Consider the following 49,199-nt stretch of genomic DNA (forward strand, 5'->3'; position numbering starts at 1 on the left):
CACCGCCGGCATGGAACCCAGCGGCGAGAGCCCGAACCAGGAGCGCGGCATCGCGCTGCATGCGGCACAGGGCAAGGTGAGTGCGCGTGCGCACAAGAACCAGGCGATCGTGGCGGCCAAGACGCAGGTACGCATCGCCAGTACCGAAGCGGACGTGCAGCTGTCGGCGCCGAGCAAGCATCTGCTGGCGACGGCGGCCGGCGCCTACCTGCGGATCGAGGGCGACAACATCGAACTGGGCGCGCCGGGCAAGGTGGAGTTCAAGGCGAGCCAGAGGGAATGGCTGGGGCCGGCGAGTGTGCCCGGTGAGGCGACGAAGAACGAAGGGAAGCTTGCCCTGTGCCCGACCAAGGCGGCAAACGCCGAGCGCACGGGTGCGGCTGTCGTGGGAGTGGGCTGATGCCATGAGCTTTTCGCATAGGCACTTTCTTGAACACCCCATTGCGATCATCAGTGAATCCACACTTGGCCTGATCCCACTCCTGGCCCGGTTCCAGTGCCACAGCCTGGAACCGTCGGGACTCGCATTGCCTGCCGGTATCTGCCCGCATCTGGTCGTGCTCGATGAGGTGGATGCAGCACTGCGCCTTGCTCTGCTGGACGAGCTGGAACATCTGCATGTGGAGGGAGAGCTGCGTGGGTTGCTGGCATTGCTTGGGAGCAGTGAGTCAGGAGAACGGGTAGCGGCGCACCTGCGCTCGGTAATGCTGAGACGCAAGCCCGGCGGTACGCGCTATTGGCTACGGCTCCACGATCCGCGTGTATTCATGCATTTTCCCCGCATCCTTGATTCCCTCCAGCTGCGTGATTTGATGGGACCCATCAGCGTATGGTGGTGGCGCGATCCCGACCTCAATCGTTGGGGAAGCATCGACCGCCCAGCGGAAGCAGGACAGCCTGGCCAGGGCTGGACAGAGCGTCAGTGGGATGCAGTCTTCAGGATAGAACTGGTGAACCGTGTTGCGCTCGATGTGGTGCGCGCCGCCCCGCAGATGGCGGCCCATCCAGATCTCCACGAGCGCGCCGACGTGGCCTTGCGAAGAGCGATCGAACTGGAAGCGCTTGTAGTGCCGGAGGACCAGCAGGCATTCGCCGTGGACCATGTGATCCATGGAGAGGCGCTGTTCGCACACCCGGAAATGCAACGCTGCCTGCGCGACGTTCGCGAGAATGGCGCGACCTACGTCGGCGGTACCGTCGATCTGGACCTGTTCGCGCTCGCACGCGCCACGAATCCAGCAGCCCAGGCCGAACGCCCCTCCGGGCGGCGCTGGTCGGAAAATGAAATCAAAGGAGTGAGAGATGTCTGACTTCAAGCCAGGTTGGTATATCGTCTCCGAACCGGATGCCGAGGGACGGACCACGCTCAAGTACTTCGCCGAGCGAGGTCTGGTCACCTGTGAGTGCTACAGCACGAGTGATGGCCGACAGATCTATCTCTGGGGTAACCGTGAGCGCCCGGCGGGACGAAAGGAGTCCTGGAAATCCACCTACAGGTTCGTCGCGACGGATCCCAATGGGCATTGGGACAACGAGAAGGTTGCTGCCAAGACCAACAAGGGTGCAGGCCAGGGGAAGGCGAAGGCGCTTTCCCCCTGTGAAGACCTGACCAAGCACTGCCCCGCCTGTGACCGAAAAGGCCTGCTGCTCATGCCATTGCGTTATGCGGTCGCGAGGGCGGACGTCAATGGCTGGGCGCAGGCCCCGAAGCTCGCTGGAAGTTTCGCCAGTGGTGGAAGCGCGGTGCCGCTGCCTGGAGCGCTTGCGCAATACACCCTGAGAACAATGCGCGAGGGCTACCTGTATGTGTTCAACGAGCGACTGGGTGCCAAGGGGTGGAAGGGCTACCTGGTAGATGCCAAGGGCTATCTTTCCGAGTTCGACGTGCACGCGTCGCAGCCTCCGACCCTGGAAGCACTGGACAATGCGCCATGCGGTCGTCGAGCGACATCCGAGATGGCGCGCTGCATACCCATTCCTGATGCGCACCTGCCTGGCAAGGTTGGCAACATCTGGATGGCGTTCTGCGATACGCCCTGGACCCCTGCCGTGCTGAAGGAGCACATGGACAAGCCTGCAGTGAGGCAGGCGAACATGCGTGTGTTCGATGGTGCCGCGTGGTGCGAGTCCAAAGGCGCAGCAGCGCAGTCACATGCCGCGACCCTCGCCGCGAATCATTCCAGCGTTGCGGAGTTCAAGGTGGGCGGGGATCTGTTCGAGCGGATGATGCAGCCGATCAGCTTTGCCTGGCCGCTCGGGCTCAACGCCGTGCAACAGAACACGTCACCAGCGTTCGCCGACTCATTGAGTCCCTTCATCAGTGCGGTGGGGAAAGTTCCCCAGCTGCTTGAGGCCGCCAGGCAGGCCGGAAAGGATATTCCGGTCGCAATGGTTGCGCTTGAGGATCCAATAGGCATTGCGATGGACTTGAATGCCCAGATCATCCGACGGACCCATGCATGGACCAACGAACCGCTGCGCCGCTGGAAGCGGGAAAGCGCGCAGGCGATTGATGCGCTCGCCATGGCGGTGCGGCACAACGTTGTCCAGCGCACGAGCGAGACACGCTCGGCCGTGGCGGGAATTTTCGGAACATGGTTCCCCGCGCACTCCAGCGCGGTGTACCGCGGACGGAACCCGGGCGAGAAAATGGAGTACGCGGGCTACATTACCGAGGAAGAAGCTGATCGTCTCGGCACGGAAGCTTGGAATAGCGACCATATCGAACTGTTCGACAATGCCAAGAAGAAGAACTACATCGAGGTTGAGTACCCCGCAGAGCTCTCCGCATTCGAGAAGGCAACCATCGAGCCGCTCGATGCTGCGTATCTCTCGTGGATGAAGTCGGATCTTTACAGAAATCACTTCATCTACAACTTCGACAGGCGGAACATCGACAGCGGCGTGGCCTATGTCCACAAGGTGATGCTGGTCATCACCGATGCCACGGCACGCGCCAGCGTTACCCGGTTCCTGATGGATCGCCTTGGTGATGACCCTGAGAAGCCAGGCTCCGTCGAGGTGCGTGCCCTGGCAGCCAATCAGGAGGAGATCATCAAGGGGTGGGCAGCGGCTACCAAGGAGGGGGCCATGAAGAAGGATGGCGTCAGCTGGGCGGATGCGTCCGAGAAGATCTGGGGCGTGTTCAATTCCGTGCTGACCAGTGATGGCTACAAGGCGGCGATGGCTGGTGGCCCTGCGCCGGTTGGCGGAAAGTGGATGGAGGTGGCGATGAATGCCATCGCCAAGTACGCGTTCCAGATCAGCGGCCCGGTGGTCTCGAGACTGAATGGATTCGGCAACGGTGCGGTGGGCTGGGTGGCGGCAAAACTGCCCGAGCGACGCATCATCTCTCTGCTGGGGGCACTCGCCAAGACGGAGGATCCGAACCGGCGATTGAGGTTGATCGACCTGCGCACGGAGGCGACCCGCAAGCAGGCGACCCGAATGGTGGCCTCCGCGCTGGCAAGCATTTCCGGCGGAAACGAACAGCAGTACCGCAGCGCCGTGCGCGCATCGCTTGATGGAATCCAGGATGCGCAGGGGCGGCGCTATCCGTATCAGGCCCTCATGTTCGTTGACGAGGGCGAAGCACAGCGCCTGACCCAGTTGCGGGGTGCACAGCTCGATGCGCACATTTCCCAGTCGGTGATCGTGCGGCACGAGGAGTTCGATGCGCTGCTGCAACGGAATGTCAGGCGGGTTTTCGATCTTGATTTCAAGGCCGGCGTCGTCTCGAACATCTTTACCGCCTTCAGCCTCGGACGGGCGTGGGATGAGATGAAGAAGGCGAAGCAGGAAGAGAAGGACGTCAAGATCGTCAACTTCGCAGGTGGCGTCGCGGGATTGACTGGCGGCCTGATGGAGCTGAGCGCAGGCGTGGCGAAGAAGCATCCCTGGTGGGTTGGCACCCACGGCATCAGGTTGCGGGCACTTTCCGGACAGCTGAGCACAAGGGCGGGACTGCTGGGAGGGCTTGGAAAGTTCCTTGGCGCCGCGGCAGGATTCATTGGCGGCACGCTGAACATCATCGACGGCTATCAGGACATCGGTCTTTCGCGAGGTTATGGCATCTGCATGATTGGCCTGGGTCTGGCCAGCATCATCGCCGCCATCCTGCTGTTCACTACCTTCGCCTTCGTCGGCTTGATCATCGGCCTGGTGGTCGCGATCATCACGTTGATTGTCGGCTACTTCAAGCCGACGAAGATACAGAAGTGGCTTGATGCCTGCTATTTCGGAAAGCACAAGAGCAAGAAATTCGAGGGTCTCCAGCAGGAGACGGAAGGCTTGAAGGCATTGAGTGAGGCGGATTGATGTACAGCGGCTGGATGCGCAGTTTCCCGACGGATCGCTTTCTCTCGGCGCAGGAGAGCGCCTCGCGTTTCGATCCTCGGATCGCCGAGGAGGTTGCACCTGACGAACGTGCGTCGTTGGTTCATTTCAACTCGACCTACATCGATCTGATCGACCGAAGGTTCCGCCTGCGCGGAATGGTCTCGACCACCATGGTCCTGCTGGGGACGCTGGCCCTGTTCCTGTTCGGTTTCTTTCTGCTTTTCACGCTGGTGATCCCGAACCTGGAAGGCGACTTCTGGGACTGGGTGATGTACGCCATGGTCGGCGTGTGCGTGGTCGGTGCCCCGGTGCTGTTCTGGCACACGACGCTGCGCTACGAGTTCTTCACCTATGTCTGGTATCCGACACGGTTCAACCGGCGCAACCGGACGGTCTATTTCTTCACGGGTGGGGAAGAGGGCGCTGTATCCGTCCCATGGGATGAGGCCGTGTTCTACATCGGGCAGGGGACCAGCCAGGCGTTCCTACGCGACCTCCGCTGCAGCATCCTCGAGGATCGGGTGATCAAGCGCACCTTCGCAGTGGGCCATTACTTCGACGACGAGCAGAAGATCCGCGGCATCTGGGAGTTCATTCGCCGCTACATGGAGCAGGGGCCGGCAGAGGTGGTCGATACCATCGAGGGTCGCCAGATGAACCTGTCCGTGACGCCGTCATGGCGCAACTGCTACCTGTTCGTGGTGGCCAGTCTCGGTCCCAGCCTGCTGGGCGCACGCTTCATCCTGATGCCCTTGCTGCTGCCCCTGGTGTTGTGCCGATGGCTGGTCCTTCTATCCTGCCGCGCGCCCGTGTGGCCACAGTGGGTGGAAGACGAGTGCGCAATCGATGCCAACGATCCTCTTCGGCTCGTGGAACCCGAGGTGATGGCGCAGTTCGAGCCGGATCGGCGTCCGCTCTGAGCGGGCCTCTGCGGCAGCTCCCTGCCTGCGTCAGCAGGCAGGGCTCGGGATCACATCGCCGGGCAGGCCGGATCCTTGCCGCTCACCGCCGCACAGATCCTGCGCCGGCAGTCCACGCCTTTCAGTGACGGGGCTGGGCCATCTACATCGTTTGTTGTTTGACTGAACGTCCGCTTGGTTGACTGCTGTGCTGTACCGGCGTGGCATGACCTTAATTTGATCGGGTCCGAGGTCCTGATGAGTCAATTTGCAGGTTGGCTTGCCCAGAGGTATCGCAACAATCGTCCCCTTACTGAGTACGAAAAGGCTGCCGATGTGCGCCGTTTCGACTCATCCACGTTTGTGCCAATCGATAAGGGAATCATCGCCATTGATGATGACTGCATTGAGTATGTTGATCGTCACTTCCTATATCGCGGTTGGGCATTGATGGGGGCGAGTGTATTCATTGCGCTGGGATTGCTATTTGTCGTGGCGATCCTGCATGCAACTTCCTCTCTGGTTGACCGAGCTGGGCCGCTCGAGTCAGGTGACACGTATGCGATCGGAGGCTTGATCGCTCTCGCTCTTGCATTTCTGGCGTTCATTTTCTGCAAACTGCTCTTGCGGGATGTTCTACGCTATCAGTACTACCCAGTTCGGTTTGATCGAGTCGCACAACAGGTACATGTGTTTACGGGTAAGCGTGAGAGGGTGGTCTCGGTTCCATGGCGGGATGTTAGGTTTGTTATTGGTAGGGACAAGCCTGCGGGCCCCGATGAGGGATGTACTTACGATCTTCGGGGGCTTGTGATGGATGGGGAGCAGGTCGTCTATACGTTTGCTGTTGGATCTGACAGCGGTCCCAACCCAGCGATCACGCTCGCACATTGGGAGATGATCCGCCGCTTCATGGAGGAAGGGCGTTCAGCACTTCCGTTTCCTCCGCTTCAGCTTTACACATCGGTGGCGCCGACGTTGCGAAATGCCTTCATCATCCATGTGTCTTCCGCTGGCGCGGGACTGATGTGGATGGCGCTGCCCATTACATTGCCTTGGGCGCTATTCCGTTTCCTGACAATGAAATTGTGCCGCAAGCCCGTCTGGCCGGCCGCTGTGGTCCGTCGCGGAGCATCTGGGTCCTCCAGTGTGCCGCCGCTCCGCGCGCCGGCAGTGTACGGGCGAGTCGATCATTCAGCAGGGCGCGCAGATGAGATGGAGCGCTTCTGGAAAGAGTCGATAGCCGCAGCGATGGCTCGCAATGATGGGGTGCGGCAGCTGTTGAACGAAAGTGGGGGCAAGGCACGGTGACCGCTATGGCTGGATTCCAGGTGCTTCCAGAGCGGAATGGCTACTGGGGACATTTCCTGACGAACGCGGGTCTGCCGGGATGCGCGCGTGTGGGCCCTGGTCGCGCGGTTCAGTGGAACGATAAGAACTGCCTGGTGTTTTCGGCCTGGAGGCGGTCCTCACATCGGGGTTTTCTATTCGTCCTGTCACTGATGGCGCTGCTACCGCTGTTCAGCATGGCGATGAATGTGCTGCTGGCGATCAAAAGCGAGACGCAAGGCTGGCCGCATTTGATGGTGCTGGCAGCGCTGTTTATTGCCGGCATGATTGGCTGCCTGGCGTTGGCCCGTCATCTGTATCGCAAACCTGCGGAGCCGCCGGTGGTGCTCAGTCGTCGGCTTGGAAAGTTCTACGCTTGGTTGGACGCAAGCAGGGGTTGGAAAAGTCTGGACTACGATACCGTGGTACCCATCAGCAGATGGGATTCGGTCCGCGGCAAGCATGTGTCCACGCCAGTTCAGGTGCTTGCCGTCGTAACGCTGGTGCCAGGCAGTCGCCAGATCGACACATTCCTGCCCCTGTCGGAGCCCGCGCTCAACGACGCCGGTCCCGAAGAGCTATGGGAATTTCTTCGGCACTACATGAACGGCGACATGAGCACACTTCCTGTGAGCGCGGCCCCTCCACGATTGGTCGGGGTCCGGGCCGACCTGGTGCAGTTGGAGCGGCTGGTGTTCGATCCTTGGATTGATCGTGATCATCGCGTCAGAGGGCTTTCCGGATGGCTTCATATCCTGCTTCTCGGCAGCTTTATGTTCTGGTTCGAACTGACGGGATTCTGGCTGCTGCGTCGTGCCCCGCGTGTTGCCTGGCCCGATGCGTTGGCCGACGAGCTGGATTCCCTGGCGATGAAGGCATCGCCCAGCCCAGGCGCGCACCCGCAGCAGTGGGCAGGCGGCGCGCTATGGGTTCGCTGGTTGCTGCCGGCACTACTCAATGCAGTGATCGTGCTTACGCCGATGGTTCTGCTGGCGCTTATGCCGTGGACCACTGGCAGCTCCTGAAGCCCAATCGGTGGGAACTGGGGCGTGCGCTCACCCAGCTGATGCGTCGTGACGTGGTGCACGGTAAAGACGAGCAGCGCCATGGAGCCCAGTGGCGGGCTGATGGCGAACCAGCGCCAGGCCTTCGACTGCCAGCGTGAAAAGCGTGTGGTACATCGAGTGCGAGGTGAGGCAAAACAGGCCAAGCACCAGCGCAATGTAGACACGTCTGATCGGTTCGATCTTCACGGGCATCCATCCCCGCAGCGTCGAGCATGGCTCGACTCTCCATAAGCAGATCACATCGCCGGGCAGGCCGGATCCTTGCCGCTCACCGCCGCACAGATCCTGCGCCGGCAGTCCACGCCTTTCAGTGAGGTGGGGCTGGGGCAGCTGCGCAGCTGCGCCTGGATGTTGGATTCGGTCGAGGCGGACTTCTTGCTGGCCACGCGCTCAAACGCGGCGCGCTCGTCTTCGGCGCGTTTGCGCTGGTCTGCTTCGATCTGGGCGATCAGATCATCCATGCTCTGAGGCTGGGCCTTGGCTTTTGCCTTGGCCTTGTCCTCTTCCTTGATGATGCCGAGCAGGGTGCCGAGCAGATTTTCATCGCCCTTGCCTGCGGTACCGGCGGCGCGACTGCTGCGTTCACCCGGCTGGGTGCCCCGTGCCCGCGTCGTTGCAGCGGTGCCGGTGGTTGCGGCAGCGCCCGCAGCAGCGGTTGCCGCGTCAGCGGCAGGCGCGGGTGGGCTCCCGGCGGTGGCCGGCAGCGCCGGCTCAGTCGGAGAAGCGGGTGCATCGACGATCATCGCGGCACCTTCACCCGGTGCCACGGACGGGGCGTCCGGGTGCCCGGTCACATGGCCGGTGTCGGGTGTCAGTGAATACTCGGACGGGTCGCTGTAGTCATTACTACCGGACAGACCCCAGGCGGTCAGCCCGGCGATGACGACCACGGCACTGGCCAATGCCAGCCACAGGACCGTACGGCGTTTGCCGCTGGACGGCGCGCGTGCGGCACGTGGCGACGCGGTTGCCTGCCGGCCCTCCATGTCTGCCAGAATACGGCCCGAATTCGGGGCCTGGCCCTTTGCCTGCGCTCCCCCTGAGAGCAGACTTGGCCGATTGATTCCGCCATTATTCAAGTGCATCCAGCCCTTGGTTTGAGTCGGCAACTGCCGAAGCGAATTTGCGCATTCTTAGTGAAAGCGGTTGGGGCGTCAACCAGATCGCGTGTCAGGGAGGACCGGTGTTGCCAATCGTGGTTGCTGCCATTGCCGTCGTACTGTTGGTGGCTGGCGTGTGCTGGGTACTGTTGTTCCCCGAGACGGTCGAATCGCTGCGTCAGGCGATCGCGAAGCGTCTGGGCGGATTCCGTCGTCGGGCGGGGCAGGTCGGTGACCGGGTCGGCCACGGCGCCACCCGCGTGCGCAGTGGGGTTCGTGAAGAGGTCGGAGCCGTGCACGGCGCACTGCGGCGTCACTGGCTCATTCTGGTTGTCGCCGCAGCGTTGCTGCTGATTCCTCCAACTGTGATATTCGTCACGCGGCAGACCGTGGTGCTGGAGGATTTCAGGGGCGATGATCTGGCGGAATCGAGTTCGATGGTCGCTCAGCTGCTACGCGGGGAGCGGCTGACGCCGCCGCCGCCGCCGCCGCCGGAGGTGTTCACCACTGCCGAAGTGCGTCGTCTGCGGCCCGAAATCGTCACGGCTGATCGCAAATGGGATCAGATCGATCCCGATCTGCAGCAGCGCGTGCTGGCCATCTATGAGGTCATGCGACGCCAGTACGGTTACGAAATGGTGCTGATCGAAGGCTATCGCAGTCCGCAGCGGCAGGCCGAACTGATGGCGGGTGGCAAGGCGACCCGGGCCGGTGCCTGGCAGAGCTGCCACCAGTATGGGCTGGGCGTGGACAGCGCACCCATCCGCGATGGCAAGCTGCAATGGGACATGGAAGATCCGTGGACCCGGCGTGGGTACTTCCTGTACGGCGAGCTGGCTGAACAGGCGGGCCTGGACTGGGGCGGAAACTGGCGGAGCATCAAGGACTATGTTCACGTGGAAATGACGGACCGCTGCCGCGCCGCCCGGGTAGCAAAGCGCGAGGAACTGTCCCGTCAAGGGTGATAACCGCACGGCGGTACTGGTATGGTTACGCCGATGGCCTGCGTCGTCGGGGGAACCGGGGGGCGATGGAACGCCGGGTCACACATGGATCAAGGAGCATGATGGATGGCACGACCGTTTATCGTCGTCGGTGACCCGCTCAGCCACGGAGGGACCGTGGTGGCGGGCACCGGACAGACCGACATCAATGGCAGGCCGGTGGCGCGCGTCGGTGATCGTGCGTTGTGCGCCGTGCATGGCGCGACCACGATTGTCAGTGGCGACGCGACAGTGCTCATCGACGGTCAGCCGGTGGCGCGCGACGGCGACCGCACCGCGTGTGGAGCGACGCTGGTCGCTTCGCAGGCCATGACCGGTCTGCGTTGACCTGCGCGGTCGACAGGAGCAGCGCATGGAGCAGGGCAACTGATGGCAGGATGGCTGGGCAAAGCAGCTTCGGTGGTGATGATCTTCGTCGCCACCTGGGGCGCGACGATTCTCTACTGGCGCAACAGCGGCACGGTACCGACCGGCATGCAGATGCTGGCCTACCTGGGCCTGCTGCCCGTCGGCCTGAGCGGTGCCGGCTTCATGCTGCGTGGCGCCGCGCGCCGTGGCGTCGATGCGGCGCTGGACAAGGCTGCGGCCAACGATGGGGAGCCGACCAAGGGCAAAGGCGAAGCCGTCGCGACGAAGGTGATGGTGCCGCCATCGGTGGCGTTGATTGCCGGTGGCCTCAGGCTGGGTGTGGATCTGGATGCCCAATCATGGCTGGCTGCTGCCGCTGCGCCGCCGCGTCCGACGCTCGATGGCCGCTTCCGCGACAACTACAACCTGCCGGTGCGCATGAGCGCGGCGCAGGACCTCGATGAGTTCCTGGTGCTGCAGGCCCGTCAGGACGGCATCGACACCGCAGCCCACGAACGGCGTGCGCTTGCCCTGCTGCAGCCGGTGCTGGAGGAACTGCTGGAGGCAGCATCCGCGGCGCTGCCGGAAATCATGGCTTCCGAGGAAGTGGTGGTGGCCGGTCTGCGGCGTCGCGACGAACAGCGCGTGGAGAACGTACTGAGCGTCGAGCTGCTGGTGCCGGGCAGCTGGTCCGATGCGCTGCGCCCCTGGGTGCAGACATGGCTGCTGGAACAGGCGCGGATGGCAGGCATCGATGCGCGCCGCTTCGATGTCCGGGTCACCTCGCTGGACGGCGCACGCGAGGTGTGGCCGCACCTGCAACGGGTGATCGACGCACTGGATCAGGGCGAGCCACGCTGGCACCTGCTGGTGTCCGCGTCTTCTTCGATCGATGCCGGCATCGTTTCCTCATGGCAGTCCTCCGGTGTGCTGGCAACCGCACAGAATCCGGATGGCCGCATACCGGGCGAGGGTGCCGCCGGCGTCCTGCTGGCGAGCCGGGGCGTTGCCCATGAAGGCGACGCGCGGCTGTGGCGCCCGCAACTGGTACGCGCCGAGCAGATCGAGGCGACCCGGCCGGCCGAACAGCGCCGTCAGCTGGCGACGCTCGCTGCGCAGTGGCAGCAGATGCTGGGCCTGGAGGGAGCACAGGCCCAGTTCGTGCTGCATGATGCCGATCACCGGGGCGATCTGATGGTCGATGCCGCCGCCATCACGGCGTCGCTGGCTCCCGACCTGGACTTCAGTCCGCAGAGCCTGGCGCTGGCGATCAGCGCAGGCGAACTGGGCCCGGTGCTGCCGTTGGCGCAGCTGGCACTGGCCCGCGCACAGCTTGACCGCCAGGCCGAGCCGGTGCTGTTGCTCGGCGTGGCCGACAACCAGCAGCGACTGTTCGGCCTGGTCGACCCTCTTCCTTCCCCGACGCAGGCGGCCGATGCGCCGTCGGCCCCCTGACTTCCTGGATCCCTGCATGAGTTTGAGCAATTTCAGCTACTACCTGCGCGACTACCGTCTCTGGATGGTGCTCGGCCTGGTCGGTGCCGCTGCGCTGGCCCACTACGGTGAGGCCGAAGCACGGCAGATCGGCATCTGGGTGGCCATCGTGCTGGCCGGCCTGCTGGTGCTGGCGCTGCTGGTCTGGATCGTGAAGCGGATCCTGGCCCGTCGCGCGGCCAAGCGCGTGGAGGCGATGGTCAAGGATGAGGCGGACAAGGCGGTAGCCACCGCTCAACCCGCCCAACGTGCCGATACCGAGGCGCTGCGCACGCGCATGATGGACGCGGTCAAGCAGATCAAGTCCTCGCGGATGGGCGTGCTGAAGGGCAACGCCGCGCTGTACGAGCTGCCGTGGTACGTGATCATCGGCAATCCGGCTGCGGGCAAGAGTACGGCCATCCTCAATTCCGGCCTGCAGTTCCCGTTCGAGGACAACCGCGGCAACGTGGTGCAGGGCATCGGTGGTACCCGCAACTGCGACTGGTACTTCACCACCAACGGTATTGTGCTCGACACCGCTGGCCGCTACTCGGTCAGCGTCGAGGACCGCATGGAGTGGCTGACCTTCCTCGGCCTGCTGAAGAAGAACCGCCCGCGCGCACCGATCAACGGCGTGATCATCGCCGCCAGCCTGGCCGAGCTGTCCGGCAGCAAGCCGGAGTTCGCGATCGAGCTGGCCAAGAACCTGCGCCAGCGCGTGCAGGAAATCACCGAGCGGCTGGAAGTGTTCGCGCCGGTGTACGTGCTGTTCACCAAGGCCGACCTCATCGCCGGTTTCAGCGAGTTCTTCCGCAACCTCGATCCCGGCGAGCGCGAGCATGTGTGGGGTGCGACTCTGCCGTTCGACGTGCATCAGCAGGGCGACGCGCTGGCGGCATTCGACAGCCATTTCGACGAGCTGGCCGAAGGCATCAAGGAAATGAGCCTGACCCACATGGCGATGCAGCGTGGCCGTGAAGTCTCGCCTGGGCTGCTGTCGTTGCCGCTGGAGTTCGTCGGCATCAAGCCGGCGCTGCGCACCTTCATCGCTACGCTGTTCGAGGACAACCCCTACCAGTTCAAGCCGGTGTTCCGTGGCTTCTACTTCTCCAGCGCACTGCAGGAAGGGCGTTCGGTGCATCACGCGTCCGAACGCGTCGGCCGCCAGTTCAACCTGGAGCGCGGGTCCAATGTCGATGAGGCGCCGACCGGCCATACGGCGTTCTTCCTCAAGGACCTGTTCCGCAAGGTGATCTTCGCCGACAAGGAACTGGTCCGGCAGTATTCCAGCCCGCACCAGAACCGGCTGCGCTATGGCGTGTTCCTGGGCGCGGTGGGTGTGCTGGCGCTCGCGCTGGGCCTGTGGACCTGGTCGTACACCACCAATGCCCAGCTGGTGGCCAATGCCACCAAGGATCTGGATCAGGCCGTGCGCGTGCAGAAGGACCGCATGGATCTGAAGTCGCGTATCGATGCCTTGCTTCTGCTGCAGGATCGCATGGAGCAGCTGGACCGTTATGGCAAGGAAGGCGGCGTCACCACCCATCTGGGCCTGTACCAGGGCACCGCGATCCGCGAGAAGCTGCTGCGTGAGTACAACCACGGCATGCAGCAGGTGATGCTGGCGCCGACCGTCTCCAATCTGGAGAACTATCTCGGCCAGGTGGTCGCCGAGCGCGACAAGCTCGGCCAGGGCGGCAGCGCTGCCGCCGAGAGCGAGGTGCTGTATCAGAACGCATCGCCGACCAGCACCAACGATGCGTACAACGCACTGAAGACCTACCTGATGCTGGGTAACCCGAAGTACGTCGAAGGTGCTCACCTGTCGCAGCAGCTGACCCTGTTCTGGCGCACCTGGCTGGAGGCCAACCGCGGCCAGATGAGCCGTGAGGAGATGGTGCGCGCGGCCGAGAAGCTGATGACCTTCTACGTAGCGCAGGCGGGCCAGCCCAGCTGGCCGCAGATACAGAACAAGGTCACGCTGGTGTCCGACACGCGTCAGGCGCTGGGGCAGGTGATGAAGGGGCAGCCGGCGATGGAGCGCGTGTACGCGCAGATCAAGGCACGTGCCGGCGCCCGCTTTGGAACCACCACCGTCGACAGCCTGGTGGGTGTGGAGCGCAACGGGCGCCTGATCAACGGCAGCTATGCGATTTCCGGTGCGTTCTCGCGCAAGGCGTGGGAAGAGTACGTAAAGGATGCGATCAAGGAAGCAGCCAATACCCAGCTGAGCACCACCGACTGGGTGCTGGGTACCACCGAGCAGAGCGATCTGTCGCTGGCCGGCAGCCCCGAGCATGTCTCGCGCGAGCTGGTGACCCTGTACAAGAACGACTACGCGCGCGAGTGGAGCAAGTTCGTGCAGGGCCTGAGCGTGGCCGAGTTCAGTACGTTCGACGAGGCGGTGGCCCGCATCAACAAGCTGGGTGATCCTGGCAACTCGCCGCTCCGTGTTCTGCTGGAGCGCATCAACGAGGAGACGGTATGGGACAACCCGCCGGCGCAGGCGCGTTCGAGCAAGGCGCGCAAGGGCTTCGTGGCCTGGTTCCAGCGCACCATCCTGCGCAAGGACCCGGCAGCGACGGCCGCCGCGCAGCCGGTGGGTCCGATCGGCAAGGCGTTCGAAGGCATCGCGCGGCTCACCAGTGAGCGCGGCGATCAGCCGGCAGTGATCACGGCCTACTTCGAGACCCTGGGCAAACTGCGTGCGCGCCTGAATGCCATCAAGAGCCAGGGCGAAATCGGCGTGGGCACCCGCAAGCTGATGCAGGACACCTTCAGCAATGAAGGCTCCGAACTGAGCGCGGGCCTGGCGCTGGTCGACGAGCAGGTACTGACCGGGCTGGACGAGAAGCAGCGTGAAGCCCTGCGCCCGCTGCTGCTGCGCCCGTTGACCCAGACCTTCAGCGCCCTGATCCCGCCGACCGAAGATGAGGTCAACAAGACCTGGAAGGCGCAGGTCTACGACCCGTTCAAGGCACGCATCGGGCAGCAGTACCCGTTCAACCTCAACTCGGATGTGGATGCCGCACCGAGCGACATCGCCGGCATCTTCGGTGCCAGTGGCAGCATTGCCGCCTTCAACAAGGACGCGCTCGGCACGCTGGTGATCCAGCGCGGTCCGCTGCTGGAGACCCGCCGCTGGGCAGGGCAGGGTGTGAACCTGTCGGCTGAGCTGGTTGCCAACTATGGCAACTGGGTGAGCGGCTCTGCCGCCGGCGCGGCGCAGGACACCACGATCTTCGAGATCCTGCCGTCGCCGGCTGCCGGCGCGCTGGAGTACAGCATCGAGATCGATGGCCAGGTGCTTCGTTATCGCAATACCCCGCCGCAGTGGACCACCATGCAGTACCCGAACGCGGGGCAGGTGCCGGGCGTGAAGATCACGGCGGTGACCGGCGACGGTCGTACCGTGGAGGTGTTCAGTGCACCGGGCGCGAACGGCTTCAACCGCCTGATGGCCGAAGGCGAATACGAGCGCCTGGATGATTCCAGCCGTATCACCTGGAACGGCAATGGTGTGGCCGTGACGGTGGAAATGCGCATCGTCCGCCGGGCCGGCAGCGGCAGCGAGGGCGGCGGTGACTGGCAGCGCGGCCTGCAGCTTCCCGAGCGGGTGGCCGGTGGTACCCCTGCCGCGCCCGCGCCGGCGGCCACCGCGCCTGCTGCGGCGCAGACCACGGGAGGTGCGCAATGAGCCGCGTCGTCAGTGCCGGAGTTTCCTACTTCGGCAAGGTGCCATCGCGCGGTGATTTCGTCCGTGCGGCCGACAATCACCAGCTGCTGGGCTGGCTGGACCGGTGGGCGGGCGAGAGCCTGGAACTGCTGAGCCAGAGCCCGGACTGGAAGCAGCGCTACGACGAGGCACCGGAGATCCACTACGCGTTCCTGGGTTCTCGCAGCAAGATGGTGCTGTGCGGGCACTTCCTGGCCAGCCGCGATTCCTCCGAACGCCGCTTCCCGCTGCTGTCCGCGCTGCGCCTGGATGCGCCGGAACCGTTGCCGTTCATCGGCCGCAGCCCGCTGGCGATGTCCAACGCCTGGTCCGGACTGGCCCGCCTGGCACGCCAGGCCTACCAGGAAAGCGACGCGGCGCAGGCGCTGGCGCAGCTGGCGGACGCACGTTTCAGCATCAGCACCGATCCCGGTGACTACAACGGCAGCTTCCAGGACTTCCTGGAGAGCACCTCGGTGGCAGACCTCGAGTCGCGCCTGCGCGATTCCGGTCACGGCGAGGTGGCGCTGCGACAGGTGCTGCCGGCACTGGGCCTGCTGCTGCAGCCGGTGCTCAGCGGGGGCGATGTCAACATCGACAAGGCGCTGGTGTTTCCGCTGGTCCGTGACCCGGCCTATCGCCCACTGGTGGCGGCATTCTGGCTGGATCTGCTGTCCAGCTTCGTCTCCCGCGGCGATTTCGAACTGGCGGTGCTGATCCGCAACGACGCTGCGCCGAGCATGATCGTCGGTTTCAACGGCGCCGACCGCCAGGTGCTGCGTGCGGTGCTGGCCCCGGCGGAAGCCGGCGACTTCCTGATCCGGATCCAGCATTCGGAATGGGTGGACGACTATCTGCGCGGCGATTACAACCTCAACCGCTTCGGCAGCTTCCTCGACCGTGACGATCTGGCCCTGGCCACCGCACGCAAGCTGTTCGGCGAGACTTTCCTGGGAACCTGATGATGCGCTTGTGCAACCCTCTCTCCCTTGCGTTGCCGCTGCTGCTCGCAGCCGTGCCGCTGGCCGCGCAGAACGCGCCTGCTGCGGCACAGGCTGCCACCGAACGACCGGTGGTGATCGAAGGCGTGGTGCCTGACCAGGCGACCAAGGCCAAGCTGCTGAACAATCTGCGTGCCGTGTATGGCGCCGAGCGCGTGGTCGACCGCATCCAGGTCGAGACGATCGCGACCCCACCGAACTGGGGCGATTACGTGGCGGGCATGATCAATCCCGGCTTGAAGCGGGTGTCGCCCGGCAAGCTGGAAGTGAACGGACAGGCAGTGCGGATCACCGGTGAGGTCGGCAACGAAGCGCTGCGGCAGCAGGTGGCCAGCGACCTGAGTCTGGCCAGCAATACCAGTTACACCGTGACCAACGCGCTGAAGGTCGGCTCGCAGCAGAACGTGCTGGACCAGACGCTGGCCAACCGCATCATCGAATTCCAGAGTGGCAGTGCGCGTCTGACCCCGTTCGGCATGAGCATCCTCGACGAGATGGTCGCCAAGATGGCGCAGATGCCGGACAGCCGTTTCCTGATCATCGGCCATACCGACAATGTCGGGCAGCGCGAATCGAACCTGGCGCTCAGCCACGCGCGTGCGCTGTCGGTGAAGAACTACATGGTGTCCAAGGGCATTCCGGGCAGCCACATGGATGTCGTCGGCAAGGGACCGGACGAGCCGGTGGCGGACAACACCAGCAACGATGGCCGCGCACGCAATCGGCGCATCGAGTTCAAGATCCAGTAAACATGACGGGGATCGGGCCAGACCCGGTCCCCGCACGAGCGTGATCCGCAGGCAGATCAGTCATCTGGATTGACGTCCAGCATCTCTTCCATCTGTTCCAGCGTGCCGTGGTCCTTGATGACGCGCTTGAGCCAGACATGCAGCGGCATCTCGCCCCAGCGTGCGGCCTTCTCGGCGAGATAGGCCACGGGGCTGTGCGGTTCGGTCCGACGGAAGAACTCAGCGACCTGGCGCAGCTGCTGCAGCGCTTCCTTGCGCGAGCCGGGTGCACCCGCAGGGCCACGCGGTGCTGTCACCGGGGCCGCTTCGGACGCCGGCGCCTCATGGCCGAACGATGCATCTTCAAAATCGTCGGAGGAGGCTTCGGTTTCACCATCGAGCAACACCCCGGCTTCGCGTGCGAAGCGCAGCACGGTGCGCTGCAGGTGTTCAAGCTGCTCACGCACCGCGCTGAAGCTTGGGCCATCCAGCCCCAGGCGGTTGTCGACCGCGGCCTGCAGTTCGGCCAGGGCCTGGCTGCAGTCGGGCAGGTCGTCGGCCAGCTGCCGGTAGAACCCGTGCTGGGTATCGCGGCGGGCGGCAGTGAGAATGTCCAGGCCAGGGCGGCCGTCATCCTCTTCGCCGCTGTTGGCACGGGCATGGGCATGCTCGAAGTCGGCGAGGCTGAAACGCCCCTGCGGCGCGACGGCAATCGGCACGGAGCGCAGCCATTGCAGCGAGTTGGTCAGCAACCAGCTCAGGTTGCCGATGCGCTCTTCAAAATCGCCGTCAGGTGCCTGCGGATGCACGTCATCCCAGTAGCGGTCGCACAGGCCGGCGGTGAGCCGGTAGCCAGCGGCGAGGCCCTTGAATCCTTCCAGCTGGGTGGCGGCTTCGCTGAGCCAGCCTGCCAGCCGCAGGTCCTTGGTCCGGGTCTGCAGCAGGTCGGTGGCATCGCGCAGCACGCTGCTCCAGTCAGCGTACTTGATGTCGGTCTGCCACGCCCCCTGGTCCAGGGTCGGGTCGTCGGCACGACGGTTTTCGATGATCCGATCGAATTCAGCCGAGAACGACAGGTCTTCACCGGTCGGGGCGTGTTCCGAAATCGGGGCCAGCAGGGCTTCCTGATCCAGCATGGCGGGTCTCGTTGGGGACTGTGGGCGATTCTAGCCCGCCGATGTGAACGCGGTCGCGGGATTGGTCCGTCCAGGCATGCCTGAATACGGAATGCCGTCAGTTATGTGACGAACAACGCACTTCTGCGGCGGTCGAGGCGTCGTGATTTTGACGAACACCGCAATCTGGTAGATTTGATGGCTGGAATCCGACGCCGCCGGGTAGGTGCAGGCGTCTTCACACTGGAATTGGCATGGATCAGCTGAACTACGTGATGACCCAGGTTGCCGGGCTCGGTGACGCGCAACGCCTGTATCGACTGCGGTCCGATGCACTGGAAGGGTGCACGGTGGAGCGGTGGCGTGGCGGTGATGCGCTCGGCCAACATGCCTGGACCGATGTCGATGTACTCGCCACGCGCGCTGATATCGCGCTGGACGCCCTGCCGGGCACGCGTGCGACACTGGTCGCGCAGATGGCCGATGGTGGTCAATGGCAGCGCAGCGGCCTGATTGCGGACGCTTCCTGCCTGGGCGGCGACGGTGGCCTGGTGCGCTACCGGCTGCAGCTGGTGTCGTGGACGTGGTGGCTGCAGCATGCGCGGCACAGCCGCGTGTTCCAGGAACAGAGCGTGCGTGCGATCGTCGATGCCGTACTGGCAGGGCACGCTGGCATCGCTCGCTGGCGCTGGGCCGAGGGCGTCGACGCCTTCCTTGGCCAGCGCGTGCGCAGCTACTGCGTGCAGTACCGCGAGAGTGACCTGGATTTCCTGCAGCGCGTGCTCGCCGAAGAAGGCCTGGGCTGGCGTCTGTACGCCGATGAGGAAGCGCCATGCGGCAATGGCATGGAGATCTTCGCCGACAGCGTCGCGCTGCCGGAAGATGCCACCAGCGCGGCTGCAGGCGTGCGGTTCCATCGCAGTGACGCCACCGAATCCAGTGACAGCGTGCAGGCCATCGGCCTGCGTCGGCGCCTGGCCAGTACCTCGATCAGCCTGCAGAGCGATGATTACCGCCAGGTACGCGCACTGGTGGCACAGTCGCCGATGGAGGGCGGAGGTGGCCAATCGTCGCGCGAAGACTACGATGCGGTAGGTGCCTACGCCTTCAGCGACAGTACCGCCGGTGCGCGCCAGGCCCGCCTGCAGGCGCAGGCGCGCGAATCCCACAGCCGTGGTTGGCAGGGGTCGGGTACGGTTCGCGGCTTCCAGTCCGGACAATGGCTGCGGCTGCAGCAGGCCCCCGGTGCGACACCGCCTGAGCTGCTGCTGGTGGCCGTCGAACATGCCGGCATCAACAATCTCCCTACCGATCTGCGACGAAGCCTCGATGACGCGCTGGGCGTGGCGCCGATCGATCCGGCCGACGCTGCGCTCTGGCAGCAGGCCGAAGCAACCGGGTATGGCAACCGTTTCGGCGCGGTGGATCGCACCCTGCCGTGGCGCCCGCTGCTGCAGGACGGTAGTGGCGCACGGCTGAATCCGCGCCCGACCGTGCCGGGTTACCAGACCGCTGTCGTGGTTGCCGGCGACGGAGGCGCCAGCAAGGACCTGCACGCAGACAGCCATGGCCGCGTGCGCGTGCGTTTCCACTTCCAGGAAGGCGAGGGCGGCGGAGCCAACGACAGCGCATGGTTGCGCGTGGCACAGCGCTATGCCGGACCCGGCGTGGGCAGCCAGTTCCTGCCGCGCATCGGCCAGGAAGTGCTGGTGGGCTTCCTCGACGGCGATATCGATCGGCCACTGGTGCTGGGCACCCTGTACAACGGACGTGGCGAGGCGGGCGTGGCACCGACGCCAGCCGGCGGAAGCGGCCAGAGCGACGTGTCGCTGTATGGCCAGGCTGCAGACATGCGCGGCAGCGCGCAGGCCAACCTCAGTGGCGGCCAGGCGCCGGCCTGGCATGCTGCCGGCATGGGGGACCAGGCGCATCGGCAGGGCGGTGCGCTGTGGGGTATCCGCTCGCGCGAGTGGGAAGGCGGGCAGGGCGCCAACCATCTGCTGTTCGATGACTCGAACCAGCAACTGCGCGCGCAGCTGGCCAGCAGCCAGCAGGTGTCACAACTGACCCTGGGGCACCTGCGTCACCAGGCAGACAATTATGTCGGCAGCCTGCGTGGCACCGGTTTTGAACTGCGCAGCGACGCGTGGGGCGCGGTGCGCGCCACGGCCGGTGCCTGGTTCTCGGCCTATGGCCGCCATCCGACCGCGCCTGCGGGTGAGGCGGTGCAGCCTTCCGCGCTGCTTGCGCAGCTGCAGACGCTGGGCGAGCGCTTCACCCAGGCCGCGCGTACGCACCTGACCAGCCCGTTGGCGATGCAGGAGGGGGCGGGGGCGAAGCAGCGGTCGGTCCTGGTGAGCGACCAGTCGCCGCTGCCTGGCATCCTCAAGAGCGTGCGCACCACCTTGACCGGGGAAGGCTTCGATCCGGCAACCGAGCAGGCCCGCAAGCGCAACGCTTCGCCCGGTGACAAACGCGTGCCGCACAGCGGGGATCCCTTGCTGGGCGTGGCCGCTCCCGACGGCGTGGTGCACGTTGCTGGACAATCGCTGCAGTGGTCCAGTGGTGAGGGCGTGCTGCTGTCCAGTGGCAGCCACAGCGATCTGGCCGTGATGGGGCAGGCGCGGCTTCATGCATCGCAGGCGCTGGGCATGCTGGCCGCGGCCAGTTCTGGCGCGGGTGCAGCGAGTACCACGCTGGTTGCAGTGGCAGGCAACGGCATGGTGGACGTGCAGGCGCAGGCCGATGCCATCCATGTGCAGGCCCGGCAATCGCTGCGCGCCAGCAGCGCGCAGGGCGTGGTTGAAGTCGAGGCGGGGAAGGTTGTGCACATCGCCACCAGCGGAGGTGCCATCATTACCCTTGAGGGCGGCAACATCACGTTCGCGTGCCCGGGTGTCATCACCGTCCATGCAGGGACCAAGTCGTTCCTGGGCCCGGCCCAGTTCAAGACCGAGCTGCCGAACTGGAGCCAGAGCGACACATCCAGCTGGAGACTGACCGGATTCTCGGGGTGATGGAAGGCATGCCCCGATATCACTGCTGGAACTCTTCGAAAAGGCACCGAACCATGAATCAGAGCAAGCCACGCAAGCCGGTCAACCGTCACCTGCCCGTCGCGTTGCCCGAACTGCTGCTGGCTACGTTGTTGCTGCCACTGGTGGCCTGCGGAAACGGGGCACCGCAAGGGGACGCGCAGGAGGACGCCACGCGTTCGGCGCAGGCCGCGGTCGAGGCGCAGATCGCGGCCGATGCACATGCCGCAGAGGGTGAGGCGCCTCTGCCGGGTGACCCGGACAGCACCGAAACGCTCTTCGACGGGTTGCTTGATTGCCAGCCGAAGGGTTGGTACCTCAGCGCTGAATCAGGTCGGCCCGCCAACCCTTACCTGGCCCGGCACGCGCCCGAACCCTGCGAACGCGATGAGGAGTTCGGGATGGCGTACTTCTGTGTCAAGGCGGATTTCCATGGCTTGCCGGTCGACAGGGTAGTTGCCCATCTGGGAACCGCGCCCACCCCGATCGGCGTCCTGATCGACCTGCCGCTGGAGCAGGCGCGCGCGCGCGCGCGCAAGTCGTTGGGGTCGGATTTTCCCGATGATGAGCGCAGCCAACGCGGCGAAAGGCCGAAGCTGGGCCCCCAGGGTGACAACACGCAGAAGTCGCAGTTGATGTGCACGCCCGATTGGGCTTGATCAAGGATAGAGAAAAGCACGATGCCGACGTACAACCCAGGCCCGCCATTTCGCGTAAGCAGTGACTGGTCGAAGGCCCGCAAGCACCCGACACAGGGTACGGTGAAGCGCCACGAAGGGCAGGACTGGGCCGCACCGGCAGGTACCCCCATTCCCGCTGCAGCAGACGGGCATGTGATCTATACCGGATGGATGAACGGCTACGGCAACACGATCGCCGTCGAGCACATGATCCGTGGGCAGGTGGTGCATACGATGTATGCACACATGTCGGCTGCGTCGCCGCTGAAGGTCAAGGACAAGGTCAAGAAGGGCGATCCGCTCGGGCCGGTCGGGATGACGGGCGGGGTGAGTTCGGGCAATCACCTGCATTTCGAGGTGCATCCGTTCGCCGAGTCCGGGAAGCTGGTGCTGCACAAGACGGTGGATCCGGCGACCTTCGATTTCCCGGACGGAGAGGCCGTGTCCGGCGCGTTCGGGTACCCATTCCTGCTGAAGGATGGCGAGCCGGCGAGCAGCGTGGCGGCGTACATGCATGCCATGCGCGGTGCGGAAGACGGGTTCTATCCGGTCGGCGGCAACAGCCTCTGGCATGGCGGCATCCACTTCGGCGATGGGACCGCGAACGAGCTGGCGCAGGGCCCGACACAGCTGGGCGAGAAGAGTGGCGTGCGCTGCATCGCGGATGGCGAGGTGGTGGCCTACAAGCTTGATTCGACCTATCCGGCGGTTCAGTTCCGCGAAAACCAGCTCAAGGCGCTGTACTCCACCGGCTTCACACTGGTGCGGCACACCCTGGTGCTGCCTGAAAGCACCCAGCTGAAAGCCTGCCAGCCTGAAAGCGAGGCGGCTGACCTTGAGGAGCAGACCCGCACCGCGCAGATGCGCTCGGCGATCGCGGTGAAGATGCAGACCGAGGACAAGAAGGCGGCTGCGGACGCCAAGGAGGCGCAGAAGGCGGCGGCCGCCGAGGCGGCCAAGGACAAGAAGAAGGGCATAAAAACCGACGTGCCCAAGGTCGCCGCCACGCCGGAGCGGACGGAAAGCAAGCCTGAAACCCTGGTGCTGTTCAGTCTCTACATGCACCTGATGGATTGGCGTGGCTATCGGCAGGATGACAAGATTCCGCGTGCGAAGTACTGGAAGGGCGACAGCACCTACCGGGTAACCGCCTCTGCCGCCGAAGACACGCAGAAGGTGCCGCCGCCCCCGCCGCCTCCGCAGGAAGCGCCGGCGGCCGATCCGTTCGCGTTGCCGCGCTCTCCGTTTTCCGTCGACCGCGGCTTTGGCCTGGGCCAGTCGCCGCTGGGCGGTGACTGGGGCCAGGCGCCGGTAGGTGACCAGGCCGGCATCGGGCAGCGTGGTTTCGGGCTGGAGGCGGCTGCGGAGCATGCGACGCCACAGCGGGTGCCGTACGGCAGCTTACCGACACAGGGGGCCACGGCTGCAACGACGGCCCCTGCAGCTGCCAGCGCGACGGCGGCGAGCGCACCAGTGGCACCCGCCATCAAGGGGCGCAAGGGTCTGAACATCCGGTCCGAACCGAATGGAAAGCTGCTGGGTATGCTGGCGCAGGGCGCTCGCGTGCGCTTCACTGAAACCAAGGCAGTGGGCAAGGGCGTATGGGGCCACATCGGTGAGCTGCTGGAAGGCGAGATCATTGCCGCTGAAGCTGTCGATGGGCAGGTCAAGCCTGGAGCAGAAACGGGTTGGGTTTATCTGTCGCGCATGGAAGCGGTGTTTGACAAGCCCGATCCGGTGGATCAGGTGGTGGTGCTGGACAAGCCGTTCCCGGTGAAGGCTGGCGACATCATCGGCCAGATCGGCGAATACCAGACCTTTGGTGTGGCGCGCGCATCGCCTTCGCCGGGTATGCGCAGCATGCTGCATCTGGAGGTGTTCAGCGGCGGTGATGTGCCCGGTTTCATCGGGCGCAGCCGTGCGTATGCGGCCACGCGGCCCGAGAACGAGCGCAACATGCTGGTGCTTGACGTCGGCGTCAAGCTGGTCACGCCCATCGCCAGCGACACCGTCCTGGCTGCAGGTTCGATCGTGGCGGTCGCTGCCGACAGTCCAAAGGGGGCCTGGGTAAAGTTGCACAAGTCCGTGGCCGAGCAGGCGCCGAGAAAGGCGCTTGGAAAGTACAATGAGAAAACCAAGCGCTACGCCGATGGCCGCATGTTCACCGGATGGTACGTCAGCAACACAGGTGAACGGACGCAGTCGGAGAAGGTGGGGGGGAAGTGGCCGGACCGTGAAGTGCTCACCGAGCTCGACGACGTGTTCTGGGCAGAAGCAGCGCGGGTTTCCACTGTTGCAGCTGGTAAGCCTCTCGATGCTGACTTGCCGGCGTGGACCCGGTATCCACTGCAGCTGAGCAACCAGACGACGCCTGCTGGAAAGCTGCCGCGCGTGATGGCACGCGTCGAGTTGGACGCGCTTGGGAAAGAGTCCGTCGCGATTGACGATAAGGGTAATCGCTGGTGGTGGGTGGCCACGGATCAGGTGCAAGGATGGGTTTGCCAGAAGGACCATCCACTGACACGTTGGGAATCCCCGTGGGCGTGGCCGTGCTTCGAGCACGTGGAAGAAGGTCAGCTGACACCACTGGATCTGATGGCCTGGAAGGTTTTCCAGATGGCCAAGTCGCGGCCCGAGGAGAAGGCGGAGCACAAGATGCGGGCCGATCGCGTCCGTGGCAGCTCGCTTCATCGCAAGATCTATCAGTTGATTGACGTCAACAACGATGGCGATCTGAGCCCGGCAGAGTTGAAACACGCGCAGCAGAATCCACTGCTGGCCCGCTACCTGCAAAGGTTGATTGCTCGCTACGAGAGCGAGTGGGGCGGCGGCATGCAGAAATGGGACGAACTTGATTCCATGATGATGCGAGCGCAAGGCAACGAATGGGCGGGCGAGAAGGTGCGGATCCGCAAGCTGCAATGGTGGGAAGCCGTGCAGGGGGTGAAGGATTTCCCTGCGAGCCTGGACGTGTTTCATTTCCATCCGCTGGCCATGATCTCCAATTTCATGGGCTTGGGGACGAAGATCATCGACGGTGACCTGGTGCGGCGCCTCGGTGACCTGATCGCGCATGGCGAAGGCGGATACGATTCGTATAATTCGGGCACCAAGAATGTTCCCGAGGGCAGGGTCGGTTTCAGTTTCCGCAATCCTCCGGCCGGTACAGTGACCGGGAAGACCATCGACGAAATCCTGGCAACCGAGCCTTTGGACGGTACCAACCGCAACCGGATGTTCGCAACCGGAAAATACCAGACCATCTTTGGAACCCTTAAGGCCGCCAAGGCCAAGCTGGGCCTCACCGGTAGCGAGAAGTACGATGCGGAACTACAGGAGCGGGTGTTCCGCGAGTACCTGCTGTACAAGGCAGGTGATGGCGCACTGGGGCGCCTGGTGATCGAAGGCAAGGGCACCGTGGATGATGCCCAGATGGCGGCGGCCCAGGAATGGGCATCGATCGCAGCGCCCAAGGGCCGCAAGATCGCCTCGGGAGTGATATCGGACGGCACCATGTCCTACCATCAATCGCTGGCGAACAAGGCCAACGTGGAGTCCACGCCGGCGGTTCGCGCGCTGCTTGTCGAAATCCTGGAAAGCAAAAAATGATGAAGATAGACACCAGCGCCTGGCGGGGACTACAGCCTGTGCTGTTGCTCGGCCTTCTTCTTTCGGCCGCCGCTTGCACGGGGAAGCCGAATTCATCGGAGAACCCAGCCGCAGTTGTGCCGCCGACTGGGGCGGCCACCTCGACCAAGGAAGCGCCCGCATCTACAGCAGGCAACGCACGATATGCTGGCGTCAAGATGCTCTCCCCTCATTCCGGGTGCGCTTTCCTGAGCAGTCCGCTCAACTTCTGTGATGATCGTCATCGTGCCCAGATCGACAAGGTGATCGCCGAGCAGCGGCCGAACTTCAACGGGCACTACATCGTGGCGGAGCTGGAGGAATGGCCTGAGTACTTCCAGCGCTCCGTCGTAGTCATCAACGCCCGGAGCGGGGTGGTGTATCCGTTGCCGATCGACGCATTGTCCGGCCCTTTGTCCAGCAAAGGAGAGCCCACCACATATGGGAAGGTGGAAACATCCGTGGATGCGCAGCAGTTCTGCCTGGTCGGAGCGATACTGGCCTACCGTTCGATCAACGACGGGCGTTTCTGCTTCGGATTCGACGGTGTTCGCTTTACCGGACACCAGACTGCATACATGGCGTCCGAAGCACAGTGAACGGATTTCAATGGGGCCGGCTTTTCCGCGCGCAGCGCTGGTGGCGCCGTAACGATATCGATTGGTGCACGCGGCCTGGTGGCGCGTGTGCAGCCACGACGGTTGGCCGAATCAGCATGCTGGTCGTGGCTGGGTTGATGGCAACGGCCTGCCATGCACAGCCTCCCGAAGTGGGCGGCTGGCGCAGAGTCTCCGACAGCGATCTGGAGCGACAGTACCATTTCTCCATGCTGCCGCACGCTGCAGCAGCGGGAAGTCGATGGGCCGCCTACGACGCCAAGGCGGGCAAGGTGGTGTGTTGCCTGTCGGTGGACGGTGCCGAGGTGGGCGAAAGTGAGCTCCAGGATCGCTTTGACATTCCGGGGCCGTGGATCACCGATCTGACCAATGGCTGGAATCTCGATGCCGCACCCTATCGCCCGCATGTGCAGCTGCTGAAGGTGCAGGGTGCGTTGAGCAGCTACACCTTCAAGGAAGAACGTGAAGCGGCTGGTGGTCTGCTGCTGCCACCCGACGCGCGGGCGGTGACGGCCGACACCCTGGAGATCGACGGCGAGCGTTATACGGTCCAGCGCCGTGAGACCTCGCTGGCCGATGGTGACGGTGGCGTTCATACCTACACCTTGAAACCGGCCAAGGGCGGTGCGGCATTGAAGGTCGAAGTGCCCTTCGGAACCTGTTAGTCGCCGCCATTGAATCGACGCGCAGGCATGTACGGAACACATGCGGACCTGGGGCTACTGCGGGATGTGCATGTCGAACCTGATGGAGGACTGCGTGCGGCGCAACAGGACTTCGGACAGCTGCTGCGGTTTCCAGCAAGTGCTGCTGCTGATCCTGCTTGTCTTGATTGCCGCGTGCGCCGGCAAGCCGGATCCATCGAGAGGTTCGGCCGCGGCCAGCCAAGGACCGGCATCGACGCCCCACAACGCGCCCTACGCAGGCGTTGTGATGAGCTATCCACACTCCGGCTGCGCGTACGAATACAGCCCGGTGGACTTCTGTGACGCGCAGCATCGCGCGCAGATCGACCAGGCCATCCTTACCCAGGTGCCGAACTTCAACCGGCATTACATCCTGACCCAGCTGGATGAGCGCAAGGAGTACTTCCAGCGCTCCATCGTGCTGATCGACAGCCGCGACGGCACCGTGTATCCGTTGCCCATCGATGCGTTCTCGGGCCCGTTGGTGGGCAAGGATGGCGCGCGTACCTATGGCACAGTGGAGACATCCGTTGAGAGCGACACGTTCTGCGTGAGCGGCGCACTGCTCGTATACCGGGCATTCGAAGAGGGCCGCTTCTGCTTCGGATTCGATGGTGTCAGATTCACCGGCCACACCACGCAGTACATGCAGTAGCGGCCGCGTTCCCCCGCGATCGCCGGGCCCGGCTGAACGAGCCGGGCTGCCCGACGTGGCGGACGCCTCACCTTCATGGCATCCTCACGCAACTGATTGGCCGCCGGCCATCGACGGATGAACGACATGCAGAACTGGATCGGCCGCGTGACCGGTGGACTTGCGGTGGCACTGTGCCTGGTGGCACCGCCGGCGCTGGCAGCCGAACCCGTTTTCGGTGGCTGGCGCAACCTCGATTCGCGTGATGGCGCCGAACCGGCGCTGCGTGACGTGCCGTTCGCCCTGCTGCCGGTGGCGGTCGCACGCGATGCACGCTTCAGCATCTATGACCGGGAGAGCAAGCGGCTGGTCTGCTGCCTGCAGGTGGCCAGTGCCGAGCTCGATGATGGCGCACTGCGCAAGGTCTACCAGCTGCCGGAACAATGGGTGGCCGATCTGCGCAACAGCCACAGCGGCCAGCGCCCGTGGCCGACCCGGGTGTACGAAATGCGTCGCACGGACGAGCTGGTGGACTATGGCTTCAACGAAGCGCCGGAGGCCTACAGCGATCTTGGAGGATTGCTGCTGCCGGCCGACGCACGGTTGATGCCCGACGGCAGCGTGCAGGCCGGTGCATCTTCCTATCGCCTGCAGTTCCGCAGCACGCAGCTGGGCGACGACAGCAGCGCACTGGACCGGTTCACCCTGCAGCCACTGCAGGACGGGGGCAAGCCGGTGGTGGTGGAAGTCTCCTACGGAACCTATTGATCCGTAAAGTTAATCTGGTGTGATGGCGCGGGCGTGCGCCGCGCTTTTCCATCTGCTAACGTCGGCCTACAGGGGAAGGACGTGCCATCCGGTCGCCGGTTGGCAGCAACGGTGGGAACGCCATGGAAGCGATTCGCAACCTCATGGTGCAGGCAGCGGGCCTCGACGCTGGAAGCCGCCTGTACCGGTTGGATCTGCCAGGCACGCCCGAGGTCGTCGTCGACCGCTGGCGTGGACATGATGCGCTGTCGCAGGGCAGGCAGCTGCAGATCGATCTGCTCGCGATGGATGCTGCATTGCCGCTCGCTGAGTGGCCGGGGCAACCCGCCTGCCTGCATGTGCGGCAGGCCAATGGCGAGGATTGGCTACGCCATGGTGTGATCGCCGCGGCCGAGTGCCTGCAGTCGGACGGTGGGCTGGCGCGCTACCGCGTGACCCTGCGCGACTGGACGTGGTGGCTCGACCAGGCCCGCTGCAGCCGGGTGTTCCAGGAACAGAGCGTGCGCGAGATCGTGGACGCGGTGTTCCAGATGCACCCGCAACATGCGCATTGGCGCTGGAGCGATGAGGTCGACGGGATGCTGGCCGCATCCCGGCCGCGCAGCTATTGCGTGCAGTACCGCGAGACCGACCTGGCCTTCGTGCAGCGTTTGCTGGCCGAAGAAGGGCTGGGCTGGTGCGTGCAGGATACCGGGGAGGCGACGGCGGGCCACGGCGTGCTGCTGTTCGCCGATTCGACCCTACTGCCGGAAGCCGCTGCGTCGCAGTCGGCGGGAGGGATCCGCTTCCATCGCGCCGATGGCACCGAGCAGAGTGATGGCGTGCAGCAGCTTGGCCTGCAACGGCGGCTGCATAGCACGCACGTGCAGCTGCACAGCAGCGACTACCGCAGTGCGCGCTCGCTGGCCGGCCAGTTGCCGGTGCAGGGCGGCGGGCAGGCGCGGCGCGAGGACTATGACCCGGTTGGCGCGCATGCCTTTGCCGACGCGGCCGAGCTGCAGCACCACGCTCGTCTGGTCGCCGAGGCACTGGAAGCGCAGGCACTGCAATGGCACGGCCGTGGCAGTGTGCGCAGCGCTGATGCCGGCCAGGTCTGGTCATTGAGCGGAACGCCGGGGTCGGTGCCGACCGAACTGTTGCTGGTGGACGTCGAGCACGCCGGGGTCAACAACCTGCCGGTGGATCTGCGCCAGGCGCTGGCAACGATGGACGATGCCGCCGCCACCGCGGACACGCTGCAGGTGGCTGCCCAGACGCAGGGCTACGCACAGACATTCGTCGCTCTGCCCCGCGACCGGCGTTGGCGTCCGACGCTATGGGACGGCACGGGTGCGCGACGCAATCCGCGGCCGCTGGCGCCCGGTTACCAGACAGCGGTCGTGGTGGCTGCGCAGGGCGCCGATGGCGCCGAGCTGCACGCCGATGCACTGGGACGGATCCGCGTGCGGTTCCACTTCCAGCAGGAAGAGGGCAGCACGGACAGCGCGTGGCTGCGCGTCGCGCAGCGCTATGCGGGGCCGGGCGTGGGCAGCCAGTTCCTGCCCCGTATCGGCCAGGAAGTCCTGGTGGGCTTCCTCGAGGGCGACATCGACCGGCCGCTGGTGCTGGGCGCGCTGTACAACGGGCGCGGCGAAGGCGGCGTCGCGCCGACCCCGGCGGGCGCCAGCGCGGAGGCCGATACGTCCATGTACGCACAGGCGAGGGATGGCACCGGCAGTGCGCAGGCCAACCTCGGGGGCGGCCAGGCGCCTGCGTGGCACGCGGCGGCGACCGGAGAGCAGGCACACCGCAACGCCGGTGCGCTGTGGGGCGTGCAATCACGGGAGTGGCAGGGGGCCGGCTGGAACCGTCTGCTGTTCGACGACAGCGACCAGCAGCTGCGGGCCCAGCTGGCCAGCAGCCAGCAGGCTTCGGCATTGACGCTGGGACATCTGCGCCATCAGGCGGACAACCATCGAGGCAGCTTCCGCGGCAGTGGATTCGAGTTGCGCAGCGACGCCTGGGGCAGCGTGCGCGGACAAGGCGGGCTCTGGTTGACTGCCTATGCCCGCCGCAGCGCCGAACCGGCAGGTGCGGCGGCACAGCCTGCTGCGCTGCTGCAGCAGCTGGCCACGCTGGCCCGCAGCCATGCGGCGGCGGCGGGTACGCATCTGACAGCGCGGCCGGCCGCGCATGTCGGCGTGCAATCGCCGCAGCGCTCGCGTTTGGACGGTTCGCAGTCACCGCTGCCGGTGCTGTTGGCCAGCGTACGCAGCACGGTGCCCGGTAACGCGTTGCAGGAAGCGGCCGGGTCGGCGCCGGAACGCAGCGGTGATGCCGGCGAGGGCCGCGTTCCGCATACCGGCGATGCCCTGCTGGGCCTGGCTGCACCTGATGGTGCGCTGATGGTGGCCGGACAGGGGCTGCTTTGGGCGCCGGGCGAGACACTGGCACTGGGCAGCGGCCAGCACGGCGAGGCCGTGGTGATGGGGCAGGCGCGCTGGCATGGACGGCAGGCCATCGGCGTACTGGCCGCAACACTGGAGGGGGCTGATCCGGGCGAGCCGGCGCTGACCCTGGCCAGCGGCGAACAGGTGCTGGACGTCAAGGCGCAACAGGACGAGGTGCGCGTGCAGTCGCGGCAGTCGCTGCGGGGCACGAGCGCACAGGGTGCCGTGGAGGTGGCTGCGGGCCGGACGGTGCAGGTGGCCACCGCAGGCGGGGCCAGCATCACCCTCAGCGGCGGCAACATCGTGTTCAACGCACCCGGGAGGATCGCCGTGCACGCCGGACGCAAGTCGTTCCTGCCCGGCGATCGCGGCCGTTACCCGTTGCCGGTCTTCCCGCAGTCGGTCTGCAAGGAATGCCTGCTGCTGGCCGCACAGCGTGCAGCCCCGCTGACACCGAAGGGAGGCTGAGCGTGGCCAACGACTGGCAGTTCCCACCGTTCTCGCCACCGCCGCTGGATGAGGGCACCCAGCGTTACGTTCTGCTTGATGGCGCGCAGTGCGAGCAGCCCCTGCAACTGCTGCGCGCGCTGCCCTGGGCGCCGCTGCCCCTGTTTGACGGCCTGCTGGCCGATGGCACGGATGACGCCAGCGTGTTCCTCGCGCGCCTGCCGCGTGGCCTGGAGCTTGACGGTTTCCTGCAGCGTGCGGCGTCGTACGCGCGTTCTCCGGGCCTGCTCAGCCTGATCGACACGGCATTGCCTGCGGAAGAGCTGCAGCAGCGGCTGCAGAGACGGCTGGACGCCAGCTACCCGAACGGCAAGCTGTTCCTGGCCCGCTTCTTCGACGCGCGGGTGCTGCCATGGTGGGTGCAGGTGCTGGACGCGGCGCAGTGCCGGGCCTTCCTGGCGCTGGGAGAGCGCTGGTGGTACCTGCGCCACGATCTGAAATGGGCGCACCTGGAATTGCAGGACAGCGTGCAGGATCCGCACGATCCTCCCTGGGTGCTGGAGGCGGCGCAGCGGCACGCCCTGATCGATGCCAGCTACCCCTACACGCTGATCGATCACTTCCAGCTCTCCGATCCGGAGCTGCTGGCGCGGCTTCCCCGTGCGCGCTGGTATACCTTCTTCCGACGGGTGGTGGCCACGGCCGCGGACGTCGGCATCGAGGACAGCCGACGGCTGGTGATGGTGTCGACCTGGGCGCTGCTGGCCGGCGTCGATCTTGGCGAGGATCCCGCATGGCGGCTTCGCCTGCAGGACTTCGCGGCGGGGCGGCGCAGCGCTGCCGATATCGGTGACGAAGTGTGGCCGCTTGAAGAAAGCTGGGACTGAACGGAGCGCGATCGGAATGATGGGCAACAAGTACCTGTGGTGGAGCGCGCTGGCGGTGATCGCACTGCTGCTGATGGGCGTCGGCTGCAGCCGGGCGATGGCACGCGGTAAGACGCCGATCATGTCGTTGTTCGCCTTCAACTACAGTCCGAACTACCTCGCTGACGTGCGTGTCGACGGGCAGTATCTCGGAGGGCTGGACGGGTACACCAACGGTGGTTCCGGCATGGGCCCCCGCGCGCCACGAGGCAAGGGGCCGCACAGCGTGCGCGTGCGCTGGATCGAGGCCAACCGATACGATCTGGCCACCAACCGCTATCTGGATGAAGGGCACCGCGTGCCGCGTGAAGCCGTGGTACCGCTGAAGACGCCCTATCCACCCAACCCGGCCACCTTGCTGCTGCACTTCTATGCGGACGGCCATGTCGAGGCCGAGCTGCTGGCCAAGGGCGTGAACAAGTGGGACGTACGGCGCATGCCAGTGCCGAAGGAGCACAAGGACCATGACCAGTATTGATCCGACCGCGATTCCCGGGCAGGTGGATCTTGAACCGGGCACCCCGGATCCGGTCGCCCAGGCTGAGGGCACGGCACGCACTGCGCGACTGGCCCGCGGCACACGTCCGCTGAGCGATGCCGAGCGCCGCCGTCGCCAGGAGGCGATGTGTGGCACCGTGCCCGACAAGGAAGCGGCCACTACGGGATGCACGCAGAGCCTGCACCTGGCCGTATTCTTCGATGGCACCGGCAACAATCGCGATGAGGAGCTGAACAAGGCCCAGAATGAGCGCGCATTGTCGAACATCGCCCGCTTGTTCATCGCGCACAGGGACGACACACGGAACATAAAACGGCAGTACCTGTCCGGCGTAGGAACACCGTGCCCGGAGGTCGGTGATAAGGGGGGGCTGCTGGGGCTGTCCATCGGCAAGGGCGGGCGCGAGCGCATCGACTTCGCGCTGCAGTCGCTGGACGAGCTGATAGACAGCCAGCCCGAGCCGATGCGCATCCTGGTGGTCAGCGTGTCGGTACTGGGCTTTTCGCGCGGAGCGGCTTCGGCACGCGCGTTCGCCCGCGATCTGGCCGCGCGCTGCCGACGCCAGGCCGATGGCACCTGGCTGTACCGCGAGCGTATTCCGCTGCGGATCGGATTCATGGGCGTGTTCGATACGGTGTGCTCGGTGTGGCCCAGCCTGACGGCGGCGGCAGTGAACTACCGCAATGGGCATACCGGATGGGCTGAAGGCATGACCATACCGGAGATCGTGGAGCAGTCGGTGCACATGACCGCCGCCCATGAGCTGCGCGGCCAGTTCCCCCTGGATTCCACCCGCGAGCATGCCCAATACCCCGCCAACACGGTGGAAATATGGTTCCCGGGTGTGCACTCGGACGTGGGCGGTGGCTACGATCCCCAGCACCAGGGGCGCCGGAACAGCATCGCGCGCTTTGCCCTGAACGAGATGTATGACATGGCGCAGGCCAGGGGGGTGCTGCTCAACCCGATCAGTCGCCTGGAACAGCACGTCAAGGCTGAGTTCGACAAGCAGGATCCGGAACTGCAGGCGGTGTTCAACGCCTATCTGCAGGCGGTGCGGGTCAAGCGTGGACGCATGGAGGACGTGCAGGCGTCGCATATGGAGCTGCTGTATCGCTGGCTGCGCGTGCGCGTGGCACGTGGTGACCAGTTGCCGTCGATGCAGCGGCTTGCTGCACGCGAAGAGGCCCTGCGCGAACAGGTGCGCACGCTGCGCCGACGGCAGTCGCAGCTGCCATCGCCCTGGGACAACGACAACCTGCATCTGGCCGACCAGGGCAATGCGGAGAAGACCGCCGAATGGAACCGGGTGTCAGACGAGCTGAAGGCGCGCAACGATGAGCTCTCTGCGGTACGCAAGCAGCGCCGGGGGCTGGAGAAGGAGAACGACACGCTGCTGGACAAGATCGTCAGCCTGCGACGGCGCCGGGAGCGCGGCAGAACGCTGACCATGGCCGAGCGGGTCACTCTGGAATCCTGGGACAATACGACCCTGCTGCCGCCGGACGTGGAGACCTTCTTCGACGGGTACGGTCATGACTCGGTGGCGCACTGGTTCATCGGCAACCTGAGCCAATGGCGGGTGCTGTACTTCGGCGCGACCAAGTACACGCCCGGCAAGGTCGAGGAGACGGCGGATACGCGAGAGGCCGTGCCCGGCTGAGGGGGCAGGGTACACTGGCCGGCGCAGCCCTTGCCGTGCCGTCGATTGTGAGACCCGTGACCCGCCTGATCCTGTTGTTGTCCTGTTCGCTGCTGGCGGCCTGCGCCAGCGCGCCTGCGCCTGCTCCGGTCCCGTCGGATGCGCTGTGGAGGCTGATCGAGCGCGATTGCCGCGGTGCCGATGTGCCGCGTGGCGCCTGCCTGCAACGGGACGCGACCGCGGCCCGCCGCGATGTGCTCATCAAGGATGTCCATGGCGACTACCAGTTCCTGCTGATGCCACTGGACAAGGTCAGTGGCATCGAGAGCGCTGCCCTGTACCAGCGCGGTGCGCCGAACTACTTCGCGGCCGCCTGGCAGGCCCGCGGGCATACCGAACAGGCACTGGGCCGCCCCTTGCCGCGCAATGTCGCAAGCCTTGCACTGAACTCGCCGCACGGCCGTTCCCAGCATCAGCTTCACATCCACATCGACTGCCTGCGCGCCGATGTGCTGCAGGCGCTGGACACGCACGCCGCGGCGGTCGGAATGCAGTGGGCGGCGTTGCCCGTGCCGCTGCGTGGCCATCGTTACGTTGCGCGCATGCTGCCGGGAGCAGAACTGCGTGCGAATCCATTGAACCTGCTCGCCTATGACCTGAGCGGGCTGCCCGATGTCGGCCAATGGAGCCTGGTGGTGGCAGGCCGCGAGAATGTGCTGGGAGGCCCCGGCTTCATTCTGCTGGCGACCCGCCTGGATCCCGCGACCGGCAATGAGGCCAGCGGCGAGGAGCTGCAGGACCATGCGTGCTCGGTACTGACCGGGGCGGATGCGGCGCTGGAGCGGGTCCGCTAGTCCGGGCGGACCTGTTGTCGCCAGCGCGGCGCGGTCAAGGCCAGCAGTTGCCGGTCCTGCCAGCCATCGATATCCAGATGGTGATCGCGCAGCAGGCCTTCATGCTCGAACCCCACCGAGCGCAGTGCATCGACGAAAGGCGTGCTGCTGGCCACCGGAAGCAGGGTGAACACGCGATGCAGTCCGACCTGGTCGAACAGGAAGGGGCACAGCGCCTGCAACGCCTGCGCGGGATGCTCGTGGCTGTGCTGCATTGAACGCAGCTCGGCGCAACGGGCGTGGGCGGAGTGCAGCTGGATCTGCAGTTGATCATGCAGCATGCCGTGCCGGTCATCGAACACGCCCAGCAGCAGCTGGTCGTTGTCCTGCTGCAGGCGCGAACGGTGGACGCCTGCCAGGAAGCGCGCTTCCTCGTCGACGCCGGACGGTCGGAAGATGCCGCGGCTCCTTCGATCGTCGAAGGCGCGCCAGCGTGGCAGATCGGCGCGGTTGAACAGGCGCAGGGTGATCGGGGCCGCCTGCAGCTGCACAAGGTGTTGGCGCAGCACGGGGCGGAGCGGCGGAATCGGAGGGCCGAAGGAACAGGTCGTCATGGCTTGACGATGCCCGTACATGCGGCGCCAAACCATCAAGAATGTTGTAAAACGCACGTTGTCAGCGCGCGGCGTCACTTATCAGCTTCCGGCATAAGCCCATCAGGCCTGGTCATTTCCGCTGAAACTGTCCGTTCGGGACACTTTCGTTACGGGATCGTTATGCGCGCACAGGCCGCCGCGTCCCGTCCAATCGTCCAACTCCCCCAGGAAGCCCATGTCCGCCTCTCCCCAGGCGCTGCGCCATCGTCCGCTGGTGCTCGCGCTGTCGTCCCTGATGCTGGCCTCGTTGCCCGCCTTCGCGCAGGAAAGCGCACCTACATCGCTGCAGGAAGTGAAGGTCACCGGTTCGCGCATTCCGCGCGCCAGCGTTGAAGGGCCGTCGCCGGTGACCGTGATCAGCCGGGAGCAGATCGACGCACAGGGCTACCGCAATGCATTCGACGCCCTGAGTGCGCTGACCGAGAACACCGGCAACGTGCAGGGCGAGGATTACGGCAATACCTTCACCCCGGCCGCCAACACCATCAATCTGCGCGGGTTGGGGCCGAACCGCACGCTGGTGCTGGTCAACGGTCGTCGCCAGTCCGACTACCCGCTGGCCTACGAAGGCTCGGTCAACGTGGTGAACCTGGCCAACATTCCCAGCGCCCTCATCGAGCGTATCGAAGTGCTCGCCGGCGGCGCTTCGGCCGTGTACGGTTCCGACGCCATCGCCGGCGTGGTCAACATCATTCTCAAGGAGCGCTACGACGGCGTGGACATCAACGTTCGTGCCGGCGGTACCGAGCAGGGCGGGGGAGACAACCAGCGCGTGCAGGTGGTGGGAGGTGGTGCCGGTGAGCGATGGGAAGGCGTGTTCGGCTTCGAGCTGGGAATCCGCAAGGCCATCCACGCACGCCAGCGCGATTTCATGGACTCGCTGGACGATGATCCGCGTGGCACGGTCCCGCAGGCCACGGCCATCGCCTATCGGCGCAATGCAGCCACCGGCAGGAACATCGACCCGGGCAGTGACGGCTGCGATGCCGCTTCCGGGATCTACGGCGGGAGCGTGTTCCGCGCCACCAATCCGCGCCTGGGCAGTTACTGCGGCAGCAACGAGGCCGCCGCCAGCTACTGGACCGTGCAGACTGAAAAGCGCAACCTCGATGGCTATGGCCTGCTGACCTTCCACCTGGACGAACGGACCGATCTGTTCGCCGACCTCGCCGTGGGCAGCGCGACCATCTACAACAATACCCGTGCCCCGACCTGGACGTCCGCACGCAATTACTTCTACAACCAGAACAGTGGTGAACTGGAGAGCTGGTATCGCCGGTTCGCACCGGAAGAAGTGGGCGGCTTGCCGCGCAACGCCAATCGCTTCCTGGAAAAGTCGTGGTCGTTCAACGTCGGTGTACGCGGCCAGCTGGGTGACAGCGACTGGGACTACGAGGCCGTCTACAGCCGCTCGCGCTACGAGAACCGGACGCGGCGGCCGGTGCTGCTGGCGGGAATCAACGAATACCTGCTCGGCCCCACGCTGGGCGTGCGCGACGGGGTGGAAGTCTACGCGCCGGATCCGGCACGGCTTTATCAGCCGCTGACGCCGGACGAGTACGGGCAGTTGTCCGGTTACCAGGAGAGCCGCAATGCGGCGTGGCTGCAGACCTTCAGCGCCAGCGTCAACGGCCGCCTGTTCGAACTGCCCGGGGGAGACGCGGCGCTGGCGGCCGTGGTCGAGGCCGGCAGCCAGGGGTATCGCAACCGACCGGACCCGCGGCTGGGAACCGGAGAGTTCTGGAACACCAGTGCCGGCGTTGGCGCAGGAGGAGAGCGTGATCGCTATGCGGTGGGCGCCGAACTGCAGCTGCCGTTGCTGCCGCGCCTGACCACCACGCTGGCGGGCCGCTACGATCAGTACCGGGCCGCAGGCGAACACATCGGCAAGGCGACGTGGAGCTTCGGCGTGGAGTTCCGCCCGCTGGACAGCCTGTTGATCCGTGGCACGGCCGCCACCAGTTTCCGTGCGCCGGACATGAACTACGTGTTCGCCACTGAAACCCGCGGCTACAACCCGGGCATGACCGATTACTGGCGGTGCCGTACCGCCGGTCAGCCGTATGACGACTGCGACTTCAACGGCCTGTCCATCGACTTCAGCAACCGCGCCAATCCGCAGCTGCAACCGGAAACCGCCAAGTCGTACGGCTTTGGTTTGGTCTGGTCGCCGCTGGCAAGCCTGGATTTCAGTGCGGACTACTACGACATCCGCATCGACAACGAGGTGACCAATCTCGACAGCAGCCGCATCCTGCGCGACGAAGCCGATTGCCGCCTCGGCCGTACCCTGGGCGGTGAAGTGCGCGATATCGGTTCGCCGCTGTGCCAGGACGCGCTGGCCCGCGTGATCCGTAATCCTTCCACGGCGGCGGTGCAGCCGGACCAGGTCACCCGGGTGCTGATCAATCCGATCAACGCGGCATCCGAGTCCGTGCGCGGCATCGATCTGAAGGGGAACTGGCGTTTCGATGCCGGGCGGGCGGGGCGCTTCACCACGCGCCTGGCCTACACCGTCGTGCTTGAGCATGAGTACCGGCAGTTCGCCGATGACGAGGTGCGTGACATCCGCAATTCCCTCGACGACTGGCAGTGGCGCAGCAAGGTCAACGGCAGCGTGACCTGGAACCGCGGTGACTGGACCGCGACGGTGTACGGCAACCGCTATGGCTCGCTGCCGAAGAGCGATGGCAGCGGCCGTATCGGACCGTACATGACGTACAACGCGAGCGTGTTCCGCAGCTTCGGCGACAACCTGTCGCTGGGTGTCATCGTCAACAACCTGCGCAACAGCCGGCCGCCGGCGGACCGCAACGGGGGGGGCTGGCCGTTCTATCCGGTCGGCAACTACGACCCCTATGGCCGCCAGTTCTGGGTGGAGATGGATTACCGCTTCAACTGAGCAGCGCAGGTGGGGCGCCTCTTCGACTCGCGTCTGCGGCGAGCGGAGAGGCGTCGCTTGGTGCCTTCACTACGCGCGGACAGTCGTCACAGCCATCCGCAATCACGCTTACGGTAACGCCTGCACCAGATAGGATTCGATGACGTAGCTGAAAGGTTGCTGCTGGCGGTCGCGCAGCAAGGCGCGTACTTCCAGGATGATGCCGTGGTCGCCCTCGCCACGGGGGGGCCAGAAGGTCTGGTCGGCTTCGGTCTCGCGCTGGAAGCCCAGCGGGCCGACCACGCGGCCGAAAGGCTCGTCGGTGCTGTCCAGCACCTGGTTCATCGCCGTACTGAGATGGCCGGGCAGGTACCAGTTGTCGGCCTCGGACAGCACGCGGTTCCCGCACACCAGCTGCACGCGGCGGTAGCGCAGCGCGGCGCTGGAGTCGGCGCCCAGTGCCTGCAGCACCTCGGCCGGGGCCTGCTTGTCATCGCCATGGATGCGCACCGCGCGGACGCGGGCCTGCTGGGCCAGGCCGTGTTCGGCACACCAGCTTTCCAGCGTGGCTGTGGCGCTCTGCCCGGACAGCACCCGCTGATGCAGCCGTTCGACCAGCGCCGCCGGGGCGATCCGCTGCTGGCCAGGCGGTGCCTGCGGCGGCGGAGCGCCGACGGCATCGCTGGCGGACAGGCTGGCGATCGGCGCGGCGGCAAGCAGTGAAGCGGCCTGCCAGCGGCGGATACGATCGTGGCGGTCGGACGGGCCCATGCGGCATCACAGCGGAAACAGGTGTCTATGGTACCCGTTCAGCGCTGTGTACGGCGCACCCGCCGCGCCCCTGCACCCGGCGATATTCATCGAACGGGCTCATACCGGCTCGCGCTGCACCTGCTGCCACAGCTCGCTGGCCAGCGCACGCACGGCATCATCGGCGTCGCCACGGTGCAGCAGCCCGATCTCGTAGTTGTCGATCACCGGCAGGTTCCGTTCGCCGTCGATGATGCGGTGTCCGCGGCCCACTGCCCGGCGCGGCAGCAGGCTGATGCCGATGCCATCGGCAACCGCGCCCTGGATGCCGCTGAGCGATGAACTGGTGAAGGCGATGCGCCAGCGCAGGCCGAGTGCTTCGACCGCCTGGATCATTTCGTCGCGGTACAGTCCGCGCGGCGGGAAGGTCACCAGCGGCAGGGGCTCCTGCAGCAGGCAGCCACTGCGCAGGCTGTCGATCCAGTGCATGGGTTCACGCCGGCAATGCACGGCCTGGCGGCTGTTGCGGCGCTGCTTGACCAGGACCAGATCCAGTTCACCATGATCGAAGCCATGGGCCAGATCGCGGCTGAGGCCGCTGCTGATCTCCAGCTTCACCTGCGGATGGCGGCGGCTGAAAGCGGCCAGCATGCGCGTGGTCTGCGCGTTGACGAAGTCCTCGGGCACACCGATGCGGACCGCTGTTTCGACCGTGGCGCCCGCCAACGCCTGTGCCATTTCCTCGTTCAGGTCGAGCATGCGCCGGGCATAGCCCAGCAGCGTGTGGCCGGCGTCGGTGGGCTGCACATCGCGATGGCCACGCTCGAGCAGGCGATGACCGGCCAGGTCTTCCAGACGACGCACCTTCTGGCTGACCGTGGACTGGGTCGAGTGCAGGCGGGTGGCCGCAGTGGTGAAGCTGCCGCAGTCGGCCACCATCACCAGGGCCCGCAGCAGGTCCAGTTCGAACAGTGACCTATTCGATTTTGAACTTTCTTGCATTTGAACATTTCATTTCTGGATACCCGTGGCGACTTCTACCATGCGGCCAAGGCACCGGCAACGTCCGGCCGACTGATTCCGGAGGGTTCATCATGTACCTGCAACACCGCTGCCTGCGCTGGGCTGCGCCCTCACGGCGCGCGCTTCTGCTGTGCCTGCTGGCCGTGGCATTTCCGGCCTGTGCCGCAGACCCGTCCGGCCAAGCCGACGTGCGGTTGCGGGAGGCCGCCAGCCGCGGCGATGCCGGAGCGGTGCGCCAGGCACTGGCCGATGGCGCGGCCTTGGAAGCGCGCGACGCACAGGGCCGCACCGCGCTGCTGCTGGCGACCCATGGCAACCGCGTGGACGCGGCGCGCGTGCTGATCGAGGCGGGAGCCGATGTCAACGCCAAGGACAGGCTGCAGGACAGCGCCTACCTGTACGCCGGTGCGCGCGGACTGGACGGAATCCTGGCCTTGACCCTGAGCCATGGTGCAGACCTGAGCAGCACCAATCGTTATGGCGGCACCGCCCTGATTCCCGCCGCCGAGCGTGGCCACGTCACCACGGTGCGCATGCTGCTGCGTGCGGGCGTGGCAGTGGACCACGTCAATCGACTGCAGTGGACGGCGCTGCTGGAGGCGATCCTGCTCGGCGACGGAGGGCCGCGCCACACGCAGATCGTGCAGCTGCTGCTCGAAGCGGGCGCCGATCCTGAGCTGGCCGACGGCGAGGGCGTGACGCCGCTGGCTCATGCGCGCCAGCGCGGATTCGCCGCGATCGAAACCCTGCTGCGCCAGCATGGCGCGACACGCTGATATCTGCTCCTTCCATTCCGCACGCTGGCCGTGCCTACCAGGATGTTGTCCATGTTCTGTTTCCGCCCGTTGTCCCTTGCTGTGCTGTTCGCCTGCGCACCGCTGTCCGCTGCTGCAGCCGAACGTGCCGATCTGCTGATCCGCAATGCCACCGTGGTCGATGTGGAGCACGCCCGCACCCTGCCGGGGCAGAGCGTGGTGATCCGCGGCGAGACGATTGTTGCGGTCGGCCCTGACGCAGGGCTGGAGGGCCAGTGGCGCGCGGACCGGCAGCTGGATGCGCAGGGGAAGTACCTGATTCCGGGACTGTGGGACATGCATGTGCACTTCGGTGGAGGCCCTGCGCTGATCGAAGAGAACAAGGCACTGCTGCCGCTGTACGTCGCCCATGGCATCACCACCGTGCGCGACTGTTCGGGTGATCTGCCGCAGCAGGTGCTGCAGTGGCGTGGCGAGATCGCCGCCGGCACCTTGTTCGGTCCACGCCTGCTCAGCTCCGGCGCCAAGATCGAAGGCATCAAGCCGGTCTGGAAGGGGACGATCGAAGTCGGCAGCCGCGCCGATGCCGATCAGGCGATCACGCGCCTGCAGCGCGACAAGGTTGACTTCGTCAAGATCACGGACAGTACGCTGACGCCGGAACTGTTCCTGTACTCGGCTGCCGCCGCGCGCAAGGCAGGATTCAGGGCATCGGGCCATATCCCAATGGCGCTGACCGTGGAGCAGGCGGTCGATGCTGGCCTGGCGTCGATCGAACACCTGGACTATGCGTTCAAGGCGGGCAGCAGGGATGAGGCGCGGATTGCAGCCGATTTCGGCGCCGGGCGTATCGATCGTACGGAAGCGAACCGGCAGCTGGATGCCAGTTTCGACCGTGACACCGCGATGCGCGCGTATCGTGATTTCGCCCGTCGAGGCGTGTTCGTGACGCCCACACTCAACGGCGGACGCATTCTCGACTTCCTCGACCAGGACGATCATGCCCACGATCCCTATCTGGCCTACATCGGCCCAGGCCTGCGTGCCACTTACCAGTGGCGCGTGGAGCGCGCGGCCAAGGCCACGCCGGCACAGATCCAGGCGCGGCATGCGCAGTACCGGCAGGTGGCCGCGGTGCTGCCGATGCTTCAGGAAGCGGGTGTGACGATCATTGCCGGCACCGACGCCGGCTTCCTCAATTCGTTCAACTATCCCGGGATCGGACTGCACCAGGAACTGCAGCTGTTCGTGCAGGAAGGGCTGACACCGCCCCAGGCCCTGTCAGCGGCCACGCGGTCTGGCCCGGCCTGGTTCGGGCAGATGGACCGCTACGGGAGCGTGGCCGACGGCAAGGCGGCGGACCTGGTACTGCTGACCGCCAATCCGCTGCTGGACATCGCCGCGACCGGGAAGATCGACAGCGTGATCCTGCGCGGCCACGTGCATGATCGTGCAGCGCTGGACAAGATGCTGGCCGACACCCGCGCGCGCGTGGCCGCGTGGAACGATGAAGCAGACAAGGCCCGATCAGCGGACTGAACGCAGTCATCGTTGTAATGATGAGGGGAACGGGGGAGTCGCCACGCGTTGCTGCGGGCACTCCCGACCGTTCCTTCGTTCGTTTTGCGCTGCGCAAAACGAGCCTGAAGCGTCAATTTGGATCGCATTTTTTCCCGTGAAAACGGGTGTTCCAGCGTAATGACGTGCCAACTGCGTCACAGAGCTTTCAACGACCTGCGCGATGAAGGCCGCATGCACGCGATCTGCATGGAACGTTCACTTCGACGCGGTGTATACCCTCCCGCAGCGGACGGGGAGCAATGGCCGACGTCCGACGGCCCTGACCGCGTCGCTGAACGCGCGTCGGCGATTCCAGACAAGAGGATTGTCGTTCATGCATCTGCATCTCGCGCCCACGCTGTAGCGCTGCATCGCACCACGACCGGGCGCGTCGCATCGCTGCATCCGGTCGCCTGAAGATTCCGAAGCACGTATCCGGCAGCAGGCGTTTTGCCCGTTGGCGGTGGCTTCGCGCGAAAACATATCCATTCCGTGCCGCCGTGCCAGCGTGATCGCTGTGCGTGACGTCGTTGTGCGCATGGCGGTGCGCCTGTAGAGAGGAATGTCCCATGGCCATCCGCGTCAAGGTTGTCCCGGCAAGCGAATCGATCAGCTCCGATACCGCCGCCACCACCGTCCTCAATGATGTCGTGACGCTGCAGCAGAGCAGCAACGTCGCACTGGACATCGATCCAGACCAGGTCGCCGGCTACGTGAAGGACGGCCAGGATCTCGTGGTGCAGCTGAAGACCGGCGAGAACGTCCGCATCGTCAACTTCTATGCTGAAGGACAATCGCCCAGCCATCTGTTCCTGGTGGATGACAAGAAGCTCGTGGCCGTCGATCTGCCGGCGGTGGCCAGCGATGGGCCGTTGGCGGCCAGCTATCTGCCGCAGGAGACGCTGGCTGGGTTCGAGTCGCTGACTGCAGCGGGCGCGGGCGCAGGCAGTGGCATCAGCGGCGCGATGGTGCTGGGCGGGCTGGCCGCGGTCGGCGCAGCGGTGGCGTTGGCCGACAGCGGCGGCGGTGGCGGTGGCGGATCGCCGAATCCACCGCAGAATCCCCCGGTACCCGATACCACGCCGCCGGCCGCACCCACCGGGCTGGCATTCAGTGCAGACGGCCGGACGCTTACCGGCAGCGGTGAAGTCGGTGCCACGGTGCGCGTCGATACCAATGGTGACGGGCAGCCTGATGCGACCGGAACGGTGGGCGCCGATGGGCGATTCAGTGTCACCCTGTCGCCGCCGTTGACCAACGGCGAGAGCGTCAGCGTGACGCTGGTCGATGCCGCCGGCAACGTGAGCGGACCGGGGCAGGCGACGGCCCCCGATACGACACCGCCTGCAGCGGCCAGCAACGTGGTGGTGGCTGACGACGGCAGCAGCATCAGCGGCAGCGGTGAGCCGGGAGCAACGGTGGGCGTGGATACCGATGGCGATGGCCAGCCCGATGCCACCGTGGTGATTGGCGGCGACGGCCAGTTCACGGTGCCACTGGATCCACCGCTGACCCAAGGCGAGACGATCAGCGTGGTAGTGACCGATCCGGCCGGCAACAGCAGTCCGCCGGTCACGGTGCAGGCGCCCGACTATCCCGACGCGCCGCTGGTGAATGCCAGCAATGGCAGTGTGATTTCCGGAACGGCGGGCGCGGGCCTGACCATCCTGCTTACGGATGGCGATGGCAATCCGATCGGCCAGACGGTAGCGGATGCGAGCGGCAACTGGAGCTTCACGCCGCCTGCGGCGCTTGCTGATGGAACCGTGGTCACTGCCGTGGCCCAGAATGCGGCCGGCAATACCAGCCCCGCCACGTCGATCACCATCGATGGCGTTGCGCCTGCCGCACCGGTCATCGATCCAAGCAACGGCACGACGATCAGCGGTACCGCCGAGGCCGGCAGCACGGTGACCCTCACCGACGGCAATGGCAACCCGATCGGCCAGGTCACCGCCGATGGCGATGGCCACTGGAGTTTCACCCCGGGCACGCCGTTGCCGGACGGCACGGTGGTGAATGCCACCGCAACCGATCCGGCCGGCAACACCAGCGGCCAGGGAAGCATCACGGTCGATGCGGTCGCGCCGTCCACGCCTACCGTGGAGCCCAGCAATGGCGGCACGCTCACGGGCACCGCCGAGCCCGGAAGCACGGTGGTGCTGACCGACGGCAACGGCAATCCGATTGCGGAAGTCGCCGTCGATGGCAGCGGCAACTGGAGCTATACCCCCGGCACGCCGCTGCCCGATGGCACGGTGGTCACGGTGGTTGCCCAGGATGCCTCAGGCAACAGCAGCCCGCCGGCAACGGTCACCGTGGATTCGCAGCCGCCTGCCGCGCCCATACTCGAGGCCAGCAACGGCACCACGCTCAGCGGAACCGCCGAGCCCGGCAGCACGGTCACCTTGACCGATGGCAACGGTAATCCGATCGGGCAGGTCACCGCCGACGGCAACGGTGACTGGAGCTTCACCCCGGCCACGCCGCTTCCGAACGGCACCGTGGTCAATGCCAGTGCCACGGACGCCACCGGCAACACCGGCCCCGGCGCCAGCATCATCGTTGACGCGGTCGCTCCGGCCGCCCCGGTCGTCCTTCCCAGCAACGGCACGAGTATCAGCGGTACGGCCGAGCCCGGCAGTACCGTGACGCTGACTGACGGCAGCGGCACTGCGATAGGCCAGACCACCACTGACGGCAACGGCAACTGGAGCTTCACCCCGGCCACGCCACTGCCGGACGGTACCGTGATCAATGCCACCGCCACCGACGCGGCAGGCAACACCGGCGGGCAGGGCGGCACCACGGTGGATGCGGTGCCACCGGCCGCGCCTGTGCTGAACCTGAGCAACGGCAGCGCAGTCACTGGCACCGCCGAGCCTGGCAGCAGGGTGATCCTCACCGATGGCAATGGTGATCCGATTGCCAGCGTAACGGTGGATGGAAGCGGCAACTGGAGCTACACGCCCGCCACGCCGCTGCCCAATGGGACGGTGGTCAACGCCGTGGCAGTGGATGGCTCCGGCAACGCCAGCGTCGGCAGCAGCGTCACCATCGACTCGCAGGCGCCGTCGGCGCCCGTGCTCGACGTCAGCAATGGCACCCTGATCGTAGGCACCGCCGAGCCGGGAAGCACGGTGACGCTCACCGACGGCAATGGCAATCTCATTGCGCAGGTCACCGCCGATGGCTTTGGCGACTGGACCTTCACTCCGGCGACGCCGCTTCCTGATGGCACCGTGATCAACGCCACGGCCACCGATGCCACCGGCAACACCAGTGCGCCTTCGTCGATCACGGTCGATGCCGTCGCACCTGCCGCACCCGTGGTCAACCCGAGCAATGGCATCACGCTCACTGGCACGGCCGAGCCGGGCAGTGTCGTCACGTTGATCGATGGCAGCGGTAATCCCTTCGGTCAGGCCCCGGTCGACAGCAACGGCAACTGGTCGTTCCCGCTCGCTACGCCGCTGCCCGATGGCAGCGGCGTCAGCGCGACCGCCACCGATGCCTCTGGCAATACCAGCGGCGCGACCAGCATCACCGTGGACGCGCTGCCACCGGCGACGCCGGTGCTGAATCCCAGCAACGGCAACACGGTCAGCGGTACCGCCGAGCCCAACAGCACGATCATCCTCACTGATGGCAACGGTGGTCTGATCGCGGAGGTCACCGTCGATGGCAGCGGCAACTGGAGCTACACGCCGGCCACCCCGCTGCCCGATGGCACCGTCGTCACGGCCGTGGCGGTGGACGCGGCAGGCAATACCAGTCCGCCGTCCACCGTCCCTGTCGATGCCAGTGCGCCGCCGGCGCCGGTCATCGATCCCAGCAACGGCACCACCGTCAGTGGTACTGCCGAAGCTGGCAGCACGGTCATCCTGACCGACGGCAGCGGCAATCCGATTGGCCAGGTCACCGCCGACGGCAGTGGCAACTGGAGCTTCACTCCCGGCACGCCGCTGCCGGACGGGACGGTGATCGTGGCGACCGCCACCGATGCCACCGGCAATACCGGCCCGCAGGCGGCCATCACCGTCGATGCGCTGCCGCCGCCGGCCCCTGTGGTCGACCCGAGCAATGGCACGACGATCACCGGCACCGCCGAGGCCGGCGCCACGGTGATCCTCACCGATGGCAGTGGCAACCCGATCGGGCAGACCACCGCCGACGGCAGTGGCAACTGGAGCTTCACCCCGGCCACGGCACTGCCTGACGGCACGGTGGTCAACGCGGTCGCGCAGGATGCGGCCGGCAACACCGGCCCGCAGGGCAGCACCACGGTCGATGCGGTGGCGCCGCCAACGCCGGTCGTCAATGCCAGCAATGGCAACGTCCTCACCGGTACCGCCGAACCGAACAGCACCGTGACGCTGACCGACGGCGACGGCAATCCGATCGGGCAGGCCACTGTCGATGGCAGTGGCAACTGGAGCTTCAGCCCCGCCACGCCGCTGCCCGATGGCACGGTGGTCAACGTCACCGCGACCGATGCCGCAGGCAACACCAGCGCACCGGCAAGCACCACCGTCGACAGCTCGTTGCCCTCGATTCCGCTGATCGATCCCAGCAACGGTTCGGTGATCAGCGGTACTGCAGATCCGGGCAATACGGTCATCATCACCGATGGCAGCGGCAACCCGATCGGCCAGGTCACGGCTGACGGCAGTGGCAACTGGTCGTTCACCCCGGGCGTACCGCTGCCCGATGGGACCGTGGTCAACGTGATCGCGCGCAGTCCTTCGGGTGTCGACAGTGCGCCGGCGGCGATCACCATCGATGGCGTTGCGCCGCCGGCGCCCGTGATCGATCCCAGCAATGGGGTCGAGATCAGTGGCACTGCGGAAGCCAATGCGGTCATCGTGCTGACCGACGGCAGCGGCACTCCGATCGGGCAGACCACGGCCGATGGCAGCGGTAACTGGAGCTTCACCCCGGCCACGCCATTGCCCGACGGCACGGTGGTCAACGCCATCGCGACGGACCCGGCCGGCAACAGCAGTGGCCCGGCCAGCATCACCGTGGATGCGTTGGCACCGCCGGCACCGGTGATCAACGCCAGCAACGGCGTGGTGATCAGCGGCACCGCCGAAGCCGGTGCGATAGTGATTCTCACCGATGGCAACGGCAACCCGATCGGGCAGACCACGGCCGATGGCAGCGGCAACTGGAGCTTCACCCCCGCCACAGCGCTGCCGGACGGCACGGTGATCACCGCGGTCGCCCAGGATGCGGCGGGCAACACCAGTGGCCCGGCAAGCACCACGGTGGACGCGGTGGCACCGCCGGCGCCGGTGATCGACCCGAGCAACGGCAGTGTGGTAAGCGGTACGGCAGAAGCGGGTGCCACGGTGATCCTCACCGATGGCAGCGGCAACCCGATCGGGCAGACCACGGCCGATGGCAGTGGCAACTGGAGCTTCACTCCGGCCACGCCATTGCCCGATGGCACGGTGGTCAACGCCATCGCGACGGACCCGGCCGGCAACAGCAGCGGCCCCGCCAGTACCACCGTCGATGCGGTGGCGCCGCCGGCACCGGTGATCAACGCCAGCAACGGTGCGGTGATCAGCGGTACCGCCGAAGCCGGCGCGACGGTGGTCCTGACCGATGGCAATGGCGATCCGATCGGGCAGACCACCGCCGATGGCAGTGGCAACTGGTCGTTCACGCCCGCCACGCCGCTGCCCGATGGCACCGTGATCACGGCGGTGGCCCAGGATGCGGCAGGCAACGCGAGTGGCCCGGCCACGACCACCGTGGATACGGTGGCGCCGCCGGCGCCGGTGCTCGACCCGAGCAACGGCAGTGTGGTGAGCGGTACAGCCGAAGCCGGTGCCACAGTGATCCTGACCGATGGCAGCGGCAACCCGATCGGCCAGACCACCGCCGATGGCGCCGGCAACTGGAGCTACACGCCGGCTACACCGTTGCCGAATGGCACGGTGATCACTGCGGTGGCACAGGATGCGGCGGGCAACGGCAGCGGCCCGGCCAGTACCACGGTCGATTCGGTCGCGCCGCCGGCACCGACGATCGACGCGAGCAATGGCAGCGTCATCAGCGGCACCGCCGAAGCCGGTGCGACAGTGATCCTCACTGACGGCAACGGTATTCCGATTGGGCAGACCATCGCCGATGGCAGTGGCAACTGGTCGTTCACGCCCGGCACGCCTCTGCCCGATGGCACCGTCATCAATGCACTGGCGCGCGACGCGGCCGGCAACAACAGCAGCCCGGTCAGCACGACCGTCGATGCGGTCGCGCCCTCGGCGCCGACGCTCGATGCCAGCAACGGCACGGTGATCACCGGCACCGTCGAGCCCGGCGTGAAGGTGATCCTGACCGACGGCAACGGTGATCCCATCGGCGAAGCCATCGCCGATGGCAGTGGCAACTGGAGCTTCACCCCGGCTACGCCGCTGCCCGACGGCACCGTGATCAATGCCATCGCGCAGGATGCGGCCGGCAACAACAGCGGCCCGGTCACCACCACGGTGGATGCGGTGGCGCCGCCGGCCCCGGTGATCGATCCGAGCAATGGCAGCGTCATCAGCGGTACGGCTGAAGCCGGCGCCACGGTGATCCTCACCGATGGCAATGGCGATCCGATCGGGCAAGCTATCGC

34 protein-coding genes are annotated in these 49,199 nt (G+C 65.7%); 28 read left to right on the top strand and 6 right to left on the bottom strand.

Features of this window, described 5'->3' with window-relative positions:
• The 6 genes from AC5P76_RS18125 to AC5P76_RS18150 all read left to right on the top strand — a co-directional run.
• On the top strand, positions 1–400 hold a 400-nt coding region (locus AC5P76_RS18125), incomplete at its 5' end, for a DUF2345 domain-containing protein (RefSeq protein WP_495222801.1).
• 4 nt (positions 401–404) lie between these two features.
• Positions 405–1,310, top strand: a complete 906-nt coding sequence (locus AC5P76_RS18130) for a DUF4123 domain-containing protein (protein ID WP_253118609.1) — start codon at positions 405–407, stop codon at positions 1,308–1,310.
• Positions 1,303–4,317: a T6SS effector BTH_I2691 family protein gene (locus tag AC5P76_RS18135; protein ID WP_253118608.1), complete on the top strand. Its 3,015-nt coding sequence runs from the start codon at positions 1,303–1,305 to the stop codon at positions 4,315–4,317. The genes AC5P76_RS18130 and AC5P76_RS18135 overlap by 8 nt, the downstream gene beginning before the upstream one ends.
• The gene (locus tag AC5P76_RS18140; protein ID WP_253118607.1) at positions 4,317–5,258 is read left to right on the top strand and encodes a DUF6708 domain-containing protein; all 942 of its coding nucleotides are present in this window, start codon (positions 4,317–4,319) and stop codon (positions 5,256–5,258) included. Before AC5P76_RS18135 ends, AC5P76_RS18140 begins: the two co-directional genes overlap by 1 nt.
• A 237-nt stretch (positions 5,259–5,495) precedes the next feature.
• Positions 5,496–6,548: a DUF6708 domain-containing protein gene (locus AC5P76_RS18145; protein WP_253118606.1), complete on the top strand. Its 1,053-nt coding sequence runs from the start codon at positions 5,496–5,498 to the stop codon at positions 6,546–6,548.
• Between the two features lie 5 nt (positions 6,549–6,553).
• A complete protein-coding gene (locus tag AC5P76_RS18150) occupies positions 6,554–7,591 on the top strand; it encodes a DUF6708 domain-containing protein (RefSeq protein WP_253161717.1) in 1,038 nt (345 codons plus the stop codon).
• Between the two features lie 30 nt (positions 7,592–7,621).
• Here AC5P76_RS18150 and AC5P76_RS18155 read toward each other — a convergent pair whose 3' ends face one another.
• Positions 7,622–7,819 (bottom strand): hypothetical protein, encoded by a 198-nt coding sequence (locus AC5P76_RS18155; RefSeq protein WP_253161716.1) that lies wholly within the window; start codon positions 7,817–7,819, stop codon positions 7,622–7,624.
• Between the two features lie 50 nt (positions 7,820–7,869).
• Positions 7,870–8,619 (bottom strand): hypothetical protein, encoded by a 750-nt coding sequence (locus tag AC5P76_RS18160; protein WP_253118604.1) that lies wholly within the window; start codon positions 8,617–8,619, stop codon positions 7,870–7,872.
• Positions 8,620–8,816: 197 nt separating this feature from the next.
• Here AC5P76_RS18160 and AC5P76_RS18165 point away from each other — a divergent pair, with 197 nt between their 5' ends.
• The 6 genes from AC5P76_RS18165 (at position 8,817) to AC5P76_RS18190 (ending at position 17,026) form a co-directional block, all read left to right on the top strand.
• Positions 8,817–9,698, top strand: a complete 882-nt coding sequence (locus tag AC5P76_RS18165; protein WP_345776092.1) for a M15 family metallopeptidase — start codon at positions 8,817–8,819, stop codon at positions 9,696–9,698.
• 105 nt (positions 9,699–9,803) lie between these two features.
• A complete protein-coding gene (locus AC5P76_RS18170) occupies positions 9,804–10,064 on the top strand; it encodes a PAAR domain-containing protein (protein WP_053518398.1) in 261 nt (86 codons plus the stop codon).
• Between the two features lie 42 nt (positions 10,065–10,106).
• A complete protein-coding gene (locus AC5P76_RS18175) occupies positions 10,107–11,540 on the top strand; it encodes a hypothetical protein (RefSeq protein ID WP_253118602.1) in 1,434 nt (477 codons plus the stop codon).
• Positions 11,541–11,556: 16 nt separating this feature from the next.
• A complete protein-coding gene (gene tssM, locus AC5P76_RS18180; protein WP_253118601.1) occupies positions 11,557–15,258 on the top strand; it encodes a type VI secretion system membrane subunit TssM in 3,702 nt (1,233 codons plus the stop codon).
• Positions 15,255–16,238 (top strand): type VI secretion system-associated protein TagF, encoded by a 984-nt coding sequence (gene tagF / locus AC5P76_RS18185; protein ID WP_253118600.1) that lies wholly within the window; start codon positions 15,255–15,257, stop codon positions 16,236–16,238. Before tssM ends, tagF begins: the two co-directional genes overlap by 4 nt.
• Before the next feature lie 2 nt (positions 16,239–16,240).
• Positions 16,241–17,026 (top strand): OmpA family protein, encoded by a 786-nt coding sequence (locus AC5P76_RS18190; protein ID WP_111185953.1) that lies wholly within the window; start codon positions 16,241–16,243, stop codon positions 17,024–17,026.
• A gap of 56 nt (positions 17,027–17,082) precedes the next feature.
• On the opposite strand, the gene tssA is transcribed toward AC5P76_RS18190, so the two are convergent.
• Positions 17,083–18,141: a type VI secretion system protein TssA gene (tssA, locus tag AC5P76_RS18195; protein WP_253118599.1), complete on the bottom strand. Its 1,059-nt coding sequence runs from the start codon at positions 18,139–18,141 to the stop codon at positions 17,083–17,085.
• Between the two features lie 233 nt (positions 18,142–18,374).
• Here tssA and AC5P76_RS18200 point away from each other — a divergent pair, with 233 nt between their 5' ends.
• From AC5P76_RS18200 to AC5P76_RS18255, 12 genes are all read left to right on the top strand, one after another.
• Complete coding sequence (locus AC5P76_RS18200; RefSeq protein WP_253118598.1) at positions 18,375–21,137, top strand: type VI secretion system Vgr family protein; 2,763 nt, start codon at positions 18,375–18,377, stop codon at positions 21,135–21,137.
• A 53-nt stretch (positions 21,138–21,190) separates the two neighbouring features.
• The gene (locus tag AC5P76_RS18205; RefSeq protein WP_253161715.1) at positions 21,191–21,814 is read left to right on the top strand and encodes a hypothetical protein; all 624 of its coding nucleotides are present in this window, start codon (positions 21,191–21,193) and stop codon (positions 21,812–21,814) included.
• Positions 21,815–21,835: 21 nt separating this feature from the next.
• A complete protein-coding gene (locus AC5P76_RS18210; protein WP_253118596.1) occupies positions 21,836–25,444 on the top strand; it encodes a M23 family metallopeptidase in 3,609 nt (1,202 codons plus the stop codon).
• Positions 25,444–26,061 carry a hypothetical protein gene (locus AC5P76_RS18215; protein WP_253118595.1) on the top strand — a complete coding sequence of 206 codons (618 nt, stop codon included), beginning with the start codon at positions 25,444–25,446 and terminating at the stop codon, positions 26,059–26,061. The genes AC5P76_RS18210 and AC5P76_RS18215 overlap by 1 nt, the downstream gene beginning before the upstream one ends.
• Before the next feature lie 125 nt (positions 26,062–26,186).
• The gene (locus tag AC5P76_RS18220) at positions 26,187–26,744 is read left to right on the top strand and encodes a hypothetical protein (RefSeq protein WP_495222802.1); all 558 of its coding nucleotides are present in this window, start codon (positions 26,187–26,189) and stop codon (positions 26,742–26,744) included.
• 268 nt (positions 26,745–27,012) lie between these two features.
• A complete protein-coding gene (locus tag AC5P76_RS18225; protein ID WP_317233191.1) occupies positions 27,013–27,420 on the top strand; it encodes a hypothetical protein in 408 nt (135 codons plus the stop codon).
• A 126-nt stretch (positions 27,421–27,546) separates the two neighbouring features.
• On the top strand, positions 27,547–28,167 hold the full coding sequence (locus AC5P76_RS18230) for a decarboxylase (protein WP_074900238.1): 621 nt from the start codon (positions 27,547–27,549) through the stop codon (positions 28,165–28,167).
• A 122-nt stretch (positions 28,168–28,289) separates the two neighbouring features.
• Complete coding sequence (locus AC5P76_RS18235; protein ID WP_253118593.1) at positions 28,290–31,064, top strand: type VI secretion system Vgr family protein; 2,775 nt, start codon at positions 28,290–28,292, stop codon at positions 31,062–31,064.
• A 2-nt stretch (positions 31,065–31,066) separates the two neighbouring features.
• On the top strand, positions 31,067–31,930 hold the full coding sequence (locus AC5P76_RS18240; RefSeq protein WP_253118592.1) for a DUF4123 domain-containing protein: 864 nt from the start codon (positions 31,067–31,069) through the stop codon (positions 31,928–31,930).
• A gap of 16 nt (positions 31,931–31,946) precedes the next feature.
• Positions 31,947–32,447: a hypothetical protein gene (locus AC5P76_RS18245; protein WP_495222803.1), complete on the top strand. Its 501-nt coding sequence runs from the start codon at positions 31,947–31,949 to the stop codon at positions 32,445–32,447.
• Positions 32,434–34,131, top strand: a complete 1,698-nt coding sequence (locus tag AC5P76_RS18250) for a T6SS phospholipase effector Tle1-like catalytic domain-containing protein (protein WP_128989198.1) — start codon at positions 32,434–32,436, stop codon at positions 34,129–34,131. The genes AC5P76_RS18245 and AC5P76_RS18250 overlap by 14 nt, the downstream gene beginning before the upstream one ends.
• Positions 34,132–34,187: 56 nt before the next feature.
• A complete protein-coding gene (locus AC5P76_RS18255; RefSeq protein WP_253118591.1) occupies positions 34,188–34,964 on the top strand; it encodes a CDP-diacylglycerol diphosphatase in 777 nt (258 codons plus the stop codon).
• Here the strand turns inward: AC5P76_RS18255 and AC5P76_RS18260 are convergent.
• The gene (locus AC5P76_RS18260; protein ID WP_053518375.1) at positions 34,961–35,557 is read right to left on the bottom strand and encodes a GNAT family N-acetyltransferase; all 597 of its coding nucleotides are present in this window, start codon (positions 35,555–35,557) and stop codon (positions 34,961–34,963) included. The genes AC5P76_RS18255 and AC5P76_RS18260 overlap by 4 nt on opposite strands.
• A gap of 217 nt (positions 35,558–35,774) precedes the next feature.
• Here AC5P76_RS18260 and AC5P76_RS18265 point away from each other — a divergent pair, with 217 nt between their 5' ends.
• On the top strand, positions 35,775–38,501 hold the full coding sequence (locus AC5P76_RS18265; protein WP_253118590.1) for a TonB-dependent receptor plug domain-containing protein: 2,727 nt from the start codon (positions 35,775–35,777) through the stop codon (positions 38,499–38,501).
• A gap of 108 nt (positions 38,502–38,609) precedes the next feature.
• Here AC5P76_RS18265 and AC5P76_RS18270 read toward each other — a convergent pair whose 3' ends face one another.
• Positions 38,610–39,251: a hypothetical protein gene (locus AC5P76_RS18270; RefSeq protein ID WP_065175273.1), complete on the bottom strand. Its 642-nt coding sequence runs from the start codon at positions 39,249–39,251 to the stop codon at positions 38,610–38,612.
• 99 nt (positions 39,252–39,350) lie between these two features.
• A complete protein-coding gene (locus AC5P76_RS18275; RefSeq protein WP_164151820.1) occupies positions 39,351–40,232 on the bottom strand; it encodes a LysR substrate-binding domain-containing protein in 882 nt (293 codons plus the stop codon).
• 92 nt (positions 40,233–40,324) lie between these two features.
• On the opposite strand from AC5P76_RS18275, the gene AC5P76_RS18280 reads away from it, so the two are divergent.
• The 3 genes from AC5P76_RS18280 to AC5P76_RS18290 form a co-directional block, all read left to right on the top strand.
• The gene (locus AC5P76_RS18280; protein ID WP_164151818.1) at positions 40,325–41,029 is read left to right on the top strand and encodes an ankyrin repeat domain-containing protein; all 705 of its coding nucleotides are present in this window, start codon (positions 40,325–40,327) and stop codon (positions 41,027–41,029) included.
• Positions 41,030–41,080: 51 nt separating this feature from the next.
• Positions 41,081–42,547, top strand: coding sequence for an amidohydrolase family protein (locus AC5P76_RS18285; protein WP_253118589.1), 1,467 nt, complete (start codon positions 41,081–41,083; stop codon positions 42,545–42,547).
• Positions 42,548–43,137: 590 nt separating this feature from the next.
• On the top strand, positions 43,138–49,199 hold a 6,062-nt coding region (locus AC5P76_RS18290; RefSeq protein ID WP_495222804.1), incomplete at its 3' end, for an Ig-like domain-containing protein.

This window comes from Stenotrophomonas sp. YJH_SMC_36 (genome assembly GCF_059369935.1).

Bases quoted from the DNA above. Each gene is read 5' to 3' on its own strand.
- AC5P76_RS18130 (WP_253118609.1), top strand. From the start codon at position 405: ATGAGCTTTTCGCATAGGCACTTTCTTGAACACCCCATTGCGATCATC.
- AC5P76_RS18135 (WP_253118608.1), top strand. From the start codon at position 1,303: ATGTCTGACTTCAAGCCAGGTTGGTATATCGTCTCCGAACCGGATGCC.
- AC5P76_RS18140 (WP_253118607.1), top strand. From the start codon at position 4,317: ATGTACAGCGGCTGGATGCGCAGTTTCCCGACGGATCGCTTTCTCTCG.
- AC5P76_RS18145 (WP_253118606.1), top strand. From the start codon at position 5,496: ATGAGTCAATTTGCAGGTTGGCTTGCCCAGAGGTATCGCAACAATCGT.
- AC5P76_RS18150 (WP_253161717.1), top strand. From the start codon at position 6,554: ATGGCTGGATTCCAGGTGCTTCCAGAGCGGAATGGCTACTGGGGACAT.
- AC5P76_RS18160 (WP_253118604.1), bottom strand. From the start codon at position 8,619: ATGGAGGGCCGGCAGGCAACCGCGTCGCCACGTGCCGCACGCGCGCCG.
- AC5P76_RS18170 (WP_053518398.1), top strand. From the start codon at position 9,804: ATGGCACGACCGTTTATCGTCGTCGGTGACCCGCTCAGCCACGGAGGG.
- AC5P76_RS18175 (WP_253118602.1), top strand. From the start codon at position 10,107: ATGGCAGGATGGCTGGGCAAAGCAGCTTCGGTGGTGATGATCTTCGTC.
- tssM (WP_253118601.1), top strand. From the start codon at position 11,557: ATGAGTTTGAGCAATTTCAGCTACTACCTGCGCGACTACCGTCTCTGG.
- tagF (WP_253118600.1), top strand. From the start codon at position 15,255: ATGAGCCGCGTCGTCAGTGCCGGAGTTTCCTACTTCGGCAAGGTGCCA.
- AC5P76_RS18190 (WP_111185953.1), top strand. From the start codon at position 16,241: ATGCGCTTGTGCAACCCTCTCTCCCTTGCGTTGCCGCTGCTGCTCGCA.
- tssA (WP_253118599.1), bottom strand. From the start codon at position 18,141: ATGCTGGATCAGGAAGCCCTGCTGGCCCCGATTTCGGAACACGCCCCG.
- AC5P76_RS18200 (WP_253118598.1), top strand. From the start codon at position 18,375: ATGGATCAGCTGAACTACGTGATGACCCAGGTTGCCGGGCTCGGTGAC.
- AC5P76_RS18205 (WP_253161715.1), top strand. From the start codon at position 21,191: ATGAATCAGAGCAAGCCACGCAAGCCGGTCAACCGTCACCTGCCCGTC.
- AC5P76_RS18210 (WP_253118596.1), top strand. From the start codon at position 21,836: ATGCCGACGTACAACCCAGGCCCGCCATTTCGCGTAAGCAGTGACTGG.
- AC5P76_RS18215 (WP_253118595.1), top strand. From the start codon at position 25,444: ATGAAGATAGACACCAGCGCCTGGCGGGGACTACAGCCTGTGCTGTTG.
- AC5P76_RS18225 (WP_317233191.1), top strand. From the start codon at position 27,013: ATGAGCTATCCACACTCCGGCTGCGCGTACGAATACAGCCCGGTGGAC.
- AC5P76_RS18230 (WP_074900238.1), top strand. From the start codon at position 27,547: ATGCAGAACTGGATCGGCCGCGTGACCGGTGGACTTGCGGTGGCACTG.
- AC5P76_RS18235 (WP_253118593.1), top strand. From the start codon at position 28,290: ATGGAAGCGATTCGCAACCTCATGGTGCAGGCAGCGGGCCTCGACGCT.
- AC5P76_RS18245 (WP_495222803.1), top strand. From the start codon at position 31,947: ATGATGGGCAACAAGTACCTGTGGTGGAGCGCGCTGGCGGTGATCGCA.
- AC5P76_RS18250 (WP_128989198.1), top strand. From the start codon at position 32,434: ATGACCAGTATTGATCCGACCGCGATTCCCGGGCAGGTGGATCTTGAA.
- AC5P76_RS18260 (WP_053518375.1), bottom strand. From the start codon at position 35,557: ATGACGACCTGTTCCTTCGGCCCTCCGATTCCGCCGCTCCGCCCCGTG.
- AC5P76_RS18265 (WP_253118590.1), top strand. From the start codon at position 35,775: ATGTCCGCCTCTCCCCAGGCGCTGCGCCATCGTCCGCTGGTGCTCGCG.
- AC5P76_RS18270 (WP_065175273.1), bottom strand. From the start codon at position 39,251: ATGGGCCCGTCCGACCGCCACGATCGTATCCGCCGCTGGCAGGCCGCT.
- AC5P76_RS18275 (WP_164151820.1), bottom strand. From the start codon at position 40,232: ATGCAAGAAAGTTCAAAATCGAATAGGTCACTGTTCGAACTGGACCTG.
- AC5P76_RS18280 (WP_164151818.1), top strand. From the start codon at position 40,325: ATGTACCTGCAACACCGCTGCCTGCGCTGGGCTGCGCCCTCACGGCGC.
- AC5P76_RS18285 (WP_253118589.1), top strand. From the start codon at position 41,081: ATGTTCTGTTTCCGCCCGTTGTCCCTTGCTGTGCTGTTCGCCTGCGCA.